The following is a 56,682-nucleotide window of genomic DNA, read 5'->3' on the forward strand; positions in this document are numbered from 1 at the left end:
GGCGCACCGCCAGCGAGGACGAGCTGGTCAAGATGACCATGCTGATGGTCGCGGCCGGGCACCTGACGACCGCCGACGCCTGCGCCACCGCCATCCTGCGACTCCTGGAAGACCCCGTGCTGCGCGAGCGCACGGCAGGTGACGCGGAGCTGCTGGGGCTGTTCGTCGAGGAACTGGTCCGCCACGAGCCGGCCGTCACTGCCACCGGCCGCACGGTCACCGCCGACACCCAGCTCGGCGGGATCCCGCTCTCAGCCGGGGACCGGCTGCTGTTGGCCTGGGGCAGCGCCAACCGCGACGAACGCCACTTCGACGACGGCGAGGTCTTCCGCCTCGACCGCGAACGCAGCCGGACACCGCATCTGGGGTGGGGCACCGGGGAGCACCGTTGCCTCGGCCGGCACCTTGCCCGCGTCGAACTGCGGGTCATGCTGGAGGAGTTGCTGCGCGCGCTCCCCGACTTCCGGCTTCAGCCAGACGCCACCGCGCGGCGCACGTTCGGGGTCACCCGCGGTGTAGCGGCGTTACCGGTGCAGTGGAGCCGTCGCTAGCCGCGCCGTACGCGCGATACCACTCGGCTAGCTCCCTGCGGCCGCGCAAGGTCAGCAGCCGGTAGATCCTCGTCAGGTCGCCCTCAATCGTCCGCGCCGAGTTATGCAACACGGCGCCGATTTCCGGGTTCGACATCCCTTCGCTGACCATTCGCGCGATCTGCCACTGCCGCTCGGTCAACGCCGGCGACGCGGGGTCGGTGTCGCCGAGCGCGAACGCCACGATCCGGTCGTCCCGCCATCGGCCACCGGCCCGGCGGGCCGCCTCGAAAGCCTCCTCGCCGATGCCATCGATGATCGCGGCGATAGCAACGTCCCGGTGACGGCGCCACCCAGGCAGGCCGTTGAACCAGACCCCGTGGCGGGCCTGCAGGCTGTCCGAGCCGCCATACAGGTGCGCCGCGCCGACAAGATCGCCTGCGAGCACGCGCTTGCGTGCTTCCTCTTCGACACCCCAGGCAGGCCCCCACAGGTCGCCGAGTTTCACCTGCGCGCGCAGCGCGTTGCGAGCACTGGCCTGCGGCTGCGACCCCTCGGGCAGGCCGCGGGTCCATTCTGCCCAGGTGATCGCCCATTCCGCGCCGCTGGCGTGGGCCTTGTCGAGGCACCACTGCGACATGCGGTCGGCCTCCTCGACCGGGCCGAGCAGGCCGGCGGTGAACGCGTGAAACAGCCCCGCCATGTACGCCGAGCCGTGGGCGCCAGCCGCACGGAATCCTTCCCGGGCCGCCTCTAGCTTCACGTATCCGCTGCGCAGCCCCAGAGCCAGCGTGTCGTAGGTGCCGTCGATGAACTGCACCGCGGGCGCGTTCTCCATGCCGATCTGCCGGGCGAGGTCCACGCACTCGTCGCGGTGGGCCCTGCCGCGTTCGCGGGTACCGAGTGCAATCCAGATCCAGCCGACCATCGCCAGCGCCGAGACCCGCACCGGCGACGGCGACGGCGCCGCAGGCCCCGCCCGCAGCAGCTTTTCCACCTGGCGGCAAACGGGGATCTCCGTGGCGAAAAAATACGGCGCGCGGGTGCGCAGCAGGTCGACCATGATCGCCAGTCCGCGCTCCGCCTGCCCGTGGTCGGCGCACCAGCTCACCGCCGCCGTGATGTTGCCGGACTCGGCGTTGACTTGCTGCAGCCAGGTCACCTCGTCCGGCCCGAACCAGCGTTCGGCCGCGTCCCGCACCAGCTGCGCGATCCACGCGCAATGGCGTTCCTCGACCGTGTCCTGGCCGCCGAAGTGCCGCAGGCGTCGCCGACCGTACTCGCGTAAGTAATTGTGCTGGCGGTAGCGGCCGTCCGCGGACGCGCCGTCGACGATCGAGTGGGTAACCAGGTAGTCCAGCGTCGAGAGGATTTTCGCACGGTCGACGCACTCGTCAGCGCAGACCTGCTCGGCCGCCTCGAGGGTGAAGCCGCCGGTAAACACCGTCAGCCGGGCCCACACCCGCTGCTGCACCTCGCTGCACAGCTTCCAGGACTCACCGATTGCCACATCCAGGGCCAGGTGATGGGCTTGGACTCCGCGGGTGCCCGGGGCGTATCGCAGCGACAGCCCGCCTTCCAGCCGTTCGAACACCACAGCCGGCGAGCGACCTGTGCTCAGCTGGGCCGCGACCAATTCCAGGATGAGCGGAATGCCGTCGGACCAGCGCACGAGCCGGACGATGGCCGACCAGTCATCGTCGGCGGTCAGCGGCCGCCCGGCCAGGGCTGCGCGGTCCTGCAGCAACCGGACGGCGTCGCACTCCTCGGCCTGGACGCGGTCGGCGCCCTCCTCCGGGACGCGGAGGGGATTGAGGTGCACGATGCGCGCGCCGTGAATCTGCAGCCAAGCTCGGCTGGTCGCGACGATCTGCAGCTGCGGCGCCTGGTTCATCAGCAGGTCCACAAGTTCCTGGACGCAGCCGAGCAGTTGTTCGCAGTTGTCGAGTACGAGCAGGACGCGTTGGTCACGCAGGAACCCGATCAGTACGTCCATTGGTTGGGCGTCAGGCTGGTGATTGGAGACGCGTAGATCTGCGAGTAGCAAGTTGCAGATTCGCTCAAGGGTGGTTTCGTCGTCCGCCTCGTCGCTCATTTCGGCGAGGCGAACGAAGGCCGCCATGTCGTAGGCGTCGCGTCGCTGCCGGAAGACTTCCGCGGCTAGTCGTGTTTTTCCCACTCCGCCGCTGCCAGTCACTGTCACCAGACGGGCACCGTCGTCGAGATACGCCTCGACCTCGGTCACCTTGTGTGTTTGACCGACGAGCGTCGTCGGATAGGCCGCGCCCGGAGGACCGGCACTCGCCGATGTTCTACGCGCCATAGCGCCGGGGGGTCGCACCATTGGTCACCCTGGCGCATGGTGCCGCGGTGCGCGACTCCGACATTGCCCCTCCTTCAGCTGTCCCTGCTCGTCACAGGCGTCGATCTGCGCTGTCCCGCCCACGCCCGGCGAGCGCTGCGTTCATCCCAGGTGTACCGCCCTCCGCGTCATGTTTCGTACCACGGGCAACACAGTGATCCTCAAGCATTAATCAGGGAACACTCAATCGGGTTAATCGTCAACAACCAGATAGCCCGCAGATGACTACTCTAAGTAATATAGTCGCTTTTCGATGGACCGACCAAAAGGTCGCGCGTCAGGGCTCACAAAGAGCGTCCACCGAGACCCTCATGGCGGCGACGGCCGGGAAAGCCAGTCGTCGCACCCACATGCATCCATCGACGCTCGCAACGGTTGTTGACTTTTGCCAAGATCGAGTTATTGTTCGTGTCAGCAAGGCGGATCGCGCTCACGTCGGGGAGGCGTGGTGCAGGTGCGGTCAGCCGACACGTTGGGACGTATCCGTGCTCACACCATTTGCTGTATGCCACGTAACGGCTCGCGGACCGCCGTAGCGATCTCGATCCGGCGACCACCTGACTTAGATTCTCGCCGGTCGCGCAGCGACCGGCGCAAGGACCAGGCCTGCACGGCCGGTCCGCCCGTCCGAAGTCTCCGCTCAGCCCTTTCGCGTATCCCTGGCTGCGGCACGAGGCCCGCCTTTCAGCACGCCCGTCACCCGACAGACGTCGTGCTGGATGGCATTCCCTTTCATTCAAGGAGAAACCTCGATGCACAGCCGTCTTTGGCATGCCCTCGCCGCGACCGCGGCTCTACTAGCCTCCACTGTGGCCACCGCCGTCGCGGCACCCAGTACCCCCAGCGGCGACACCGCTGACCGCACTCCGATCACCGGGAGCACCCCCGCCTGGGCCACCCCGCACACGGAAGTCGCCCACGCCGACGGGAACACCGTCCGGCACATCAAGGTCGCACTCGCGATCCGTGACCAGGCCGGTGCCGAACGCCTCGCCGCACAGCTGGCCACCCCGGGCAGCGCCGAACACGGCGAGTTCCTGTCCTCGAAAGAGTTCCTCGACCGATTCGCCGCCACCCAGGACACCGTCGATCAGGTGTCACAGTGGCTGGCCACGCAGGGCCTGCACGTGACCGGGGTCAGCGCCAACAGGCACTTCGTCAATGCCGAAGCTTCCACCGCAGCGCTGGAGTCCGCGTTCGGGACGAGGATCGCCGCGTTCCGCACCCGCATCGACGGCGCGGTCCGCACTCTGACCGCTCCGGCGTCGCCGGTTACCGTGCCGACATCGCTGCGCGCCTCGATCACTGCCGTGCTCGGCCTGGACGACAGCGCCACCCTGCTCAAACCCCAGCACACCCGCACCAACGCGGCGGCAACCGAACAGCACTGCGCCCGCTGGTGGGGCGAGCAGAACAACACCGACGTCCCGCAGAAATACCCGTCCGGATTCCAATCGAACGCACTCTGCGGCTACACCGGCACCCAGGTACGCGCGATGTACAAGCTGAGCAACGGCAGCACCGGAGCCGGGACGACGATCGGGGTCGTCGGCGCCTACAACTCCGACACCATCGTCGCCGACACCAACCAGGCCGCCGGCCAGCTCGGCGTGCCGCCGCTGGCCGACGGCCAGTACAGCGCTGTCCTGCCCGAGGGCGGGTTCACCGACGCGGCCGAGTGCGGCGCCGAGGGCTGGGCGGCCGAGCAGACCTTGGACGTGCAGGCCTCCCACACCGTCGCTCCGGCAGCGAAGATACGCTACTACGCCGGGAAGACCTGCAAGGGCACCGGGATCTACGAAGCGTTCAACCTGGCCGTCGCCGACAACGCCGTGGACGTGATCAGCAACAGCTACGGCAACGCCGACGGCGAGAACAGCTTGCCGCAGATGGCACGGGATCAGTTCAACGCGATGGCGCTGCAGGCCGCAATCCAGGGCCAGACCGTCACCGTTTCTACCGGCGACGCCGGCAACAACTCCGGCCCCGTCGGCCACCCCGCCGCCAGCTTCCCGTCCTCGAGCCCGTGGGTCGTCGCGGTCGGTGGCACCAGCGTCGGGCTGGACCAGAACAACCAGCCCACGGTGCTGACCGGGTGGGAGAACAGCGGCAACACCCAGTCCGGCAGCAGCTGGGCACCGCAGCAGGATACCGACGGCCCGTTCGCCTCCGGCGCCGGCGGCGGCAGCTCCGCGCTCTACTACATGCCGAACTGGCAGGTGGGCTTCGTCCCTGGCAACGGCGAGAAGCGCGGGGTCCCGGACATCGCGGCGCTGGCCGACTCCTACACCGGGATGCTGGTCGGGCAGACCATCAAGGGCCAGTTCGGTATCGGCTCCTACGGCGGCACCTCTCTGGCTTCGCCGCTGATCGCCGGGCTCGTCGCCGACGCCCAGCAGGCCCGCTCCGGCAACGCACGCGCAGGGATGCTCACCCCGATCCTATACAGCCTGGGCGGATCCAGCGCCATCGCCGACGTCGTCCCGCAGAAGGCCGGGGTATGGACGCCGATGATGCACGCCTTCGGCGGCGTCGCCGTCCCCGGCGGGCAGGGCAGCTACCTGATCGACTTCGACGCCCGCCCACAGAACCTGCAAAGCAGCCCTGGCTGGGACCCCGTCACCGGGCTCGGCACCCCCGCCGACGGCTTCATCACCGCGCTTTCCCAGTAGCCACGACCGCTTTCGTGGTGGGCCCGCTCCACAGCGGGCGGGCCCACCACGGCCTTCAACGACCCTTTGGAAGGACTACTCCATGTCCGAGACGCTACGACCGGCACCAAACCGGTGGCGGGTGCTCGCGCTCTGGCTGGCTGCCATCACGATGGTCGCCACCGCGGGAGTACTCCTCGCACCGTCGCACCCCACGCCCGACGCTTCTCACGGAGCCGAGCCGGTCGAGCTGGGAGTCGAGCTGCACGTCCCGGTCGTGGCGGCCCGCGCGGTCCCGAATCTGGCCGGGCTACCCGAGGCCAGCACCTTCGGCACGGTGCCGACCGCTCCCCTGGATGAGACAGCTGCGGAGGTCCCAGACGGGCAGCTCGTGCACCCCACCAAGCCGGTGCCGGTGTTCGACCAGCCCGGCGGGGCGGCCATCGCCGTCCTGCCGACCACACAGCTCGGGTCCGACACCTGGGTTCCGGTGATCGCCGAGGAACCGGGCTGGGTGCAGGTCTTGCTGCCGTCGCGGCCCAACGGCTCCACCGGCTGGCTGTCCACCCAGGACAACACGCTCACGATCCGATCGACGTCCGACTGGATCGTCATCGACCGGGCCGCGTTCCGGCTCACGCTCTACCGCGGTCACCAGCAGATCGGCACCTGGAGCGTCGGAGTCGGCACCGCGGCGGCGCCGACCCCGACGGGGCGGACCTTCGTGCTGGCCTCGATGACCGATGCGACGCAGAAGTTCAGCCCGGTGATCTTCCCGCTCGGGATCCACTCCACGACCTATTCGACCTACGGCGGCGGGCCCGGCACCACCGGCATCCACGGCTGGCCCACCACCGACGTCTTCGGCCGCCCCTCCAGCGACGGCTGCATCCGCGTCCCCGCCGACGCCCTGGCCACCCTCACCAATCCCGCCGATCCGGTGCCCATCGGCACCCCTGTCCTCATCCGCTAACCCAACCGCGTCAACATATCTGGAGAGCCCGCTATGAACACCACCCGTAGCGCCCTCGCGGCCGCCGGAGCCGGAGCGCTGCTCATCGGCACCCTCACCACGTTCGCTTCCAGCTGCACCCCCGCGACAGCCGCACCGCCGGCCCTCGCGGCCGCCGCGGCGACGTCGACGGCGACTGGGATCTCGGTCTCCGGCGGTGAAACCCTCAAGCCCGCCCGGCCGAGTGTGTCCAGCAGCGGTGCTATCACCTCCGCCGGCGGCTCGGTGTCCAGTCCCAGCGGTGCCGTAGTGGCCAACGGCATCAGCCTGCAGGCCGGCGCCGGATTTGCCGAAGCCCGTGTCGCCTCGGTTCGAGTCGGCGGGACCACGGTCGGGCCGTTCACCGCGACCTGCCGCAACGGCGCCATCACCACCAGCGCACCCAAGAGCGGCAGCGGCAACCTCAAGGTCTCGCCCGGCGGCCACGGCACCGCCGGGGTCATCACCGTGACCACCAGCACCGCCCCCGCCCGCACGAACGAGTCCGGCGCGCCGACGTCGAGCAAGCCGACCGCAGCGACGGCGATCACGGTGACGGTGGCGACGGTCAGCTGCGGCACCGGAACCCCTCCGCCACCGACGGGCAACCCGCCCACTGACACCCACCCGGCCCCGACGCACAAGCCCGGCACCCCCGGGAGCTCCCGGCCGGGTGTGCCGGGCCAGCGGCACCAGCAGGGCGACAACCCGAGCGACCGGACCGCGCCCAAGCCGCAGCCCAAGCCCGGCCACGTCGCCGTCACCGGCTGACAACCAGACCGCGCGGGCCCGCACCCCCAAACCCTCCATTGCGGGCCCGCGCACCCCTCCCGCTCCCCATGTCCCCGCCGGCGGCCCTCCCCACGCCCCGCATAACTCAACCGACTTCGCCCACCAGGGGAGATTCCCATGTCCACGCTCGTGTTCAGCCACCCCAGCAACGACCAGCTCGACAACGCATCCTCCGAGGACGTCCGTGCCGTGCACTTCGTCGGCTCGCTGCCCGCCACCCTGACCGGAGACCACCGAGCCACGATGCAGTGGTTCCTCGACCACACCCCCAACACTGCGTTGACCGGGCTGCCGTGCGACCCGGACCCGCGATGGATCATCGACTGGCTCGACGGCCTCACCGCCGTCGACGCCCTCGAACCCGTCCGCACCGGCCACTCCGCCGACTACGACGACATGCCGACCTACCGCCTCAAGCACGGCCACTGGCTCGAACCCGACGACCTGTCCCTCGGCCGCGCCGCCCACACCGACGCCGTCATGGCCGCCCGCGCCCAGCTGCACGACGACCGCGACTTCCCACCGCATCAGGTGTCGATCCCGAACCCGTACGACCTGTCACTATTCACCTTCGGCAGCCCGGGTGCCGCGATCACGCACCTGCCGGTGTTCCGCCAAGCCGTGCTCGACGACGTCCACACCATCCACCACCAGCACGGCCACCAAGTCGTCTTCCAGCTCGAGACCCCCGCCGTCCTCGCGACGCTGGACCGCACACCACGGCCACTATGGCCCGCCGCCGTACGGGCGCTGGCCAAGCAAGTCGCCCGCGTCTTCGCCGACGGACCGCGCGAGGCGACGTGGCGGATCCATCTCTGCCACGGCGACCTCGGCAACCAGCCGCTGTTCCCGCTCTCCGACCTCGTGCCCGCCGTGCAGTTCCTCAACGCGCTGCACAAACAGCTGCAGCGGCTGCGGATCCCGATGCCTCCTGCGCACATCCCGATGTGCACCGGCACCGACGCACCCCCGACGGATCCGCGGTTCTACCGGGCGCTGCGGCACCTGCGCCGCGACATCGACGTCATCGCCGGCCTCGTCGACGAAACCCATCCCAAGGAGTCCCGCACTGCGCTCGGGCTGGTCGAGACCGAACTGGACCGGCCCGTGCTCGCGGTCGCCGCGGCCTGCGGCCACGGCCGCCGGACCATCCCCGCCTCCACTGCGAATGCCGCGCTCGCCTGCGAACTCGCCCACCACACCACCGACACCCCGGCCCGCTGACCCTCCTAGAAGGACTGACGAGATGGACACCACGACCACGCAGACCCCATCCGTGGCCGGGGATCTGGCTGGCGAAGACGAAACACTCACCCCGCTCCTGCGCACGGGGATCGTGCCCACCCGCGCGCTGTCCGGCGGCCGGATGCACCTGCCCGGCGCCACCACCCTCGCGCCACAACGGCACGACACCACCGAAACCGCGATAGCCATCATCAGCGGCCACGTCGCCGTCCTCTCCGGCAACGCCATGCAACCCTTCCACCCCCGCGCCGGGGACATCATCTACATCCCCGCGACCCTGCCCTACGCGGTAGTCAACCTCAGCAACAACGCCTCCGTCCTCGCGCTGATCTTCCGCACCGACCCCGGCTTCAACACCGACGTCCACCGCATGCCCGAACTCGACCCTGTCGCCCGCGACCAGATCCCCGACCTGCGCCGCGCCCACCACAAAGCCCTGCTCACCCGGCGCAGCGGCCGCGCCCGCCGCACCTGAACACGCTCTCACCTCCGTCCAGCACCACGCCACCGCCGACCAGACCCGTTCGGCGCCCTCCCCGTCACCTGGCGTGCCACACCGACCGGCTCGATCAGGAAGACGTCATGCGCACCTGGATCACCGACACCGCCCGCGACCTACTCGACCACCCACCGCCCGGCGGACCGCTCACGCTCGACGAAATCGCCGCCTGCGTCGGAATCAAGACCCATCATCTCCGGGCCTACTACGGCTCGGTCGACGCCATCATCACCGACCACACCGACACCTCGACACGCCCCAGCCAGACGGGGCGGTGTTAACGATGCGCTGGAAGAACCTCCACCTGCGCGGCGTCGGCGCCGCGCTCGGCGAGATCGTCGCCATCGACGACCTCGAGTCCAGCCGGACACTGCGCGGCGCGACCAGCCAGCGCGCCGTGTCGATCGCCCGCGACAGCACCGGGATGGATCTCGCGGTCCGGGCCGGCCGCAACGCGCTCGCCAGCATGGCCATGACCACCACCGGACCGCTGCCCGTTCCCGACCTGCACTTCCACGCCGCGATCTGGCGCGGCAGCCGCGGCATCGACTTCTGGTCCCGCGCCGCCTACGTCCGCTCCCGGCTCGGCCTGCCAGCCGGCCGCGGCATCGCCACCGAGCTCAACGCCATGAGCAACAGCCTCGCCGGCGGCATCGACATCTCCGCCCGCGTCCTCGCCGGCAGCCCTGACCTCGACACCGTCCTGCTCACCGGCGGCGAAACCTTCGGCCCACCCGCCTTCGACCACCTCACCGCCGACCACGGCATCGCCTACGGCGACGGCGGCTCCGCCCTCATCCTCGGCCGCCACCCCGGCCTCGCCCACATCCTCGCCACCAGCTCCTACACCGACCCCACCCTCGAACAACTCCACCGCGGCAACCACCACTTCGCCCCCGCCGGCACCACCGAGCTCGGCATCGAACGAATCCGCGAGCGCAAACGCCAGTACACCGATGTCGTCGGCTCTGACTCGGTCATCCGCCGCAACCACGATGGCATACGCGCCGTCATCGACGAAGCGCTCCACGACGCCGACCTCGGCCTCGACCAGCTGCGCTGGGTGCTGCTGCCGCACTACGGCCGACACCTGCTCAACACCCAATGTCTGCAACCGCTCGGCATCACCGCCGACCGCACCCTCTGCCACGCCGGCGACCAATGGGGCCACATCGGACCCAACGACCAGATCATCGGCCTCACTCACCTGCTCGCCCGAGGCGCCGTCAGCCCAGGCGACTACGTCGCGCTGCTCGGCATCGGCATCGGGATGACCTGGACCGCCGTCGTCCTGCGCATCGATACCTCGGCGACAGGCCTGGGTGCCCTCGCGCCGCCGCTGCGCTGGCCCTGGCGCGCTCCAGCCGACGTCCCGACCTGACCAACACCTCGCCGCGCCACGCCGAGCCCCCAAGGACTTCCCATGCCCGACGCCTACCTCCCGTCACGCCTCGACCAGGCACTCTTCGGCCCCCCGTTCATCGTCATCGACACCGACAACGCCGCACACACGATCACCCACCACCTCGACGACGCCACCGACATCCTCAACACCGACAGTGCGGCACGCGCGATCGTCGGCACACTCCGGCCACCTCTGCTCGCCATCGACATCGACCCCGAAGACACTGGCGCCGGTGTCGACGCCAGCGACGTGGTCGCCGAACAGCTGCTCCTCTGGGCCGACCGCCACGGGCTGCCCTGGCTGCGCCGCGACTCCGGCCGCCCCGGCCACACCCACCTCATCATCAAGACACCGCCGTCCCTGCGGGACGAGCTCCAGCTCGTCGTCCGCACCGTCGCCAGCCGACAGAACGTCTCCGCTACCGCCCGCTCCACCCTCCGGCTCACCTCCTCTCCGCACCGGCACGGCCTGCCCAGTCCCGTCCTGAGCTGCACGCTCAGGACGGCCGACGCAGACAGGCCCGTCACGTCCACAACAACGCGTACAGCGCGACCCGCGCGCCAGCGACGCGGCTCCGGCCGCAGCAGATCAGAATCCGAATACGGCCACGCCCTCGCCCTTGCCCGCGCCGGCCACAGCACCGCGTACGCCTGGGCCTTCGCCAACCTCAGCGGCACCAAAGCCCGCGAGATCGGCCAGAACGCCTGGCGACGCTGGTTCTGGGCGCCCGCCACCACCATCGCCGCCGCCGAACGTGGCCTCACCGAACAGCAGGCATGGAACCTCTTCCACCAGGCTTCTCCCACCCAGGCTGCCCACCTCGGAAGGAACGCCTGGCGCCGCAGCCGCTGGTTACCCGCCCTCCGCGAAGCGACAGAAACCCGGCCGCGACGGATACGCCTCGGACCTCACCAAGCTACCGGCGGCGTACGTGAACCCTCACCTCGCCGACTCCAGCAGGTCCAAGCGGCACTTCACGCGGCCGTAGACCGCCATGTGGCACAGAGATCCGGTCCCGGAGGGCGCAACGACACGATCGCAGGCGTACGCGTCAGCAGCCTGTACGCCGCCCTCGACGCCTTGGCGCACGCCGTACTCACAACCTACGGCTCGATCTCCGTACGCCAATGGGCCGAGCGGGCAGGTCTCGATCCCAAGACGGTCCGCCGAGCCCGCGACGCCGCACTCGACCTTGGAATCCTCGAACGCGTGCGTCGCTACACCGGAGGCGAGGCGGACTGCGACGCATTCGCCTTGAGCGAAAGCTCAGCAACCGAATACAACACAGAATTAACTTCCCCCACTCTGTACACCCCCAACCGCGGCCAAGCGAACACCCTCAGGCTGCGATCACAACATGAGCGCGATCGGCGCCAATTCGTGCTCGACCACAACCTGTGGACTAAACCCGACTACATCAGCTGGAGGGGACGACTCTCCGTACCCCTGAGGCCCGTGAACTGCGATGACAGACCACGCCTGAGCAAGCCGCCGTGGCGGTCAGCCGCAGCGAGCAGCACCTGGCCCCATCCCCCGTTGCTCATCAGCAGGCGCGCCAGGAATTCGCCGAGACACTTCGTCGCCTCCGCGAGCAAACCGGCCTCTCCATCCGGGCATTGGAGGCACGCAGTGGCGTCCCGAGATCGACAATCGCTGGTTACCTAACAGGACAGCACCTGCCGACTCATCGCGCCCTCGAAGGGCTACTGCCGGCTCTCAATATCACGGACCGTGACGAGATCCAGATGTGGCTGCAACTCCGGGATGCACTGGCCGCACCACTCAAACGGCCGCCCCGCATCCCGCGATCCCGCTAAGCACTCTCTCCCCCTGGGCAGCAATCGCGAGCACGTCCGTCAAGACGCCGGCGAGCCCATGCTCGCACCAGGAGGCCGCCAGTCTGAACATTGAACCCCGCCGGCCGAAATGGTGGTGCACCCCGCCACTGACAGTCCATGAGGGCGGTCTCCGGCGCTGCTAAGCCGGGCGTACCTCTCCAACGCGATCAGGATCGTCAGCGTCGAGGTATGCCAAGCTCAACTGGATCGAATAGTCGTCCGTCGTATACCGCCCACCGAACATCGCCTCGCCGGCGAACCTCGTCTCGCGGAAACGGCGTGGCCGCCGACCAACGCCCCACCGAACCTCGCCTCGTCGGCGAACAACGCCCCACCGAACCTGGCAGCACCGCCGAACACCGCCCCGATGCTTGTCGGATGGCCAACTAGCGTGTCACCCGATGCCGTGGCGATCGACGCCAGCCGTCGGGCCCCGCTGTCGGCGATCGCCACTCCTCACCCGCAGTGATCGGAGCCCGCTTAGCCACCGGCGATCCTATTCAAAGTAGCGACAGACTTTGAGAGGCCGAGTTCTTGAATGAGTGAGTTCATTTTGTTTCTGTGCTCGACTTGCAGTGTACCCGTGTTCAGGCGCGCGAGCCAGGCATGGATCACCGCCTGGGACTGCCGGTCTTCAATGCGCCGGTAGAGCAACAGTGTCCGATCGAACAAATCCCGGGCTCGAACAATATTCTTTTCGCGGAACTCGAGCTCGCCGAGGCCGCGCAAGCAGTTAGCTTCGCCCAGCATCGAATCGACGCGGTTATAGAGCAGCAAGGCCTGCTCGAAATAATCTCGCGCGCAGTCATTTCTTGACTCAAGAAGCTCAAGGCCACCGAGGCGACGTAGGCAACTGGCTTCACCTAACGCGTCTCCGACTCGCCGATAAAGTAGTAGCGCATTCCTGAATAATTCCTGGGCGCGTACATTATTTGCCTCGGAAAACTCCACTGCACCGAGGCGGCGCAAGCAGTTTGCCTCGCCCAGAACCGAGCCAATGCTTCGGTACAGAGTCAGCGCGTCCTCGAACAGCTCTCGCGCGCGAATATTGTTCGACTCGACGAACTCCAGTCCGCCGAGGTCGCGTAGGCAATCAGCTTCGCCCAGAGCATCCCCGACTCTTCGGTATAGCGGCAGAGTCCGCTTGAACAGGTTGCGCGCGCTGATATGATTTGACTCGCGGAAATCCAGGTCGCCGAGGCGGCGCAAGCAGTTGGCTTCACCCAACACATCTCCGACGCGTCCGTAGAGTGGCAGCGACCGCTCGAACAGTTCCCGCGCGCGAGTAGTGTTCGACTCGCGGAACTCCAGATCACCGAGACCGTGTAAGCAGTTCGCTTCCCCCAGCACCGAACCTAGACTCCGGTACAACAGCAGCGTCTGATTGAACAGTTCCCGGGCGCGACTGTTCTTACCTCGCGTGACGTAGAGCGAGCCAGCGTTGAACGCGATATCGGCCCGGACGCGTGGCTCGAGGTCGGAGGCCAGCGCGCTCCGGACGAGCTGGTCGTCACCGAGCCCGGTAAATCGTTGGAACATCAGCAGATCAGGTACTATTGGTGCCAGGTCGGGATCGTGGGGCAGCGCAGCCTGAACGACGTCTGTGATGTTGGTAAATTCAGGCAGTACGGTCTTGAGTGCATGGGCACCGTCTGAGCCGCCGACTCGGCCGGTCAGCTCGATGAGGGCCCACACACGCCCGGTGAGCTGACGAAGCGCCGTGGGCTCTGGTGGGTGGTGAGCGGCTACGTGCCGGCGGATCGGCGCCAGGCAACGTTGACGCAAATGGTCGATGTATAACAGTCCCCGACTGCCCAGTTCGATCACACCTGCGGCGAGTTCGTCGGCCAGGTAAAGGTCCGACCGGTCATTTGGCCAACCGTCGGGCAGGAGCGCCGCCAGTGACAACGCGGTGCGAGCATCCGGGCTCAGCCGGTCCCACGATAGTTCGATCGACACCGGCAAACTGGAGGTTCGGTCCGGACGGGCGGCATGGGCGAGCAGGTCGGTGCACTTCGTTCGCCAAGCCGACACCAGCGTGCCCAAGCCGGTCTCCGCACGCGCCAGGGTGGCCAACAGGGTGATCGCCAGCGGCACCCCGTCCAGGTCGGCTACCAGCTGATCGACCGTGGGATCGCCGCGATGCCGGTCACCGGCAACCTCGATGAAGACCTCAGCGGCAGCGGCAGGAGGAAGCGGTCCCAGCACGGCTTCAGCCATGCCAGCCAGACCGGCCGGTGCGCCGCCGCCGCGGTAACCAATACCCATGGCCGACTGGTTAGCAACACCGGCGCGCAACTGCGCAACCAGTTCGATCGCACCCCCGGGGTCGGAGTCCGCGGGCGTCTCGAAATTGTCCAGAATCAGCACACAGGGCGCTTCCCGCACGAACGCCAGCACCCGATTCCGCAGGTGATCACCCGGAGCCACCCCGAGCACGAGAGCCATCTTGTCCACGACGGCGCTCGCTGATTCAGCGCCGTCACACGACACCACGAACCGGCGCGCCCCGAAGGAAGCGACGATCGCCGGGTCGGTGACTGCGCGGCCCAGCACAGTCGACTTTCCGATCCCCGGCCCACCAGTGAGCACCACCGACTGGCCCGCGTTCCAGCCGGTCACGATTTCCGCCACCTGAGTGTCGCGACCAACACACAGGTCGACGGCTGGTGGTGGTAGAGGCTCAGCCGGAGAATTCAACAGGGAGAGCACTACGTGGGCGCCTGGCCCGGCAACGATCCCGCCGGGTCCGGCCACGAGATTGTGGTCTCCGACGACGTTGCCGTCACCGGCCGTGACCGCGCCGCCGATGGTCCCAGCTTGCAATATCGACTGACTGGTCATCGTATCGGTGATCGAGTTCGTCACCGACACCGCGCCCGCGGCGACCGGAGGAGCTGCGTCTCGGACTCGCAACAGGCCGTAGCCCGATAACCCCAGCCCCAGCACGCCACAGACGGCCCCGATCACACTGCCGAGCTTGTCCGCCACCTCCAGCCCAAACCACACGGTCCCACCACCGGCCACAGCCATCACAGCACCCGTAACAACCCAGGGAACCCAGCGACGGCAAGACACACCCACATCATCGTTCATCACCTCCTGGCCGTAACGCCGTCGCACCGATGCTTCTCACCGGCGAGCAGAACACTGATACCGCGTCTAAGAGCGTGTCTTACGTGGTGATCGGTCGCTGGTGAGCGATGATCTTTGCTGTGGTTGATCGGTTGTCGTTGCGGTTGGTGCCGGATGAGCTGTGGGCGTTGGTGGAGCCGTTGATTCCGGTGTTCGCGCCGCGTCCGCAGGGTGGTGGCACGGCGCCGGTGGATGCTCGTGCGGTGTTCACGGCGATCGTGTACGTGCTGACCAGCGGTTGTGCGTGGCGGGATCTGCCGCCGTCGTTCGGGGTGCCGTTTCAGACCGCGCACCGCCGCTTCAGTCAGTGGACGAAAGCCGGGCTGTGGCGGCGCTTGCATCACGCGCTGCTGGACGAGCTCGGCAGCCAGGGCCTCATCGACTGGAGCCGGGCGATCGTGGACGGTGCCTGCGTGCGGGCCAAAAGGGGGGATCTTTGACCGGTCCGAGCCCGGTGGATCGCGGCAAGCCCGGTTCGAAGATTCACGCCCTGTCCGACCGCGCCGGACTGCCGCTGGCCGTCGCGGTCTCCGCCGCGAACACGCACGACTCGGCCGCGCTCAAACCGCTGGTGATGGCGATCCCGGCGATCAAATCACGCCGTGGCCCGCGCCGGCGCAAGCCGGCCAAGCTCCACGCCGACAAGGCCTACGACCAGCCCGGCCTGCGCCGCTGGGTCCGCGACCGCGGCATCAAGGTCCGCATCGCCCGCAAAGGCATCGAAGCCAAGGACAAACTCGGCCGGCACCGCTGGGTGATCGAACGAACCGTGGCCTGGCTCACCGGATACCGCCGCCTCACGTTGCGCTACGAACGCAAAGCCGAACACTTCCTCGCCTTCCTCCTCCTCGGAGCCAGCCTCATCTGCTACAAGAAACTCCGCAAACTCACCACATGAGACAAGCTCTAAGGTCAACGCACTTTCAGACCGGGACGTGGTCGGGCGGCGCCGACAAGCACCTCGGCCGCGCTGAGAAATAGGTGCGTAAGACAGGAACCAACAGTCAGGTCTCCGGATTCGGTCCTGACAAACGTCGGTGGCAGCCACTGCGGGAAGGGGCCGCGATTGCTCGCCTGCTGTGACCGCAGTGAACGCCTGGACTGATGATCAATTTCGGTGAGACGTGACCGCACATGTGCTCGACCGGTGAGGCCAACCGATAGGCTGATCGTCATGACGTCGCGATCGGTTGAGGTGGGGAAGGTCGGATGGTCGGGCCCCACCCCGACCTGCCCACGATGTCTGGCCGGGACACCCGACCCACGCAGCCCAGACATCGCCGTCTTTCGTCACTACAGCGGCTGACTACCAACTCGCGGATCACTTGGCCGAGAGGAACAGAATCACGTACGAGGGACGCCTGCGCCCACAGCTCGTCTCGACTGTCCAGTACCCGATACAAGGACCCCGTCGGTGTCCGGCTGCCCGGCAGGTTCGGGGGGCCGATGCCCTGCCAGGCACCGGGCGCCGGCGCGCCACCTGACTCATGTGCCCCGCCAGCGCGAGACGTCATCGCCGCCCGGCGTACCGCCTCAGACCGCCGCCTTCTTCCGCGGTGCCCGCTTGCGCGCCGGCTTCTCAGCCGGTTCCGCCTCAACCTCGGCAGGCGTCGTGCGAGCGGTCTCGTAGGCCTCGATCAGCTCGCTCGACAACCGACCACGCTCAGCAACTTCGTACCCGTTCGCCGCGGCCCACTCGCGCACCTGCTGGTTGTACTCGCGAGAGTTGACCTTGCCGGTTCCCGATGACCTGGTGGTGGCCTCGCTGGTGGACTGGCCGAGTGCGACTTTCATCCGCCGGCCGCCGACTCGCCGCGCAGCTTGGACGAAGCGCTCGAACTCACCGCGCAGCGCCTCGGCATTCTCCGCCGACAAGTCGATCTCGTACGACACCCCGTCCAGACCGAACGCGACAGTCTCCGCTGCCTCGCCGCCGTCCAGATCGTCGAGCACCTCGACACGCACCTTCTGCGCCATCATCGAACCCCTTCACCGATTTCCACGATCAACCCGCGCCCCGTTGACCAAGGCCGGGCCTCGGCAGACGTTACGCTCGGACCGACCAGATGGTTTGTCCGGCACGCCCACAACGTCACCGCAAGACGAGCTGCACCCGAAGACCGTCGCGGTGCCTTGATGGCGGATATTCCGCTACACCTCGCTCGCGCCTTCGGTGCGGCCGCGCGGACACACCCGGCTTCCGAACGCTCAAGTCCGCCGACGCGTCTCCACCGATGGCGACACGAACTGCCGGGTGACGCCGGATGCCGGGGAGGTTCCTCGCCAGCACGCCTCCGCGACCCGGACACCAGCGCGTCACCCGTCTCGGTGATCTCCAGCGCCGGACGTCATTGTGGCCGCCGAACGCCCTCTTGTTGGTTGCTGAGGTGATCGGTCCGGCACGCCCCCCGACCGTCCCGATCATCGCCAGTCCTGGCTCGGCGGCACAACGTCCCCCGATGTGCCGCCGAGCCCTAACCCCTCCTCTATGGCAGCTTTACGCGAATCGCGGGGCAATTGAGCGCCGCTGGTGATCGGCCACGGTCGCGACGTCTCACGGCAAGCTCCTGCGCGCCGAGCGGCCGGCCTCTAACGCAAAGCGCTACTCGACGATCGGTTCCCGCTCATTCCTCTTCGCCCTCATCGCCTGAACTCCGCGCTTCCGACGTGGGCGCACGGCGGACCAGCACGGCGCATGGCGATCCGGGCACGGAACGACTGCGCCACCGGGCCGTCCGGCAACGGAGCCGTCCACCGGTACGACGGCGCCCGAGCGACCGCGGCCGCCACCAGCGTGCGACCGAAGCCCAGGCGCCGGTACTCGGCGGCGACGTGGACGTAGTCGAGGGTCGCCGTCCGGCACCCCCGCACGGGCTCGCCGTCACCGCTCCCACCTCAGTGCCGTCCAGGTGGAGTGTGATCCGACCGGCCAGCGTTCCCGCGACCGGCGGATGGGCGACCAGGACGAGCCCGCCGGTCGGCGCTGCGTCGGGCGAGTGCTGAACGGTGACGTCGAGGCGCGCCCACTCGGCGAGGCGCCGAGCACGCTTCAAGACCGCGGCAGACCTCGCCCAGCCAGCCGTGCAGCCGGTAGCGTTGGCTGAACGGCGCGAGCTTGTCGTAGAGGTCCAGGGTCAACCAGTGGCCACGCAAGCACCTCTAGACCTCCTTAACTGCCGGCCGGACTGGGACCAGCGCACCGAACTCACCGCGCGCACCCGAGCGGACGGCCTCGCCAATCACCAGGCACCTCGCGACGATGCCCACCCGCTCGAACGCCGCTGCGATGTGCGGATCATCCGGCGACCTCACGCAGGCCACGGCCAGCAGATTCCTCGCCAGCCGCGACAGCATTGCCGGAGCCCGGCAGCTGCAGCGCGACGGTGCGTGGACGCGCAGCGGCGCCGCGGCCACGGCGGGTCGCGACGACGCCACGGAACTCCAGGGGCCGAAGCCGTCGTCGGTCAGACCGCGCCACCGGCGGTTCGACACCCTCAGTTCGAGATCCGCGCCCGGCCACAGGCCGGCGGCAAGCAGAACCGCGCCCAGGTTGCGGACCCGTCCTCCCAGCCGGCGCGCCAGCGGCGCTTGCATCACTCGGGTGACGGCTGGGCCGAGCACGACCAGGTCGAACCCGTCGATCAACGCCGACAGCACCGCGGCGGCCTCGGTCCCCGGGTCGGAGATGAGGGCGAGCCGCTCCAGCTCGACGCCCAGCTCGACGGCGGCCGCCACTCCCACCTCGGGCATGCCAGCGATCGCTGCCCACGAGCCCTCCCGGGTCGCCTCGGCGAGCAACGCCAGCACCAGCGCGGTCGAGCCCGAGACCGACACCGCCGTGCCGCGCCGCAGACCGTCGGGCACTAGCTTGGCCAACGTCGGCGTCACCGGGAGCGACCCGACGGGCGCCGAAGGCTCCGGGCTCGGCTCGCCGAGCTGCGCGGCCGTGCGAACGCCGGGGATCGCCGCGAGCCCGGCCACCACGTCCGGCACCGCCACTACGCACCTCCAGCACCCCGAACACGCACCGGAGACGCCCACGAGGGGAAGTCGCGAACGAACCCGAAACATCGAACGCTTGTTCGGATACCGCGAGACGGCGCGGCCGCTGTCAAGTCAAGAGCGGGCTGTGACGACAAGCGATAGATGGCGTCTACAGACGACGGTTGCGCGGGCGGACCGAGGTCGTTCCGCCTCAACGCACTCAGGAGCAGCAGCCTTTGGGTCGAGCCGCCGATCCCAACGGCGGTGACCACGGCTGCATGTTGGAGCCCAGCGGCTCGGCCTGCCGCCAGCGCAGTGCGCGATCTTCGAAACATCGCAGTAGGTGCCTGTGCCACCCGGTGTGGCCGAGGTGAGTTTCGTGGTCGGAGCCAGCGGCTGATCCTAAGGCTACGACCAACCCGACGTCACCGTCGCCGATTTGCGCGCCGTGCGCTGGACCGGCTACGGCTTCGAGATCTCCGCGGCTCTCCAGCCAAGCCCAAGCCCCACGAGTCTCGCCGCTCGGTGACGCATCCGCGCTCCTCCACTCGCTCGTCGTGTCGCCTGCACGACGGCACATTCTCCTGGGGCGAGCCTCGTGACGGATTTCCGGCGTCCCTCTTCAGGCTGGACACCGAACCCGGCGACGTCGCTCCCCGAGCCGCCGGTACATCCGTCTGGCCTTCATTCATTTTCTTGCATATTACTGACGTTGTATGTCCGACGGAGGCCGTGATGCTCGCGCACCTTGTGGTGGTTCCTCAAATTTCCTGCTCCCGAGAGAGCAGATCCGTCTGCCCTCTCGGGAGTGTGTCGATTATGGACTGGCGGCGACGGAAATGCCTCAGTTGCACCCGTCGCCGCGGGTGTCGTCATGCACGTCGGCGCCGGACGCTTTCACGGTGAGTGTTGGATCTCGTCCGATTGCAGCGCGGATTACACCGCGACGTCAGGCTTCGACCTGCAAGGCTGTGGTTGCAGCCGCGGAGCGATCGGGCGCACTGGAGTGGTTCGCTGTGCCCTGCCTGACAACGGCGAAGTGGCAAGACTGCCGGCCACGATGCTTTTCACGGGCACGCATCATTGCCCTTTACCCAGTTGCTGTTTGTGTTGTCTTCATAAAATCGGACCAAATAGTAGTAGCCGTCCGTGCCGACAACGACAACTACGTGGGGATCCTCATTGGTCAGCCACAGGCCGAGGTCAGCCGGACCGCGTCCACATTGGGTGTACTCGCGGGCGGCCGCGCCGTTGCCGACCCGATGCCATCCGCTCCCGCCGTCGGCATAGACCGGGCGGGTGTCGCCGACAACTCCGATCACAACATTGATGAGGTTACCGCGGCCGAAATCGACTACCACGTGCCTTGACCCGCACAGTTTTACCCCGGGTTGTTGAAATTGTCGGTAATCCGCTGCGATGGGCCGCTGCATGGGCCGATCTCCTGCACGGACGCGTTCGCCACGCTGCCGGACACAAGGCTCATGCCCAGTGTCAGTAACACGGCCGCGATGGTCGCCATAACCTTGTGTTTCGAAATCATCGGATCGATCCCTTCTCTGGTTCTTGCCTGGGCGACGTCCAGTCGGTCACGCTGGGTGGTATCGCCGGGGTCTTGTCTAGCCCGGTGAGGTTGTTCTGTGTCGGTCTCTGGACTCCGAACGTCATCGCCTGAACAATGGGCTGTGGGTGGGAGGGGGAAGGCGTATGCCGAGGCGGGAGCGTCCGCTGGCTTCGGACGGCGATGCGTTGTCGCAGTTCGCGCGGGGTTTGCGGGGGTTGCGGGAGAAGGTCGGCAGCCCGACGTACCGAGAGCTGGCGCGGCGTGCGCACTACGCCGCGGGCACGTTGTCCGACGCGGCGGGCGGCCGCAAGCTGCCGACACTGGCGGTAACCCTCGCCTACGTCCGGGCCTGCGATGGCGACGCCGCAGAGTGGGAGAGGGCCTGGCACGCCCTGGCCGCAGAACTGGCCGCCGAAAACACCGAACCCGGCGAGCAGGAAACGACCGATGACGTGCCGTATGTCGGGCTGGGGGCTTTTCGGGTCGAGGACGCCGACCGGTTCTTCGGCCGCGAGCGGGTGCTTGACGAGCTGGACGGCAAACTCGCCCACCATCGGTTCCTCACGGTGTTCGGGCCATCGGGGGCAGGTAAGTCGTCGCTGTTGCGGGCCGGCTTCGTGCCCCGCCGCGCGGACTCCGCAGTGGTGTTGTTCAGCCCCGGCCGCCATCCATTCGAAGAATGCGCACTGCAGCTCGCCCCGCTGCTCGGCACCACGGCAGCGCAGGTCCTCGACGAGCTGAGATCTGCACCGGACAACCTCCGGCTGCTGCTGCGCCAGGCCGGGCCCGACGGCGCCACGGTCGTGGTCGACCAATTCGAGGAACTGTTCACCCTCTGCACCGATCCGGTCGAACGCACCGCCTTCCTCGACGCCCTGCTCACCGCCGCGTCGGGCACGACCGAGGTCGTGCTCGGGGTCCGGGCCGACTTCTACCCCCGCTGCGCCGAGCACCGCGGACTGGCCGACGCCGTCGCCGACGCGCAGCTGCTGCTCGGCCCGATGACCGCCGCCGAACTGCGGGATGCGATCGTCAAGCCAGCCACCCGAGCCGGGCTCAGCGTGGAAGGCGCCCTGGTGACCGAGCTGGTCGCTGAGGCCCACGCCCAACCCGGCGTCCTCCCGTTGCTGTCCCACGCGCTGCTGGAAACCTGGCGACGGCGCCGCGGAGCGACACTGGCGTTGTCCGGCTACCACGCCACCGGCGGCATCCGGGGCGCGCTGGCCAACACCGCCGAAACCGAATACTCGTCCCTGGACAAGGCCGAGCAGGCGACTGCGCAGCAGCTCTTCCTGCGGCTGATCGACCCCGGCGAGGACACCTGCGCCACCAAGCGCCGGCTCCGGCGCGACGAACTCGACCAGGACGATCCCCAGGTCGAGGCCGTCCTGAACCGGCTGGCGGCGTCCCGGCTCATCACCCTGGACGCCGATACCGTCGAACTCACCCACGAAGCTGTGATCGACGCCTGGCCCCGGCTGCGCGACTGGCTGGCCGAGAACCGCGACGGCCTCCGCGTCCACCGGCAGCTCACCGACGCCGCCACCACCTGGGAACAGACGAACCGGGAACCGGACGCCCTGGCGCGCGGGACGCGGCTCGCTGTCGCCCGGGACTGGGCCGAAACCGGCCACGCGACCATGACACCGCGGGAACGTGAGTTTCTCCAGGCGAGCCTCGATGCCGAACTTGCGGCGCAGCGCCGAACCCAACGCCGAGCCCGGCAGCTGCGCTGGCTGTCGGCGGCACTCGCCGTTCTGCTGGTCTTTGCGCTCGGCATGACCTGGGACGCCCGCAACAGTCAGCAGACGGCCACCGAACAGCAGCACATTGCCCTGTCGCGGCAGCTCGCGGCCCAGGCCGACGCCATCGCCGACCAGAACACAGGCCAAGCCATCCGACTGAGTCTGGAATCCGCGGGCGCTGTTGAGACCGCTGAGACACGCAGCAGCCTGCTCAGCGCCGCCGGGCACCCGGTGATGCATGGCCTGCTGCCTGCCCGAGTCCCGCTGGCCCTCTCCGACGACGGTGCGAGCCTCGCCTCACAGGAAAGCGACGGCATCGTCATCTGGAACGTCCCCCACCGCAAACGTGACGTCTTGCTGGTGCCGTCGGAGGGGGCCGGCGCCGGTTCCGGCGAGGCGACGGACGCGGCGTTTGACAAGAACCGTGGACGGCTCGTCACGGTTACATCCTCTGGGCGCCTCGACCTGTGGGACCTGCACACCAGCAAGCATCTGGCCGCGGTCGCGACCGGCTCGACCTCGATCTTCGACGTGGCCTTCAGCCCGGACGGCACGCGGATCGGCACCATCGACTCCCACCAAGAGCTGTCCCTGTGGAATGCCGAGACGCTCACACTCGTCTACCGCCTGTCCGGCGACAGCGCCGTCCAAAACGCGGCCGCACTAGCCTTCACCCCGGACGGCCGAGGCCTGCTCACGACGATCGGCTACGACCGCGCGGTTTTGAGGGACGCGGCCACCGGCATGCCGCAGGCTCAGTTCCCCGGTAGTTCGGTCGGCCTTCGCCCGGTCGCGGTCGACCCGGCGGGCGCGCGGTTCGCGATCCCGGACGGGGAAAGCCAGGTCAAGATCTGGGACGCAACAACTCACCAGGTGATCACGCGGCTGCCGAACACCGGTGACGTGGACACGCTGGCGTTCATCGACCGCCGCACCCTGCTGGTCACCAACGCTGGCCGCGGGATCACGATCTGGAACGTGGACCAGCAGCAACCCGTGGTGCTGAGCGACCAACGAGCGAACGCGGTCTTGACGGCCGCGGGCACGGTGGTCGCGGGCGGCCGGGCCGGGACCTGGATCTGGGACCTCACGAAGCTCCCGCTGCGGACCGACGGGGTCCGAGAGGCCCTCGCCTTCACCGATGACGGCCGAAGCCTGCTGGTGGCCGGCCAGACTGCCCCGAACGGCGCACAGTTGCAGAAGTGGCGGCTGACTGACCGCGCGCACGACGACTTGATGACGACCCCGCAACCGGACAACGGTCACTACGCGTTCTCCCGCGACGGAGCCCGACTGGCGGTCCTCGACCCGGACCACGGCCTGACCATCCACGACGTCGTCGGGTTTACCCCGCCGGTCACGCTGTCGACCGCCACGGGCCTAACCAGCAGTTCCATGTCGTTCAGCCCGAATGGCGCCCAACTGGCGGCCGCCATCATGCCGGCCGTCGGATCCCATAACGGCACCGAGCACACGGTGGTCTGGGACATCGCCGACCGGCACCTCGTCGCCGATCTGCCGGTGACGGCTCTTCACCTTGCCTACAGCCCCGACGGACGCCACCTGGCGATTGACGACGGCACTCGGCTCAGGATCTGGGACCTCACGACCAGCTCACCTGTCTCCGCCCTGCCGCGCGGCCCCGAACCACTGAACGCACTCACCTACAGCCCGGACGGCAGCATGCTGGCGATCGCCCGGGGCAACGCGACGGTTACAGTTTGGGACATCGCGCAGGACCAGCACGTCACCGATCTCGCGACGTCCGCCACGTCGGCCGGCCTGCTTACCTTCAGCCCGACTGGCCGCTTCCTCGTCACCGGCAGCGGCGAGAAGCTCGTCGTCTGGCAGGTCGCAGGCTGGGAACGCTGGGCCACACTCACCGGGTCCAGCGCAAACGTCACCGGCAGCGCGTGGAGCCCCGACGAGAAAGTGCTCGCGACCGCAGCACTGGACGGCACGGTCACACTCTGGCCCGTCGACCTCGTTCAAGCCACAACGCAGCTCTGCACGACGCTGGCCCGAGATTTCCCGGCGAACGCCCTTCCTGCTCCCGCCACCTGCGCTCCCGAGGGCAATTCCTGACATTCCAGCTACCGGTCGAGTTCTTCGTACAGCCGGAGCTGGAGCCGGTCTCGATCGAGGCAGTGAGCTTCCCGGCTCCGACCAAGATCGGCATACCGCCTGCCTGCCGCAGCCCACATTTGCCCGCACCGTACCGGCGAACGACCACCAAAGACCATGATCGAGAATGAGGCTTCCTACTGCCAGGAAGGGAAATCATCGAAGACCAAGAGGCCGGAGAGACACCGAGTAAGTGCAAGGGGACCTTCGGTCAACACTCGTCCTTCGGGATGTAGCCCTGTTGGCACCCATACTCGTGTTGTAGATCGCCCGAGGTCTTCTGCCGTCCTGGTCCCCCAGGATCGAGGTACCCCTGGTATTCGTGGCATTTGGGGTTGAACTTGCCCGCGGCAACAGCCCGCTGCCCACAGCCTGGCCCATTGGAAGAACTCGGGCGCTTCGTAGTGGGTCGCGAAGGAGTGCTTATTGCCGATGTCGTCGGCGCGGACGGCGTCGGCGCCACCGAAGAAGAGGTCGACGGCGTTCGTGTCGTTGGCGGACTGGACGACGCCTGAGGTATCACCGAGTAAACGGGCGCCGGCGTTGAGGGCTGGCCACACGCGGCCACGACAACGCCTACGGCAGTCCCCAGCAAAGCCCGCACAGCCCAACTCGTCATACAAGGGATTCGGCCTGGACAAACTCCGCGTTATGTTCTCCGTCGGCGTTCGTCGGATCGTTACGTGCCTGACCAGCCCTGGTACGGCGCCCATCCCCTGCTATACCCTCGCCAATGGTCACGAGACGACCGCAGATGATCACGGGTCCGCCATTGGTACTGCTGCCAGATCAGCTGGTCACGGCACATGCCGATCAGTCGTGGTGATCGATGGAAGACTTGATCCACAAAAGCGGGTGTCGCAGGTTCGAATCCTTCCGAGCCCGTACCTCATTCTGCAACCGCAGCACAGCCCTATCCCCGGTCTGCCGGTCGGCGAGGATCAGCACTTCTCGCGGCAAACGGGGCTCGCCTGCTCATGCAGGCTCGGCTGACCTCAGTCCGCGAGCGCGGCGGCAGCGGCAGCGACCTTGGCTGCAACAACGTCGAGCGACGACTCCGCGGTGCTCAGCCCAGCGTGCGAGGCCAACATCGGGCTGACGTCGTTGAGGTCGTTGAAGCCCACCCCATGTAAGACGGGAATGACGCGCCGGGTGGAGAGCAACACGGCGAGTTCCTTCTCCGCTACGCCCTCGTCGTTGATGCTCTTGAGCAGCGCGGGCGTGACCAGCACGATGCCAACGCGGGAGTTCCGTAGTCCCTTGTCAATCTCGCGGATCATGAGCGAGCCGAGAGGCAGATCCTCCTCGCTAAACCACACCGACGCACCGTTCGACTTCAAGTGGGCGTGCAGCTCCTTCGCGCTACCTTCTCGGTCTGGCCAAGCGTGGCACAAGAAGAGGTCGCGGCGTTCCGGATGTGCTTGAGCCTGCTCGCTGGCCTTCTGGGTGAAAGGCTCGACGGTGCGCCACTCCGTCGGCGTGTACGACACCGACCTGCCGGTCCTGGTCCGACGGGAGCCTCCGCTACCGCCCGACCAGCTGCCGTAGCTCGACCCGCCGCGAGCGCCGTAAGAAGGACGGGGCGACGAGTAGGAGTAGGACGAGCGGTAGGACGACCTTCCACGGCTGCTGCACGCAGGGCAGTTCGCGGCCCCGCTCGCGGTGCGATGGCCTCGGGACGGTGCTGTGCATTGCGCCATACGTCCATAGTAGAGATGCCCTCCGACATACTTACGTCACTGCGCAGCTTTGCTGCCGCCCGATGTTTTCCGTGATGGAATCGACACCGGATGATCGCGAGACGACCGCCGATAACCCGCACCAGCCTTCGCCGCTGGCACTGAATCAGCTGGTCGAGGCGCATGTCGATCAGCCTCGATGATCGACGAGAGACATGATCCACAAAGCAGGAGCCGCAGGTTCGAATTCCACCGGGTGCAGACCCCCTGGTGGGCGGGTCGCGCTGACGCCCACTCACGTCGCTCCGACGCTCAGGTTCACGGATGGGCCAATCACGACTAGACTCGAATTTGGTCAGCTCCGCGCTATTACGCCGTCGGACGCTGCTTCGCCTCGCCCTCCCCGCGCGAGAGTTCTGGGAACAGTTCATGTCACACGATCGGGAACGTCGAGCCGGCCAAGAACCAACGGTTGTCGCCGCCCACGCGGCCAAAGCGGTTCCGTGCTTGACATCGGAGGGAGCAGGCAACAGGATCGTCGCTTCACTGCTCCTACCGGAGCGGAGGCACGCTACCGAACCCGTGATTCCCCTGCAGGTTGCCGATCTCGGCCCCGCAGTGGAGCGTGGGTCGGTCGCGTTCAGCCTGGTCCGGGTCGGCATGAATGGAGTGGTCGCCGCACGGGTCCCGTTGGAGCGGCTGCGCTGGGCCCCGGGCCTGCCGCTGCGGCTCTCGGTGTCCTCGGGTCTGCTCGTCGTAGCGCCGAGCGAGAAGCCGTCGGGTACGTCGGTTCCGCCAAGGATGAGTTTGACCTTGCCGGCTCGGCTGCGGGCGCGGTGCCGCATCCGGGCTGAGGATCAGGTGCTTCTCGCTGCCGTGCTGGAGCACGACCTGCTGGTCGTCTACCCGCAGCACGTGTTGTACACAATGGTCACCGCCTTCCACGACAACCTCGTCGACATCCCCGACAGGACCGCTCACAGCGACTAAGGCGGACGCGGGCTGCACGACCGCGCCCGCCTTCGATCACTCTGTCGTCGTCCGCGGCACGCGGACCGGTGCAAGGGGGTGTGGTTCCCCGGTGAGTGCGGCCAGAGCTTCGGCGACTTCGGTGATGTCGGCCTTGACGTAGGTGGTGGTCGTCAGGTCGCCGCCGGACTCGGCGTGTCCGGCATAGGCGCGGGCGACGCCGATGCCGAAGTTGCGCTCGACCCAGGTCAGTGTGGTGTGGCGCAGCCAGTGGGCACTGACCTGCAGTGACCGTGCCCAATCCAGTGCCTTCTGGACACGGCCGAATATGTAATCGTAGCGGCGCTTGGTGATCGGGTTGCCGTTGGCGTAGCGCAGCAGCTGGCTTTCGGGGTTGCCGTCGCCGCGTTCGTCGAAGTGGGCGACGAGGTGCCGGATCAGGGTCGGCGAGATCGGTTGCCAGCGTTCGGTCTCGCCTTTCTCTCGCAGCAGGATCGTGCATTGCGTCTGGTCCAGGTCGCGGCGGCGCAAGGCGAGTGCGCCGCCACGTCGGCAGGCACTCTCCTCGTGCAGCCGGCAGATCAAAGCGTCCAGCTCCGGGTCGTCGCCGGTGCTGGAAACGATGTCGTTGAGCTCGCCGACCCGGTCCGGCGCGAGGGCTCGGCGTGTGGAGGCGTTGCGCCGTGGTTTGGTGACCCGCATGGCCGGGTTGGCGCGCTCGTCGAGGCGCTGGTCGTTGACCAGGTGCTTGTAGAGGCAGCGCATGGCGGCGATGAAGTTCTCCGCCGCGTTGCGGCCGCCGCGGGAGTTGCGGCGGACGCGAGCGGTGCTGCGGACGTGCTCGGCCATCGCCTTGATCTCGGTGGCCGTGATCGTGTCCATGGGCCGCTCGCCCCACCTGGCTTCGGCTTTCTTCCAGTACGACCCGTAGGAGCTGGCCGTGCTCGGCGATACGAGGCCCGCGACGACGGAAATCCATTCGGCCAGCGTCGGCATCGGCGGGCGCTCGTCGTCGGTGTTGCCGGTGGCTGCGTCACCGATGAGGTCGGCGGGATCCACGCCGAGGCGCGACAACAGCAGCCGCGCCGCTTCGAGATCTTGTGTGGTCGCGGTCATGACGCCTCCTCGGGGGCGGCCAGCGAGGTGTGGAAGGTGCGCAGCATCGCCTGCACGGCGGCTTCCGGGTGAACGATGAGCACGTCGTGGACGGGGTCGGCGACCAGCAGCAGGCGGCTGCCCGCCAGGGCTCCGCAGCCACGGCGCACCGGAGCCGGGAGCGCGACGTAGGGCTTGCGGGGCATGACGAACACCCCGTCCGGACGGCGGCGGATCACCACCGAGCTCCGGACGAGGGTGATCAGCAGGCGGTCGCCTGGCCTCCAGCCGAGGGCCGCGACGGCGCCGCGGTCCTGCAGCCGCCCTCCCCCGTCCATCAGCGCGATCGACAGCCGCGGACCATCCGCAGCATGGAGATCACGCAACGGCGGCAAGCCCATCGGGACAGGCGGGGAGGCCACGCGTTCCGGGTCAGGTGCCGTGATCCGGCCGGGTACGGCCAAGGAGGGGATGCCGGTCATGCGACACCTCCCCGACGTGCTGCGCGAGGGGAGGGCGCGGTCAAGATCAGCGTAGCCGAGATCGACGGGAGCTGAACGCGAGAAAGACCCGCCGTGGCGGGCCAGTTACTCTGTGGTTTGGGAGATCTCCCACGTATTTGTGTCCGAGGGGGGACTTGAACCCCCACGCCCGTTAAGGGCACTAGCACCTCAAGCTAGCGCGTCTGCCATTCCGCCACTCGGACCTGCTGAAGAAAGAGTATACGGCCACCCCCACCCCTCGTTCAGGGGGGTGGGGATCCCACCCTCAAGACCGTCTGGCAAGATCGACCGGTTTCGACCCTCTGCATCGATCCAGGCGGCTCCAGCCAGTACGAAAGCCGGCGAAACTGCGTTGCTCGCATGGTTTACAAGACCGTCCCTGCTTCCTAGGATTCGCCGGGCAAGCCAGCGCGTTCGAGCGCCCTCGCGGAGTGGAGGTTGCGGTATGGCGCGCGCCGGCCGGTCGGATGATGAGCTTTCCGTTGATGAGCTTCTTCGGGAGACCGGGGCCATGCCTCGGTCGCTCGGTACCTACGTTCCCCTCACGCGGCCCCGTGAGGAAGACATCGATGAGGGGTACCGGGAGCGCCTCGAACAGCGGGCGCGGGAGGCCGCCGCCGCTCAGCAGCGGGCCGGGCGGCGGATTCGGTGGGTCTCCGCCCTCTGCGGGGCCCTCGTCGTCGCCGGGAGCCTGGTGATCATTGCCGTCACCTCCGAGAGCTCGCCCGGGCGGCAAGCCGCCGTGGCTCCTGATCCGCTGGCTCCCGCCACCACTCCGCGGACCGTTGTCACCACCGCTCCGAGCCCGACGCCGGTGCCCACCGTGCTGCGGCAGATCTCGACCTCCGCTTCTCCCACGACGACGGCGCCCAAGACCACCGCCACCAGCTCGACGCAGGCCGCTCCCCCGCCGCCGGCTCCGGTGGCCTCGTGCTCCGTCCGCTATGACATCACCGATTCGTGGCCGAACGGGTTCACCGCCAACGTCTACGTCACCAACACCGGCAACCAGACGCTCAACCCGTGGACCGCCACCTGGACCTTCACCGCCGGGCAGCAGGTCACGCACAGCTGGAACGGCGACTTCTCGCAGAGCGGCTCGCGAGTCACCATGAAAGCGGTTTCCTACAACCTGAGCATGGCCCCGGGCACGACGATCGACATCGGCTTCAACGGCTCCTTCAGCCGCAGCAACCCCGCCGCTGTCGGCTTCACGCTCAACGGCGCCCGCTGCCAGACGACCTAGCCCAGCACCTCGCGCATGAAGCCCACCAGCCAGTGCTGGGCCGCGCTGCGGGCGTGCGTGTGCCGCGCGTACACCGACACCTGGGCCGGCTCGACCTCGAGCGGCAGGTCGAACAGCCGGACCCGGTGCTCGGCCGCGAACATCTGCGCCACCAGCCGCGGGACCATCGCCACCAGCTCGCCGTCCTGGACCAGGTACGGCAGCGCCGCGAACCGGGTCACCTCGAGCACCACGCGGTCCAGCAGGCCGCACGCCTCCAGCGCGCGACGCGGGCCGTCGTGGCCCGTCGGGCCGAACACCGTCACATGGCGTTCCGCCGCCAGCCGGCCGAACGAGACCGCCGCCGGAAGCCGCGGGTGGTCCGCAGCCACCATGCCCAGGTAGCCCTCGGAAAACAGCGGGACCCGGGCGACGCGCTGGGAGCTGATCAGCGAGGACGCGATGAACGCGTCGATCTCGCCGCGGCCGAGCTGGTCGGCCGCGCGGTCGACGTCCAGCGGCCGGACGGTCAGCGTCACCCCGGGCGCGTGCGAAGGCAGCGCCGCCATCAGTCGTGGCAGCAGCGAGATCTCGCCCAGGTCCGACAGGGCCAGCGTGAACGCCGTCCGGGCCGTCGACGGCGAGAACGCCTTCGCGCCGCTGACCGCCGTTTCGATCTCCGACAGCGCGCTGTGCAGCGGCTCGTAGAGCGCGCGGGCGGTCGTCGTCGGCACCAGGCCGCCGCCCGTGCGGCGGAACAGCTCGTCGGAGAACCGGCGCCGCAGCTTCTGCAGGCTGTAGCTGATCGTCGGCTGCGTGACGTGCAGGGACTCGGCTGTGGCGGTCACGCTGCGGGTCTCGTACAGCAGCACGAACGTGCGCACGAGATTCAGGTCGAAGTCCGCCATATCGATCCCATCGATGAAGCAACGAGGCAACATTTATTGGAACACAGCCGCGCAGCTCCATAGGGTCGGGCGGACTTCGAGGAGGCCCCACCGATGCCCACCGCCCGCCGGCTCGCCCACGAATTCCTGGACCGCCGTGGCCTGACGACCGTCTTCGGCAACCCCGGTTCCAACGAGCTGCCGTTCCTCGCCGAGCTGCCCGACCACTTCCGCTACGTCCTCGGCCTGCACGAAGGCGCCGTCGTCGGGATGGCCGACGGCTACGCCCAGGCGACCGGCCGCCCGGTGCTGGTCAACCTGCACGCCGCCGCCGGTTCCGGCAACGCGATGGGCGCGCTCACCAACGCCGTCTACTCGCGCTCGCCCCTGGTGCTCACGGCCGGCCAGCAGGTCCGGACGGCGATCGGGCTGGAGGCGATGCTCGCCAACGTCGACGCGACGCAGCTGATGCGCCCGCTGGTCGCCTGGTCCGGCGAGCCGAGCTGCGCCGAAGACGTCCCGCGGTCGCTCGCGCAGGCGGTGTTCGAGGCCGAGCTGCACCGGCGTCCGACCTACCTCTCGGTGCCTTACGACGACTGGGCCGTCGAGTTGACCGAGACGGCGACGCTCGACCGGCACGTCCAGCGAGGTCTGACGCCGAGCGAAGCCCAGCTCGACGACCTCGCGAAGCGCGTCGCCGCGGCGAAGAACCCGGCGCTGGTCCTCGGCGGGGACATCGACGCCACCGGGCTCTTCGACCGGGCCGTCGCCCTGGCCGAACACCTCGGCCTGCCGACCTGGGTGGCACCGTCGCCGCACCGCCTGCCCTTCCCCAACCGGCACCGGCTCTTCCGCGGCGTGCTGCCCGCCGGCATCGCGCCGGTCTCGGCCGCGCTGACCGGGCACGACCTGGTGCTGGTGCTCGGCGCGCCGGTCTTCCGCTACCACCAGCACGTGCCCGGCGCCTACCTGCCCGAGGGCACCCGGCTGATCCAGGTCACCGACGACTTCGGCGCCGCCGCCCGCGCGCCGATGGGCGAGGCGCTGGTCGCCGACCCCGGGCCGGTGATCGAGGCGCTGCTGTCGAAGGTCCCCGCCCGGACCTTCGAGAAGGACCACGTCGAAAACCCCGAGCCCAGGACCGGCGAAAAGGCCCTGCACCCGGAGCAGGTGTTCGCCGCCCTCCGCGGCACCCAGGAGAGCGATACGCGGTACGTCGTCGAGTCGACCTCGACGAACTCGGCCTGGTGGCGGCAGATGGACCTGCGCCGCGAAGGGTCCTACTTCTTCCCGGCCGCCGGCGGGCTCGGCTTCGGCCTGCCCGCCGCGGTCGGCGTCGCGATGGGCAGCCCGGACCGCCCGGTCGTCGGCGTCATCGGCGACGGCTCGGCCAACTACGGCATCACGGCGTTGTGGACCGCCGCGCACTACCGCGTCCCGGTCACCTTCGTGATCCTCCGCAACGGCGTCTACGGCGCCCTGCGGTGGTTCGGCGAGCTGCTCGGGACCCCGGACGTGCCCGGCACGGAGATTCCCGGCCTCGACTTCACGGCCATCGCGGCCGGCTACGGCGTCGAAGCCACCACCGCCCGCGACGAAGAAGACTTGCGCACCCAGCTCAAGGCGACCCCGGACGGCCCCCGGCTGATCCAGGTCGACACCGAACCGACCACACCGGAGTGATCATGACCTTGCTGGAGAACGAATTCCGAGGCGGCACCGGGGGAACCCACGAGGTCGTCGAACCGGCCACCGGGAACGTGCTGGGCAGCGTGGGCGTCGCGACGCCGGACGACGTCGCGGCCGCCGCCGCCACCGCCGCGAAGGCCCAGCGCGACTGGGCCCGCCGCAAGCCCGCCGAACGCGCCGCCGTGCTGCGCCGCGCGGGCGAGCTGTGGGAGGCGCACGCCGCAGAGGTGCAGGACTGGATCGTCCGCGAAGCCGGCTCGACGCGGCCCAAGGCCGGGATCGAGACGGAGATGGCGGCCGGGATCTGCTTCGAGGCCGCGGCCCTGCCGACGCACCCGCTCGGCGAGGTGCTGAGCACCGGCGAACCCCGCTGGTCGCTGGCCCGCCGGGTGCCGGCCGGCGTGGTCTCGGTGATTTCGCCGTTCAACTTCCCGCTCATCCTGGCCATCCGCTCGGTCGCGCCGGCGCTCGCGCTCGGCAACGCCGTGCTGCTCAAGCCGGACCTGCGCACGGCGGTGTGCGGCGGCGTCAGCATCCTGCGCGTCTTCGAGGAGGCCGGGCTGCCGGACGGCCTGCTGCACCTGCTGCCCGGGGACGCGGCCGTCGGCGCCGCGGTGGTCGACGCGCCGGAGGTGTCGGTCGTGTCGTTCACCGGCTCGACCGCGGCCGGGCGCAAGGTCGGCGAAGCCGCCGCGCGCTCGCTCAAGCGCGTCCACCTGGAGCTGGGCGGCAACAACGCGCTCGTCGTGCTGCCGGGTGCCGACGTGGCCAAGGCGGCATCGGCGGGCGCGTTCGGTTCGTTCCTGCACCAGGGCCAGATCTGCATGACCACCGGACGGCACCTGGTCCACGAGTCCCAAGTGGACGAATACGTCGAGGCGCTGGCCGAGAAGGCGCGCCGGCTGCCGGTGGGCAACCCGGCCGAGGGCGATGTCGCGCTCGGCCCGATCATCGACGACCGCCAGCTCGCGCACGTCACCGACGTCGTCGACCGCAGCGTCGCCGCGGGCGCCCGGGTCCTGGCGGGCGGCAAGCCCGACGCGCCCTTCTACCCGCCGACCGTCCTCTTCGGACTCGACGACACCAGCCCGGCCTGGCGCGAGGAGATCTTCGGCCCGGTGGCGCCGGTGCGCGCCTACCGCGACCTCGACGAGGCCGCGCGCCTGGTCAACGACTCCGAATATGGCCTGTCGGTCGGCATCCTCGGTGACGTCGGCACGGCGATGCAGCTGGCCGAGGAGGTCCGCTCGGGCAAGGTGCACATCAACGAGCAGACCGTCGGCGACGAGCCGACCGCGCCCTTCGGCGGCGTCGGCGACTCCGGCAACGGCTCCCGCTTCGGCGGGGCGAAGGCCAACATCGAGGCCTTCACCGAGACGCAGTGGCTGACCATCCGCGCGGACATCGCGCACTACCCGTTCTGAGGAGAAAGACGATGACAACGACGTCTCGTGGCGCGTGGACGGCGGTCCTCTGCTGGCTGACCGTCCTGCTCGAGGGCTACGACCTGGTCGCGCTCGGCGCCACCATCCCGACCCTGCTCAAGAGCGGCTACCTCGGCTTCACCGCGGCCGGCGCGACCGCGGTGGCGACGGTGTCGCTGATCGGCGTGGCCGTCGGCGCCGCCGGCCTCGGCCCGCTCACCGACCGGTTCGGCCGCCGCGTGCTGCTCATCGGCTCGGTCCTGCTGTTCTCGCTGTTCACCCTGCTGACGCCGCTCGCGCCGAACGTCGCGACCTTCGGCGTCTTCCGGTTCCTCGCCGGGCTCGGCCTCGGCGCGTGCATGCCGGTGGCGCTGACCGTGATGTCGGAGAACCTGCCGGCCCGGCGGCGCGCCAGCGCGAGCACGTTCACCATGACCGGCTACCACGTCGGCGCGGTGCTGACCTCGGTCCTCGCGCTGTACGCCAAGGAGGACTGGCACCTGCTGTTCTACGGCGGCGGGATCGTCGGGCTGCTGGCGGTGCCGCTGATGTGGTGGAAGCTGCCGGAGTCCGCGGCCTACCTCGCGGCCAGGGAAGAACAGGAGCGCGTGGGTCTAAAAGACCTGCTCGGCGGCCGGTTCCGGCGGATCAGCATCGCCGTGTGGACCGGCTCGTTCATGGGACTGCTGCTGGTCTACGGGCTCAACACCTGGCTGCCGCAGCTGATGCGCACGGCGGGCTACCCGATTTCGACGTCGATCACCCTGCTGCTGGTGCTCAACATCGGCGCGGTGCTCGGGCTGGTGCTGGCCGGCACGATCGCCGACCGGTTCGGCATCCGCCGGATCGCCCGGATCTGGTTCGGGGCCGGCGCGGTCCTGCTGGCGGCGCTGAGCCTCAAGATCGGGAACGCGGTCGTGCTCAACGCGGTCGTGCTGCTCACTGGCGTCTTCGTGTTCTCCGCGCAGGTGCTGATCTACGGCTATGTCGCGCACGCGTTCCCGGCGCAGGCCCGGGGCACCGCGCTCGGGCTGACGTCGGCGGTCGGGCGGCTGGGCTCGATCCTCGGCCCGTTCGTCACCGGGGCGCTGGTCACCGCCGGAGTCGCCTACCCGTGGGGGTTCTGGTTCTTCGCCGTCGTGGCCGCGCTGGGGCTGGGCGCGGTCCTGCTGCTGCGCCGCGAGACGCCGGCCGAGGAGCGGTTGACACCGGTGTCCGCCGGGTAGCCGCGAAAGATCGGCCACCGGAGGAGTCTCAATGACTGTGTCAAGCGACGGCTGTGGCCGTGGCCGGTGGTGAGGGGTGGAACTCGCGGCGGTCGCGAAGCAGCGCCCAGATGACGTCGACCAAGCGGCGGGCCAAAGCGATCAGAGCCTGGGTGTGCCGTTTTCCTTCGTCTCGTTTGCGCAGGTAGTAAGCCCGGGATGGACTGTCGGTCCGTTTGATCGCCGAGAGCGCGGCCAGGTAGAAAACCCGGCGCAGACCGCGGTGGTAACGCTTCGGGCGGTGCAGGTTGCCGCGCACTCGTCCGGAGTCGCGGGGCACCGGGGCCAGGCCGGCGTAGGCGGCCAGGTGCGCGGAGCTGCGGAACGCCGTTTGCAGGTCGCCGCCGGTATCGGCGAGCAGCTGGGCACCGAGGACGGGCCCGAAGCCGTCGAGGCTGGTGATGGGCCCGGAATCCCGGTGCTCGGCGAACCTGGCAGCGAGTTGCTTATCGAGGTCCTTGATCTCCCGGTCGGAGTCCAGCAATTGCCCGGCGAGCCGGGCGATCAGCGGTGCGGTCACCGATTCCTGAGGCAGGGAAACGGTTTGCTCGGCCGCCGCGGCCAGGGCCTTGTCCACCATGGCCGGAATACCTTTGGCCCAGGCACCCTGCCCGATGAGGAAGGACTGCAGCTCGGCTGCCCCGGCCTCGCGGATGCCGGCCGGGGTCTGGAACCCGGTGAGCAGGACCAGGGCCGAGCGAGTGGAGTAGTCGAACGCCCGCTCCAGCGCGGGAAAGATGCTCGCCAGCAGCTCGCGAAGGCGGTTGACCCCGCGGACCCAGTCGGCCATCAGGTCCTCCCGACGCGCGGTCAATACCTGCAGGTCGGTGACGATCGCATCGGGGCTGGTGATCAGGGTCAGATCGCTGCGCATTCGGGCGGTTTCGGCGATCGTGCGGGCGTCCTTGGCGTCGGTTTTGCCTTCACCGGCGAACGCGCCGGCCATCCGGTTGACCAACCGGCCCGGAACGTAAACCACCGGCTGCCCGGTGGCCAGCAGCAGCGTGATCAGCAGGCTCGCCGCGCCAGAGGTCATGTCCACCGCCCACACCACCCCACCAGTGGCTTTGGCGGTGGTGCGGGTGATCAGCTGCTCGATCGCAGCCTGGCCGTTGGCGACCTTCCGCGAGAACACGACCTTCCCGGCCACGTCGACCGCGCAAGCGTGGTGAAAGCCTTTGCCGACATCAATCCCGACCCACACCTTCCCCACGGCCATGCAGCCGGCCCTTTCGTCTTCGCAGCTCAACCCCGTGGACGACCCGCCGGCATCTCCATAAACAGCGACCAAGCGCAGATCTCAATCAGCGGCCAGGGCGTCCAGAACGACAGGGCGGCCACTCCTTCGGAGCCACCCAACGGCAAGAAACGATCAGCCACACCCCGTCGCCCTGGGCATCCAGAACATCCCGTCCTGAACACCAACAATCTTATGGAGGAACGATGTCACAACCCCACGACGAAGCCGGCGAAGTGGACTCGAGCGGAAACCCGGTCGGTGAGCCACCTCGCCGCGAAGAACCCGACGGGCCGCTGGAAGACGAAGACGCGAAGGCGCGGCCGGGACACCCGGCCACGCAGGAGAACTTCCGCGGCGGCGACTAGACCGTGTCCTCGGGCTTGCGGCGCCCCAGCGTCGCTTCCGGGTGCTCGGTGCGGCGGTCGGAGTCGCGCAGGACCTCGCGGGCCTGGGCCTCGGGGTCCGCGCTCGCCACGGCCTGTTCTTCGGGCAGCAGTTCGGCGCGGGTTTCGGTCCGGTCAGGAGTGTCGTCCATGCGTCGCGAGTACCCGGTCCGGACCGGTCTCAGACACTCAGCCAACCGAAGGCGAGCGAGACCACCAGCCCGGCGACCATCAGCACGAGCACGCCGGTGAGGACCAGCCACAGCACCGGCATCGCCTTGGACGGCATGGGCTGCGGGTGCGACAGCCCCGACGTCTGGCCGGAGTCGGGCGGCGTGCTGCCCGGGGGCACGCCGCCTCCGGGTTCCAGGTCCGGGGTCCGGCGGGGATCCGGATCCGGGGGTTCGGCGGTCATGGCGGCACCGTCCTTCCGTCGCTCGCGCAGCGGGTGCCCGGTGGGCGGCCGGGCAAACCCGCTTCACTCCCGGGAGCGGCGGTTGCCAGCGGCGTCGCGGCGGAGCTGGTCGGTGTGAGCGGAGATCTCGCCGAGCTGCTCGGCGAGACCGGCGTGCGCGCCGGTCAGGTGCGGCCGCGCGGCGGCCAGCGGCGGGAGCAGCGTCGCCGGGTCGTCGTCGCCGAGGGCCGCACCGAGGCGGTCGGCGCTCTCCTGCGCGGCCGGGCCGAGCCCGTCGAGCGCGCTGACCCGGCCGGCGAGCTGGCGCAGGATCGCGGAGTTGCGGCGGGCCCAGTCGGCGACGGCCCGGTCGCCCGCGCGCCGGTCGCGTTCCGCGTCGACCCGCGCTTCGCCGGTCTTCTCCCCGGTGCGCGAGGGCTGCAGCCGCAGGTAACGCCGTTCCGCGGCCTGGCGGCTCGCGACACCCAGCGCGGGGGCGAGCGCCACCCAGCTGGCGCCGGCCGCCCTGGCCGCCGCGATCAGCTCCGGTTCCCAGCTCGCGAGCTCCTCGCGCAGCAGCCGGAGGCCGGACAGCGCGTCCAGCACCTGCCCCTGGTCCCCCGTGCCGCCGCGGGCGGCCGCGACCACCTCCTGGATCCGGCGCAGCGCGCCGGACGGATCGGTTGCGTCCATCACGTCATCCTTTCGACGACCCAGTTCTTGTCATCGTTTTGACGACATGCTAGAACAGACCTGCGTGTTGACACCAGAGTCGACGAGTTCCAGGAGGTGGATCCCGATGTTGATGCGCACCGACCCGTTCCGCGACCTCGACCGGTTCGCCCAGCAGGTCTTCGGCGCCGGCACCTGGTCGAAGCCGGCCGCGATGCCGATGGACGCCTACCGTGCCGGCGACGAGTTCGTGGTGTGCTTCGACCTCCCCGGTGTCGATCCCGACGCCGTCGAGCTGGACGTCGAGCGCAACGTCCTCACGGTCAAGGCCGAACGACGGCCCCTGCCGACCGGTGACGACGTCCGGATGCACGTCTCCGAACGGCGGCTCGGCGTGTTCTCCCGCCAGCTGTTCCTGGGCGACACGCTCGACACCGAGCACATCACCGCGAACTACGACGCCGGGGTGCTGACCGTCCGCATCCCGATCGTCGAGAAGGCGAAGCCGCGCCGCATCGAGATCGACGGCGCCGGCGACCGCCGGGAGATCAAGGCCTGACCCCGAGCGAAGCGGGGCCGGGCCCGGGCCCCGCTCCCACCCCGCCGAGGAGGGGTGTGCGGTGACCGTCCTTCCCGCGACACGCGGCGTGACCCCCTTGCTCGAAGAGCTGCTCGCCCGGATCGCGGCCGACGCGCCGGGCGCCCTCGGCGCGGCGGTGTCCGTGCACCACCGCGGCGGCCCCTGACGCTGAGCGGTCTGCTGGAGCACCACCCCGGCCTCACCGCGGACTGGGGCCGCGGGTGCGCGGGGTCGCGGCATCGTCGTCGCCCTGCGCCGCTGCGGCCTCGACGAAGCGTGGAACACGCTGTGGCGGGCGAGCCAGGAGTTCAACGTCAAGGTGCGCGAACTCGCCGTCGCGCTGGTGGAACTGCTGGCCGGTGCCCCGGCCCCGGCCGCCCGCCGCGCGGCCCGGCAGGTGCTGCGGGCCTTGGAGAAACCGCCGCTGACTCAGGACCGTTCGACGCGGAAGACCGCGATGCGGTCCGCGGCCGCCGCGACGGCGTCCGGCGTCGGCGCGTCCGCCAGTCCGGTCGTCACGAACCGCTTCCCCACGCTCGGCGGGCTCGTCTCGACGAGCCGGCGCAGGACCGGCCGCCGCGCCTCCACCGGCAGCTCGGCCAGCCGTGCGGCCGACGAGCGGCGGCCGCGGGTGAGGGTCACCTCGCCCGCGGCCCGCACGTTCGCCACCCAAGCCGCCTTCGGATAGGCCTGGACGATGTAGCTCGCCCCGTCGATGGGCAGCACCGCGATCGGGAACGTCCGCGGCACCCCGGTGCGCCGTCCCGGGACGGTGAGCAGCTGCATCGGGCCGAAGGCGACGCCGAGCCGCTGCAGCCCCACGACGATCTTGTTGCCGGCGTTGACCATCCGGCGGTAGCTCTGCGCTGTTGTCATACTCCGACGGTACACCAAGTCATACGAAACTCATATGATCTGAGTTTCAGTCTCGCTCGGGCCCCGGCTTCGGTTCCGGCGGTACCGGGTCCGGGACGGGCACCCCAGGGTCCGGAAGCGGCCGGTCCGGCGCGGGGGCCGGGCCGACGGGGGCGGGCTGGACCGGTTCGGGCGGTACCGGGGGTGCGGTCATCGGGGCTTCCCTCCGCCGGGCTGCGCCACCCGCGGTTCGGGCGGCGATCACTTGGAGGGCTACCCGCTGCGGTTGACCCTGACACCGTGTCAGGCCCTATCCCGGACCCATGACGCCTTTCCGAACCGCGACCGAGGTGGCCGACGGCATCCGCCGCGGCGAGCTTTCGGCGCGCGAACTGACCGAACAGCTCTTCGCCCGCATCGACGCCTCGACCGTCAACGCCGTCATCGCGACCTGCCGCGAGTCCGCGCTGGAGGCGGCTTCGGAGGCCGATCGTGCGGTGGCCCGGGGAGACGAGGCCGGGCCGCTGCACGGCGTCCCGATGACGGTCAAGGACGCCTTCGCCGTGCAGGGCCTGCCGACGACATGGGGTGAGCCGGCGTTCGCCGCCTGCGTCGCGGACGAGGACGCGGCGGTCGTGCGGCGGCTGCGGGACGCGGGGGCGATCGTCGTGGGCAAGACGAACGTGCACCACCTGCTCGCGGACTTCGGCCGGACCGAAAACCCGCTCCACGGGCGGACGCTGAACCCGAGGGACCCCGCCCGGACGCCGGGCGGCTCGAGCGGCGGCGCCGCGGCCGCGCTCGCCGACGGCCTGACGTACCTGGAATACGGCTCCGACCTGGCCGGATCGATCCGGATCCCGGCGGCGTACTGCGGTATCTACGGCCTCAAGCCGACGCCGGGCACCGTGCCGCTGCGCGGGTTCCAGCCGCCGGGGCCGCCGGCCTCGCCCGCCCGGGAGTTCCCCTTGGCGGTCGGTCCCCTGGCCCGGTCGGCCGCCGATCTGCGGCTCGCCCTGCGCGTCACCGGCGGGCCGGCGCGGCCGTCGCGGCGGTCCCGGCTGTCGGACTTCCGCGTCGGCGTCGTCCTCGACGATCCGGCCTGCCCGGTGACCGGCGAGGTCGGCGCGGTGCTATCGGACGCCGTCGACGCACTGGCCCGCGCCGGGGTGCGGGTCCGCCAGGGCCGTCCGGCGGACGTCGACCTGGCCGCCCAGGCCGAGGCGTTCGGCTTCCAGGTGGAGCTGTTCTTCGCGAGCCAGGAAGGACGAGATCTCGCCGGTGCCGCCGAGCAGGAGCGGCGGCGGGCCGCCTTCACCGCCGCCTGGGCCCGCTACTTCGCCGACGTCGACGTCTTCCTCTGCCCGACGGTGTTCACCGCGGCGCCGGCCCACGACGACCGGAACCGCTACGACGACCAGGTGTTCTGGATCGCGCAGGCGTCGCTGCCCGGGCTGCCGGCGGTCAGTGTTCCCGTGCGGCAGGCCGGGCTGCAGGTGGTCGGGCCAGCGCACGAGGACGACACGGCGATCACGTTCGCGGAACTCGCCGCGGACGTCGTCGGCGGATTCGTCCCGCCTCGGGAAGGATCGAGCCGTGTTCTCGATCGGTGACTTCGCGCGCCACGGCCGGGTTTCGGTCCGGATGCTGCGCCACTACGACGCGCTCGGCCTGCTGCGCCCGGCGCGCGTCGACCCGGCGACCGGCTACCGCAGCTACACCGCGGGCCAGCTGGCGCGGCTCAACCGGATCGTCGCGCTGAAGGACCTCGGGTTCACCCTCGACCAGGTGGCCACGCTGCTGGCCGACGAGGTCACGGTCGAGCAGGTGCGCGGGATGCTCGCCCTGCGGCGCGCGGAGCTGGAAGCCGCGCTGGCCGAAGGCGCGGCCCGGCTCGCGCAGGTCGAGGCGCGGCTGCGGACGATCGAGGCGGACGGCCGGCCACCCGCCCACGACGTCGTGGTCAAGGAGCTGCCCGGCATGCGGGTGGTGGAGCTGACCGGCGTCGCGGCCGGGTTCGCGCCGGAGGCGATCGGGCCGGTCGTGCACCCGCTGTGCGCGGAGCTCGGCCGCCGCCTCCCGCAGGCGGACGTCACCCCGGCCGGACGGTTGACCTGTTACTACGAGCAGCGCGCGGAGGACGAAGTCGTCGTGCACGCCGCGCTTCCGGCGTCGGTCGGCAGCGGCGACCTCAACGGCCTGACGGTGGCGGACCTCCCGCCCACCCGGGCGGCGACGCTGGTCCACCGCGGCGCGATCGACGGCGTCCTGCCTTCCTGGCAGGCGGTGGTGCGCTGGATCTCCGACCACGGCGGCCGGTCGGCCGGGCCGCAGCGGGAGGTGTACCTGGACTGCCCGGAGGATCCGGCGGGCTGGGTGACGGAGCTGCAGGAGCCGATCGGCTAGGGGCGCGGGTGGTGGGCGTGGTCGCCCGAAGGCAGGTCGCGGTCCACGTGCTCCGCGTGGTGCAGGGCTTGGGCCAGGAGGCCGCGCACGTGGTTGTCCGCCGCGGAGTAGTAGACGAACGTGCCTTCCCGGCGGCCCTTCACCAAGCCCGCCAAGCGCAGCTTCGCCAGGTGCTGGCTGACCGCCGTCGGGGCGGCGCCGGCCAGTTCGGCCAGGCAGGCCACCGAGGATTCGCCCTGCAGCAGCGCCCACAGCACCTTGATGCGGGTCGGGTCGGCCAGCAGCCGGAACGACTCCGCGGCCAGGTGGACCTGCTCTTCGGTCGGCATGTCGAACTCCAGCGACGCGTGCATGACCACAACCCTACTACTTGCGTATCTGCATGCCTGCGCAGATAGACTGGCCGCATGACAGGACACGGCCATGGTCACGGTCACGGTCACGGCCATGCGAAATGGCGGCCCCACAGCCACGACAGCGCCGACCGCGTCGACCACGCCCTCGAAACCAGCCGTCGGGGCGTGCGGGCGCTCGTGTGGTCGTTCGCCGCGCTCTCCCTGACCGCCGTCGCGCAGCTGGTGCTCGTGCTGATCACCGGTTCGGTGGCGTTGCTGGGCGACACCATCCACAACTTCGCCGACGCGCTGACCGCCGTGCCGCTCGGCGTCGCGTTCCTGCTCGGCCGCCGCGCCGCGACCCGCCGCTACACCTACGGTCTCGGCCGCGCCGAGGACCTGGCCGGCGTGGTGGTCGTGCTCGTCGTCGCGGCTTCGGCGGCCTTGGCCGGGTACGAATCAGTGGTGCGGCTGCTCGATCCCCGGCCGGTCGGGCACCCGTGGGTGGTCGCGGCGGCCGGGGTGATCGGCTTCGCCGGCAACGAACTCGTGGCGCGGTACCGGATCAAGATCGGCCGGGAGATCGGCTCGGCCGCCCTGGTCGCCGACGGGCTGCACGCCCGCACGGACGGCTTCACGTCACTGGCCGTCGTCGCCGGCGCGGCGGGTGTCTTCTTCGGCTTCCCCGCGGCCGACCCGATCATCGGGCTCCTGATCACCGTCGCGATCCTGTTCGTCCTGCGCGACGCGGCGAAGGAGGTGTTCCGGCGTCTCCTGGACGCCGTCGACCCGGCATCGGTCGAGCTGGCCGAGCGGACGGCCCGTGCCGTCGACGGCGTGCTGGGCGCGCGCGACCTGCGGATGCGGTGGATCGGGCACCACCTGCGGGCCGAGCTGGCGGTGACGGTGGCGGCGGACCTGACCGTCGAGGCCGCCCACGCGCTGGCCCACGAGGTGGAACACCGGCTGCTGCACACGATCCCGCGCCTGACGGCGGTGGTGATCCACACCGAGCCGGCCACCGGCGCGGAGCGCGCGCACGAAACCGTCGCCCACCACCGCTGACGGAGGTCAGCCGACGGGCTGCTCCGCCGGCTCCGGCTTCGGGTTCAGCACGCCGGCGAACACGGCCGCCACCACGCACAGCACCACCGGGACCGCGAAGGTCACGTTGAGCGGCATCCACCGCGTCAGCCCGCCGATCACGGCCGGGCCGGCCAGCAGGCCGACGTACCCGAGGCCGACCACGCGGGCCATCAGCGCGCCCGACGCCCGGGTGTCCAGGTTGCCCGCCGCGGTGAACAGCTGGGGGACGCCGCCGGACAGGCCCAGGCCGAACAGCGCCCAGCCCACCAAGGACACCGGCACCCAGGGCGCCGCCGCGGCCGTCGTCAGGCCCACTGCCGCCAGGGTCGCGCCGTAGCGGACGATCGCCGTCGGGCCCGCCCAGGCCGCGACGCGGTCGGTCAGGAACCGGCCGGTCGTCATCGCCACCGCGAACGCGCCGTAGGCCAGCGCCGCCGTCGAGGCCGAGGTGCCGAGCACCTTCTCCATGTGCAGCGCCGCCCAGTCGTTCGCGACGCCCTCCGACAGCATCAGCGCCAGCGCCAGCAGGCCCAGCAACCAGACCATGCGGCGCGGGGGCCGGCGCGTGACGACCGGCTCGGCGGCGTCGGAGGCGCCGGCGGCCGGGGCGTCGGACGGCTCCATCAGGAACCGCGCCGACAACACGGAAAGCAGCACGCACAGCAAGCCGGTGCCGGTGAGCGTGACGCCGGTGGCCACGCCCGCGCCGAGCGTCGCCGCGCCGATGACCGCGGCGATCGCACCGCCGATCGACCACATCGCGTGGAAGGCCGCCATGATCGGACGCGGGTAAGCTCGCTCCACGACGACCGCGTGGGAGTTCATCCCGACGTCGATCGCGCCGTTGCCGAAGCCGAAGAAGATCAGCGACAGGCCCAGCGTCCACCACGAGTCCGCGAACCCGGGCCCGCACACGGCCAGGCCGAGCAGGATCCCGGCGGCCGGCACCAGCCGGCGGTGCCCGAGCCGGTCGACGAGCGGGCCGGCCACCTGCATGCCGGTGAACGCGGCGCCGCCGAGCACCAGCAGCAGCGCGCCCAGCGTGCTGTGCGAGATGCCCGTGGCGCGCTCGATGCTCGGGATGTGCACCACCCACATGCCCATCGCGAACCCGTTGAGGCCGAAGAACATGAAGGTCGCGAACCGGGCGGCGCGCGGGTGGGGCGGGGCGGTCATCGGTTCTCCAAGGGGACGGCGACGTGCACGAGCACGCCACGCTCGGTCAGCGCGGCGCGCTGGTCTTCGGGCGCGCCGGGGTCGGTGATCACCACGTCGGCGCGGTCGACGGGACAGATGCAGGCGAGCGCGCAGCGGCCCCACTTGGCGCCGTCGGCGAGCACGATCGTCCGGGCCGCGACGTCGAGCGCGGTCCGCTTGACCTCGGCGTCGCCCAGGTCGAAGGCGGTGAGCCCGGACTCGACGCCGAGCGCGCAGGGGCTCAGCACGGCGACGTCGAACCGCAGGGCCCGCAGCGACGCCAGCGTCAGCGGGCCGACCAGCGCCTGCTCCCCCGGCCGCGCTTCACCGCCGGGCAGCAGCAGCCGGACGCCGGGTTCCTCGGCCAGCTCGCGGGCGGCGTGCAGGGACAGCGGCATCACGGTGATCGGACGCCCGCGCAGCAGCCGCGCGAGTTCGAGGGCCGTCGTGCCGCTGTCGAGGACGACGGTCTCGCCGTCGCGGATCAGCTCGGCCGCCGCGGCGGCGATGGCGCGCTTCGCCGCGATCCCGGTCGTCGCGCGGGCCGCGAACGGCGGTTCCACCCCCGACGGGGACGCCGGGACCGCGCCGCCGTGCACCCGGCGCAGCACGCCCCGGGACGCCAGGTGGTCGAGGTCGCGGCGGACGGTCATCTCCGACGCGCCGGTCGCCTCGGCCAGCTCGGCGACGCCCACCTGGTCGGCGTCGCGCAGCCGCTCCACGATCACCCGTTGCCGTTCCGCGCTCTTCACCCCGCGATGTTCGCAATTCCGGCGCGGTCGCACAACCGATTTGTTCGTTCGCTCACGTCGAATGTGCGAACTACCGCTGAGGCATGATGGTCGCGTGCACGCCGCCGAGACCACCGCGACCCCGTGACCGGGGGCTACCTGAAGGGCCGGATCCGCCGCGAAGACATCATCACGGCGGCGGCCGCGGCGTACGGCGAACTCGGCTACCACGGCTCGTCGCTGCGAGAGATCGCCAAGCGCGTCGGGATCTCCCACGCCGGCCTCCTCTACTACTTCCCCACCAAGGAAGCCCTGCTCGCCGCCGTGCTCGAACGCCGGGACGCCGAGGACTCCGAGCGCGAGCAGCTGACCGTGCCACCCGGGCTCGAGGTCCTCCGCCACTTCGTCGCGCTCGCCGAGCACAACGTCCGCCACCCCGGGATCGTCGACCTCTACTCGCGGCTCGCCGCCGAAGCGGTCGCCCCGGACCACCCCGCGCACGAGTACTTCCTGCGCCACTACCGCGCCGCGCGCGACGGCGTGCACGAGTCGTTCCAAGCCCTCGCGGCCCGCGGCGAACTGCGTGGCGGCGTCGAGCCCGCGATGGCGGCGCTGACGTTCATCGCGCTGATGGACGGCCTGCAGGTGCAGTGGCTGACCGTGCCGGGCGACGTCGACCTGGTCGGCTCGCTGCGTTTCTACCTGCAGAACCTGCTCACCGTCCCGCTCTAGAGGGTCTTCGCGTACGGGTCCCAGCCCGCCGGCAGCAGCGGCGGGACGTCGATGGTGCTCGCCACCTCCACGCTCTGCCCGCGCGTCATGGATTCGTCGATGGCCAGCATCGCGTCGAGCACGTGGTAGGCCAGTTCGCCGGACGCGCGTTCCGGCACCCCGGCCCGGATCGCCCGCGCCAGTTCCAGCGCGCCGGTGCCGCGCGAAGCCGAATGTCCTTGCGGCGCCAGCTCTTCCGGCTCGTCCCGGTCGAGCAGGTGCAGCCGGGTGGGCTCGTCGAACCGGTTGGGGTCCGGCAGCACGGCGGTGCCGAGCGTGCCGGTCAGCTCGGCCAGCGCCGGCCGCCGGAGCGCCGAGTCGAAGCTCAGCACCAGCTGCGCGGAAGCGCTTTCGAACTCGACGAGCGCGGTGACCGTGGTCGCCACCGACACCGGGAACTCCGTGCCCGCCCGCGGCCCGGACCCGACGACCCGGGTGTCGCGGGCTCGCCCGCCGGCCCCGGTGACGCGCCGGACCGGGCCGAGCAGGTGGACCAGCATCGTCAGGTAGTACGGGCCCATGTCGAGCAGCGGGCCGCCGCCGGGCTGGAAGTAGAACTCCGGCGCCGGGTGCCACAGTTCCGGCCCCGGCACCTGGAACAGCGCCAGCGCGGTGAGCGGGCGCCCGATCCGGCCCGCGTCGACGGCCTGGCGCGCGGTCTGCAGCGCGGCGCCGAGCACCGTGTCGGGAGCACTCGCCACGCGCAGGTTCTTCTCCCGTGCGCGATCGAGCAGCTTGCGGCCGGTCTGGCGGTCCAGGGCGAGGGGCTTCTCCGTCCACACGTGCTTGCCCGCTTCGAGCGCGGCGAGCCCGACCTCGACGTGCGCGGCCGGGACGGTCAGGTTGACGACCAGCTCGACGTCCGGGTCGGCCAGCAGGTCCGCCACCGTGCCCGCGCGCGGCACGCCGTGTTCGGCCGCGCGCGCCACCGCGCGCGAGGTGTCGAGGTCGGCCACCCGCACCACGCGGACGTCCGGGAAGGCGGTGAGGTTTTCCAGGTAGGTGCCGCTGATGACGCCGGTGCCGATGACCCCGACGCCGACCGGCCCGCCGGTCACCGGCCCGCGCCGGTCAGGAAGGCGTGGCTGGCGGCGAGGGCCTCGAACAAGTCGCCGTTGAAGGCGTCGAACTCCACCACGCGCAGCGCGTCCGGCGCGGCGGCGAGCACTTCGGCGACCGGCACCCGGCCCTGGCCGGCCGGGACCTGGCCGGTGGCGTCGGTGGCGAGCCCGCCGTCCTTGACGTGGATGGCCCGCACCCGGTCGCCCAGCCGCCGCAGCAGGGCGGGCGCGTCCTCGCCGCCCGCGGTGGCCCAGTACGTGTCGACCTCGAGCGCGACCGCCGGGTCGAGCTGCTCGGCGAACACCTCGAAGGCGCTGCGGCCGTCGATCCGGGATTCCAGTTCCCACCAGTGGTTGTGGTAGCCGACGGCGACACCGTGCTCGGCCGCGGTTTTCGCGGCGGCGTTGAGCCCGTCCGCCGTGGCCGCGATGTCGGCCGGGTCCTGCCACCGTTCGGCCGGGACGAACGGGTCGATCACCAGGCCGATGCCGAGCTCGGCCGCGGCGGCGAAGACGGCGGGCTGGTCGGCGCCGAGCAGCTGCGCGTGCGCGGTCGGGGCGGTCAGGCCGTTGGCGGGCAGCCCGGCACGCAGTGCTTCGGCGTTTTCCAGGACGCCGTACGGCTCGACCTGCGTGAAGCCGATCGCGGCGAGCCGCCGCAGGGTGTCGGCGGGATCGGCCGCGAAGGCGTCGCGGACCGAATACAGCTGCACGGAAGGCACGCTCATCACCGGCTCCTCCAGTTCCCCCTGGCGGCCGTCCGCCACGGCTGCTCAATTTCTACCACCTGGTCAAAATTGTGACCAGGGATTTCCACCGGACGGCCGTGCGACGGCTCACGGGAGCCCGCGTTTTGGCAACCGGCCGATGGGGCAGTAAGGCGAAGAGAGCAAACCCAGGGCCGACGCGGGAGGTGCGGCAAGTGGACAGGGCACGGGACGAAAGGGACACCGCCGCCGTCGGGCGCCCGGCGTCCCGCCGCGACCTGACGGACCTGTCCGAGGCCGCGCGCGACCTCGACCGGCGGATCGACCAGCACCTCGAGCGGCTGCGCCGCGAACGCGCCCAGCGTGCCGCCGACATCCCCGGCCAGCGGCTTCGTCCGAGCGGCTGACCGGCCCACCTCAGGTTCACCGCGGGAACGCGACCTACTACGCTGGGTGGCCCAACGCCGCCCACCGCGCCGCACACCAGCCTGCGAGGTCGCCATGTCCGACACGCCGTCCGCGCTGTCCCCGAGCCAGACGCCGGTGGGGGTCGACCCCGCCCGGCCGAGCATCGCGCGGATCTACGACGGGTTCCTCGGCGGGAACAACTTCTACGAAGTCGACCGGGCGGTGATGGACAAGATCCGCACGGCGGTGCCGGAAGCGGTGGACATCGCCCGCGGCAACCGCGGCTTCCACAACCGGGCGCTGCGGATGCTGGCCAACCAGACGGCCATCCACCAGTACCTCGACTGCGGGTCCGGGCTGCCGACGGCGGAGAACACCCACCAGATCGTGCAGCGCATCGACAAGGACAACACGGTCGTCTACGTCGACAACGACCCGGTGGTCCTCGCCCACGGCCGGGCGCTGCTGGTCGAGAACGACTTCACGCACATGGTCGAGGCGGACATCTTCCAGCCGCAGGAAGTGCTGGTGCACAAGGAAGTGCTCGCGCACATCGACTTCACCGAGCCGGTCGCGCTGCTGCAGGTGGGCACGATGCACCACTGCGAGGGCGATGGCGTCTTCGACGTCATGCGCGCCTACATCGACGCGCTGCCGTCGGGCTCGTACGTGGTGCTGTCGCACTTCTTCGACCCCGAAGTGCCGGAGCTGACCGCGATCGCCAAGCGCATCGAGCAGATCCTGGTCTCCGGCCCGCTCGGCGCCGGGCGCTTCCGTACCCGCGCGGAGATCGAGGCGATGATGGACGGCCTCGAACTCGTCCAGCCGAACGCGACTTCGCAACCGGGCATGGCGGTCTGCGACGAGTGGTGGCCGGACGGCCCCCGGCTCACGCCGCTCAGCGACTCGGCCAAGTGCGTCGCCGGGATCGTCGGCTACAAGCCGTAACGCCTCACCCTTCCGGCTCCTCGGCCGCCTCTTCGGCCGGGGCGGCCCCGTCGCGCAGCCACTTCAGCTTGACCTCGAACTGGCCCTGCAGCCCGGTGCGCGCGATCACCGCCCCCGCCTGGGCGTCGAGCTTGACGCCGAACTTGAGCTCGACCTCGTCCGGGCCGAGGTCGCGGAACTGCGCCAGCGCGGCCGCCGCGGCCGCGCGCACCTCGTGCAGGGCGTGCTCGAAGGTCGTGGTCGCCTTGCGGAGCACCCCCGAAGGCGCCGACGCCTGTTCCAGGCCCGGTTCCCCCTCGACCTCGACGACCACCGAACCGCCGTCGGCCAGCGGGAAACGCACGAACTCCTGCACCGGATCTCCTTCTCTCGCACGGGTTCAGCAGGGCAGCTTGAGCCACTGTTCCGGGCCGATGCCCCGGCGCACCTGCTCCAGCTCCCCGAGCAGGGTGTCGAGCCGGTCGGGGTGGGCCAGGTACTCCAGCACCGCCTGGTAGAACGCGCTGGTCATCGCCGAGGGCATCAGGTCCGAGGCGTCGAAGCAGAGGTCCGTGCCCTTGGCCAGGGTGGTCGCGATCCGCCGGGTCACGTCGTTGCGGTAGACGTCCTGGCCGACCAGGCGCTGGTGCACCGAGAACGTCGTCCCGCCGGACGGCCAGATCCGCTGCCCCTGCTCCCCCGCCAGGTACACCATGAGCCGGCGCGCGTCCGGGGTGTCGTGGAACATCCCGGCGAGGTCGGCCGACACCTCCGACCGCGCGGTCTTCCCGGTGCCCGGGAACGGGAAGAACCGGAAGTCCCGGTCGGGCACGGGCGGCCCGGACGGCCGCGGGACCGCCAGGTAGCCGCCGATCGCGAACGAGCCGAGGTGCTCCAGCAGGCAGCGGGGCGGATCGGCGAACAGGCCCCGGCCGGCGTCGGCGAACGAGGTGAGCAGGGCCGCCGTGCTGCCACCGCGGACCGCGCCCGGCGCCAGGACCAGCGTGCCCCAGCGCTGCCACGCGTCGCGTACGACCTCGTCGGTCCAGGCCAGCTCCCCTGCCGCCCACCTGCCGTACTGGTCCGGAGCCAGGTGCAGCAGGATGTCCTCGAGCCAGTCGGTGCCCGGGAACCCGGAGTTCGGCGGCGCGCCCATGCCGAGGCACCACGGCTGCTGCCCGGCGGCGGAAAGCCGCCCGGTGACCGCCACGAGCGCGTCCAGGGTGGCCGGCGGATCTTCCCGGAACCGGTTCGGGTCGTACCAGACGATGCTCTTCAGATCCGCCTTCACCACGACCGCGTACGTGGTCTTCCCACCGAGCTGCTGCAGTTTCCGCCACTGCGGGCTGTACGCGGCGGTCGCGTCCGCGCCCAGGACGTCGTCGAGGGGTTTCAGCTGCCCGGAACGCGCGTAGCCGGCCAGCTCGGCCGGGTTGGACAGCACCGCCACGTCGGGCGGGGTGCCCTGCTGCAGGTCGCCGCGCAGCACCTGGTTCTGCGCGCGGGTGCCCTGGTAGCGCGTGGGAATCCCGGTCTCCCGGGTGAACCCGTCGAGGACGCGCAGGAACGCCGTCTGCTCGTCGCCGGTCCACGCCCCCAGCACGGTCACCGGCTCCGCGCCGGTCCCGGCGGAACACCCGGAGATCAGGAGCACGAGGACCAGCGCCACCCCGGCGCAGCGCTTCATCACGGCTCTCTCCTCGCGCGGAACCGGTATTCGTCGAGCCGCGGTTGCAGGCCACCCACCGCCAGGACGCCGATCCCGGCGGCCAGCAGCGGGATCCCGTAGCCGAGCACCCCCGTCCAGCCCGGTTCGGTGAGTCCCGGGCCCAGGAGCGCCGATTCGTCGACGGCGCCCGGCGGCGCGTCCGGGAGGTCCGCCGGGACGGGTGTCCCGGCGGCGAACGCGGTCACCGTGTCGCCGCACGCGGCCGCTCCCTCGATCCCGCACTGGGCGGTCAGCACGTGGGCGAGGGTCCACCGGGCCTGGCCGGCGGCGGCCGAAGTGACCGCGGACCGCGCGTCGACGGTGTGCTCCAGCGCGGCGCCGCCGTCCCGGGCGTCGGACCGGATGCCGAGCAGCAGGGCCGTTCCCGCGCCCAGCAGCACGCAGGCCACCGTGGCGGCCAGCAGCGCGGGGTTCACCGTGCGCCGGAACCGCCGGGCGAGGAACCGCTGGGTCCCGACGAGCGTGGCGAGCAGCAGGACCAGCGGCACCGCCCACAGCGCGGTGATCGCGGGCGCCAGCCAGCCGGTCGCGAGCTGCCGGTCGAGGGCGGCGCGCTGAGCGGCTTCGAGCGCGTCGAGCCGGGCCAGGATCCCGTTCTCCGGCGCGGTCAGCAGGTCCGACGCCGACTGCAGGTTGCTCGCGGCGAGCGGGCCGCCCGCGTCCTGCCGGAAGTGGGCGTCGGCCTGCCCGATGAAGCCGTTGTACGACGGCAGCAGCCCTTCGATCAGCAACAGCGTCTGGCTGCCCGCCTCGCCCGCCGCGTTGTGCTCGGCGACCTGGGCGAGCTGCTGGCTGGTCCGGGCGATTTCGTCCTCGTACTGCTCGCTGGGGCCGGTCAGGCGCGCTTGCCGGGCCTCGAACGCGGTCACCGCCGCCCGGTGCGCGGCCACGATCGCCTCCTTGGCCAGTGACACTTCGAGCACCGCGGGCGCGGTTCGCTCCCGGACCTCGGCGATGCCGGCCCGCACGCCGAGGAAGGTCCCCAGCGCCGTCCCCAGCACCAGCACGCTGGCGGCGACGAGCCCGAATCGCAGCCACCACAGGGTCTTGCGGGTGGTGCTGATCGCCGTCACGACGGCGCTCCCGCTTCGAACGGACGGCCGCAGTGCCCGCACCGCTTCGCCGTCGGCCGCGCCTTGTGTCCACAGTGGACGCATTCGCGGGGCGCGCCCGCCGCTTCGGCCGGAGCGGCGGCCGGTTCCGCCGAACCGGTGTAGGCCGAGATCGTCGAACCGAGCACCAGGGAGAAGCCGTCGCGCGGGCGGACGCCGTCCTTGATCGCGACGGTGCCGTCGTCGCGCACGTCGATCAACCGGCCCAGGCGCTTGAGGATCTCCGCGTTGCCCAGCTCGGTCGCCAGCCGGACCGCGGTGCCCCATTCGCGCGCCGCCGCCACCCGGTCGTCGCGCTCGAAGGCGTCCCAGCCCGCCCGGACCGCGCGGCCCAGCTCGGCCTGCCCGGTGACGCGGGCGACGTTGTCGTCCGGCACGCTGGACAGCGCCAGGTCGTCGGTCAGGTACCCGACGACGGCCTGCGGTTCGCCGGCCGCCACGTCCGCGCCGGCGAAGAGCGTGATGGTGCCCAGCAACCGATCCTCGTACCGCGTCAGCTCTTCCGTCTCGACGTCGAGGCAGAGGTGGTACTCGCGCAGTTCGTCGCCCCACGCCCCGGTGGGCAGCTCGATCGCGCTCCCCGCGGCGTGACACTGCGCGGTGAGGTCGACCTCGGTCGGGAAGACCTGCTTGACGAACCTCAGCCGGGTGTAGGGCAGGGTGGTCATCCGCAGCCGCACGTCCGGCACGGTCCGGCCCATCGCCCGCTCGACCAGGCGCCGGAAGTCCCCGGCGAGCTCGGCGTCCTCCAGGACGGCGTCCGCGCTGCCGCGCAGGACGGACGCGATGCGCTGCAGGTCCCGCGGGTCCCAGTCGTCGCCGATGCCCCGCGCGTCACAGGCGAACCGGCCCCGGCAGCGGTCGAGCGCCGCTTCCAGCGCACCGGTGCGGTCGGATTCGTTCTTGCCGTCGGTGAGCAGCACCGCGTGGCGGATGTCGGCCGGGGTGTTCTCGAACAGGTTCCGGGCCAGGTCCAGCCACGTGCTCATCGCCGTGCCGCCCCCGGCGATCAGCTCGGACGCCGCCGCCTTCGCCTCGTGCCGGGTCCGTTCACTCGCCACCGCCAGAGGCGGCTCGGCGGGGTAGACGAGCCGGGCGCGGCCGGTGCACTCGAGCACCCCGAACAGCACGCCGTCGCGCAGCGAGCCGATGGCCGCCCGGCAGGCGTGCCGCGCGGCCTCGATCTTCGTGGGCGGCCAGTCCATCGAGCTGGAGCAGTCCACCAGCAGCAGCTCGGCGGTCGGCGGCGGCCCGGCCGCGGGGACGCCGGCGTCCCCCACCCGCACGGTGAGCACGACGTCCATCCGGTCGTCGCTCGGCGCCAGGTACTTGTTCTGGCTCAGCTGCAGGGCGAACGACGGGTCGGGCATCCGATCACCTTCTCGTCTTCGGCCGGACGGAGTTCGCGAGATCGACCAGCACGCCGTGTTCGTCGCGGTCGCGTGCCCGCTCGGCGAGCCGGCGCAGGGACTGCTCCAGCAGCGACCGCAGGCCGCGTTCGGTGACGCGCTCGCCGAGCAGCTCGCCGCCGTCCCAGCCCTCGTTCCCGCCGAGCCCGGCCAGCGCGGCCGCGCGGACGAGCGCCTCCAGCCGGTCCTGGGCTTCCCGGTCGAGGTAGAGCTCGGGCAGCCGCCGCGCCGCGTCGGCGAAGTCGTCCCGGCCCGGTGACCCGGACGGCAGGCGCCCGGCCCGGATCCGCACGGCGGCGATCCGGGCGGCGTCGTAGTGGCGCGAGATCGGCGGCACGGCGTCGAGCAGCGCGACCGCGGTGTCCCGGCCGTGCGTGCGCAGGGAGCACCGGGCCAGGCCGAACGCGGCGCTGACCTGGCCGTGGTCGCGGTGCCACACCGAGCGGTACCAGCGTTCGGCCACGGCGGTCCGCCCGCGCAGTTCGGCGCAGAACCCGAGCGCGAGCTTCGGCGCGATCTCCCCGGGCCAGCTGCGGTGCACCCGGTCGAACGCGGCCGACGCCTGCTCGGCGTCGTCGCGGGCCAGCGCGAGCAGCCCGTGGTGCCAGGCCGCCCGCCAGTCGCGCGCGGCCTCGGCCCCGAGCTGTTCTTCGGCGTCGGCCAGTGCCGTGGCCGCGGCGGGCGCGTCCCCGAGCGCGACCAGGGCCCGCGTGCGGGCGAACGCGATCTCGACCGAGCGCTCGCCGAACATCGCGAGCTTGTCCAGCCAGCGGTGCGGCCCGGGCGCGCCCGCGGTGGCGATGAACGCGGCCGCGGCGTCTTCCGGGGCGACCCGCGGGATCGGCAGCCGTCCGGCCCCGTCGGCGGCACCCGGCAGGCCGAGGTCCAGCCCGCGGTCCGGAACTCCCCCCTCCAGGGCACTTTCACGTGAAAGTGCCCCTTGGGCGGGGAGGGTGAGCCAGTGGCCGAGTCCGGGCACCGCACCGAGGCCGTCGTCGAGCAGCTCCGCGGTGTCCTCGAACAACGCCGACGGCACCGGCCGCGGCCGTTCGTCGCGCAGCGAAAGGATTTCCCGGCGCACCCCGTCGAGCTGCTCGGCCATTTCCGACGCCGTGGCGAACCGCCGCTCGAACGGCGCGACGGCGCGCTCGAGCACCCGCTTCAGCGCGTCGAGCCCGCCGGCGATGCGGTCCGCGTCGGCGTCTTCGCTCGCGGCTTCGAGCAGCACCTGCAGCGTCCGGCCCACGGTGTGCAGGTCCGAGCGCACGGTCAGCCCGTGCCGGGCGAGTTCGTGGGCGGGCGCCTGGAACCCTTCGGTGCCGACACTCGGCCCGGCCGGGTCCTCGAGCGAGCGGGCGGCACCGAGGTCGATCACCTTGACGCGCTTGTCGCCGTGGATCACGTTCTCCGGCTTCATGTCGCAGTAGAGCAGGCCTTCGCCGTGCAGGTAGTCCAGCGCGCCGAGAATCGCCCGGCCGTAGACGATCACGTGCTCCACCCGCGGCGGCGGCCCCTGCTTCAGCAGGTCCCGCAGCGACCGCCCGCCGACGTACTCCATCACCAGATAGGTGTCCGGTGCGCCGCCCCCCGGCGGCACGTGCTCGACGAAGTCGGTGATCCGCACGATGTTCGGGTGGTCGAGCCGGACCAGCACATCGCGTTCGACCCGGGCCATCGCGCGCAGCACGGCGTTGCCGCTGTTGATCACGCCCTTGAGAGCGACGTGCTGGCCGGCCAGCGCGGTGTCGATGGCCAGGTACACCCAGCCGAGCCCGCCCCGGGCGAAGCAGCCGAGGACCTCGTAGCGGTCGCCGACCCGCTCGCCGCGGTTCAGCTTGGGCAGAAAGGAAAAGCGTTCGCCGCAGTTTTCGCAGAACCCCTCGGCGAACGCGGGTTCGCCGGCGTAGGCGCGGCCGACGGGTTCCCCGCAGTGGCCGCAGAACCGGTGCTGCTCGGGGTAGTCCGGGTCGGTGAGGACGAGCTTCTCCGGGTCCGGCACCTCGATCGCGGGCAGCGACTGGAAATCCGCTTCGCCGCTCCACAGTTCAACACTGCGGCGGGTGCTCTCCGGGGCCGGCGCGGCCGCGGACGGCGGTTCGGCGGGCACCCGGCGGCGGCCGCACACTTCGCAGAACCCGATCGGCCCGACCGGACGGCCGTGGCACCACGCCGTTCCCGTCGTCACGCGCCCTCCAGCCGGCGGCGGACCGCCTGCACGTACCGCTCGACCAGCCCGGCGGCGGCTTCCGGCTCGTCCGGCCGCCGGGTCAGCGCCGCCATGGCCGGGCGGTACAGCTCGGCCAGTTCCTCGTCCTCCATCAGGCCCGCGTCGGTCGCCTTGGCGTTGTAGCCGCGCAGCCGTCCGTGCAGTTCGTCGTGCCGGGCGGCCAGCGCGTCGAGCTCCGCGTACCGCCGGACCAGTGCCCACCGGGCCGCTTCCGCGTCGCGTTCGGTCGCCGCGAGGGCCCGCCGCACGCGGCCCGGTTCGATCCGCTCGCCCGCCGAGCGCAGCGCGGCCAGCCGCAGGCGCAGATCCGCGGAGCTGCCGGGCACCGCCGCGCGCGAACCGAGCCGGGCGGCCCGCTCGCGCGTGCGGTCCTCCTCGTGCTCCACCATGTCGACCAGCAGCGCCAAGCGGTCCAGGCGCCGCGCGTTCCGCTCGTCCTCCCAGCGCCGGGCCAGGCGCACGCCGGGCGAGTCCGGCTTGCTGAACTGGACCAGCACGGTGGCGCCCTTGTCCACCAGCGGCCGCACGACGTCGGTGAGCACTTCCTCCGGCGCCCGCGCGTCCTCGACGCCGGTCACCGCCACCGCGACGTCCGCCGGGTTGGTCTCCAGCACGGTGAGCACCTCGCCGGTGCTGATCCCGGCGCTGACGTGCTCGGCCACCTCGCCGGTGGTCTTGCCGGTCGCGTCCACGATCGCGGCGAGCCGCTCGCCGGGGACCCGCTCGCGCCGCACCTGCGCCAGGAAACCGTCCCGGACGGCGGAATCCCGGTCCCCGATGACGACGATCAGCGGGCCCGCCGACGGCCGCGGCGGCTCGCCCACCCACCGGGCGACGTCCGGCACGTGCCG

General features: G+C 70.5%; 52 protein-coding genes, 1 tRNA gene and 1 pseudogene (2 of these 54 cut by a window edge). 26 read left to right on the plus strand and 28 right to left on the minus strand.

Annotated features, from left to right (window positions below; translation table 11 throughout):
• Positions 1-551: the 3' portion of a cytochrome P450 gene (locus ACFPLC_RS43040; protein WP_378194937.1), read on the plus strand. It extends 685 nt beyond the left edge of the window; the window shows 551 of its 1,236 coding nt (coding positions 686-1,236); its start codon lies off the left edge, out of view; it ends in the stop codon at positions 549-551.
• Here the strand turns inward: ACFPLC_RS43040 and ACFPLC_RS43045 are convergent.
• Positions 505-2,775, minus strand: coding sequence for an ATP-binding protein (locus tag ACFPLC_RS43045; protein WP_378194939.1), 2,271 nt, complete (start codon positions 2,773-2,775; stop codon positions 505-507). The genes ACFPLC_RS43040 and ACFPLC_RS43045 overlap by 47 nt on opposite strands.
• Before the next feature lie 869 nt (positions 2,776-3,644).
• Between ACFPLC_RS43045 and ACFPLC_RS43050 the strand changes: the two genes are divergently transcribed.
• The 9 genes from ACFPLC_RS43050 to ACFPLC_RS43090 all read left to right on the plus strand — a co-directional run bounded on the left by ACFPLC_RS43050 (position 3,645) and on the right by ACFPLC_RS43090 (position 12,292).
• On the plus strand, positions 3,645-5,564 hold the full coding sequence (locus tag ACFPLC_RS43050) for a S53 family peptidase (protein ID WP_378194942.1): 1,920 nt from the start codon (positions 3,645-3,647) through the stop codon (positions 5,562-5,564).
• Between the two features lie 82 nt (positions 5,565-5,646).
• Complete coding sequence (locus tag ACFPLC_RS43055) at positions 5,647-6,516, plus strand: L,D-transpeptidase (protein ID WP_378194945.1); 870 nt, start codon at positions 5,647-5,649, stop codon at positions 6,514-6,516.
• Between the two features lie 33 nt (positions 6,517-6,549).
• A complete protein-coding gene (locus tag ACFPLC_RS43060) occupies positions 6,550-7,305 on the plus strand; it encodes a hypothetical protein (RefSeq protein ID WP_378194948.1) in 756 nt (251 codons plus the stop codon).
• A gap of 138 nt (positions 7,306-7,443) precedes the next feature.
• On the plus strand, positions 7,444-8,550 hold the full coding sequence (locus ACFPLC_RS43065) for a hypothetical protein (RefSeq protein WP_378194951.1): 1,107 nt from the start codon (positions 7,444-7,446) through the stop codon (positions 8,548-8,550).
• Between the two features lie 22 nt (positions 8,551-8,572).
• Complete coding sequence (locus ACFPLC_RS43070) at positions 8,573-9,046, plus strand: hypothetical protein (RefSeq protein WP_378194954.1); 474 nt, start codon at positions 8,573-8,575, stop codon at positions 9,044-9,046.
• A gap of 107 nt (positions 9,047-9,153) precedes the next feature.
• Positions 9,154-9,351: a hypothetical protein gene (locus tag ACFPLC_RS43075; protein WP_378194957.1), complete on the plus strand. Its 198-nt coding sequence runs from the start codon at positions 9,154-9,156 to the stop codon at positions 9,349-9,351.
• A gap of 2 nt (positions 9,352-9,353) precedes the next feature.
• Positions 9,354-10,451: a 3-oxoacyl-[acyl-carrier-protein] synthase III C-terminal domain-containing protein gene (locus ACFPLC_RS43080; RefSeq protein WP_378194960.1), complete on the plus strand. Its 1,098-nt coding sequence runs from the start codon at positions 9,354-9,356 to the stop codon at positions 10,449-10,451.
• Positions 10,452-10,493: 42 nt separating this feature from the next.
• On the plus strand, positions 10,494-12,140 hold the full coding sequence (locus tag ACFPLC_RS43085; protein ID WP_378194962.1) for a hypothetical protein: 1,647 nt from the start codon (positions 10,494-10,496) through the stop codon (positions 12,138-12,140).
• Positions 12,092-12,292, plus strand: coding sequence for a hypothetical protein (locus ACFPLC_RS43090; RefSeq protein ID WP_378194965.1), 201 nt, complete (start codon positions 12,092-12,094; stop codon positions 12,290-12,292). The genes ACFPLC_RS43085 and ACFPLC_RS43090 overlap by 49 nt, the downstream gene beginning before the upstream one ends.
• 501 nt (positions 12,293-12,793) lie before the next feature.
• Here the strand turns inward: ACFPLC_RS43090 and ACFPLC_RS43095 are convergent.
• Entirely contained in the window at positions 12,794-15,346 is a 2,553-nt protein-coding gene (locus ACFPLC_RS43095) for a tetratricopeptide repeat protein (RefSeq protein ID WP_378236182.1), read from the minus strand.
• A gap of 170 nt (positions 15,347-15,516) precedes the next feature.
• Between ACFPLC_RS43095 and ACFPLC_RS43100 the strand changes: the two genes are divergently transcribed.
• Positions 15,517-16,346 (plus strand): IS5 family transposase gene (locus ACFPLC_RS43100; RefSeq protein WP_378235683.1). Its coding sequence is split into 2 segments (ribosomal slippage): positions 15,517-15,871 and positions 15,871-16,346, totalling 831 coding nucleotides; the frame shifts between segments, so codons are not numbered across the junction.
• Positions 16,347-16,981: 635 nt separating this feature from the next.
• Here the strand turns inward: ACFPLC_RS43100 and ACFPLC_RS43105 are convergent.
• The 5 genes and pseudogenes from ACFPLC_RS43105 to ACFPLC_RS43125 form a co-directional block, all read right to left on the minus strand.
• Positions 16,982-17,425, minus strand: a complete 444-nt coding sequence (locus tag ACFPLC_RS43105) for a histone-like nucleoid-structuring protein Lsr2 (protein ID WP_378191960.1) — start codon at positions 17,423-17,425, stop codon at positions 16,982-16,984.
• Positions 17,426-18,088: 663 nt separating this feature from the next.
• Positions 18,089-18,319 (minus strand): GNAT family N-acetyltransferase, encoded by a 231-nt coding sequence (locus ACFPLC_RS43110; protein WP_378191962.1) that lies wholly within the window; start codon positions 18,317-18,319, stop codon positions 18,089-18,091.
• 288 nt (positions 18,320-18,607) lie between these two features.
• Positions 18,608-18,769 (minus strand): hypothetical protein, encoded by a 162-nt coding sequence (locus tag ACFPLC_RS43115; protein ID WP_378236183.1) that lies wholly within the window; start codon positions 18,767-18,769, stop codon positions 18,608-18,610.
• Positions 18,744-19,336: pseudogene (locus ACFPLC_RS43120) on the minus strand (hypothetical protein). The gene ACFPLC_RS43115 and the pseudogene ACFPLC_RS43120 overlap by 26 nt, the downstream one beginning before the upstream one ends.
• A gap of 1,163 nt (positions 19,337-20,499) precedes the next feature.
• Entirely contained in the window at positions 20,500-20,865 is a 366-nt protein-coding gene (locus ACFPLC_RS43125) for a hypothetical protein (RefSeq protein WP_378236184.1), read from the minus strand.
• A 274-nt stretch (positions 20,866-21,139) separates the two neighbouring features.
• Between ACFPLC_RS43125 and ACFPLC_RS43130 the strand changes: the two genes are divergently transcribed.
• Positions 21,140-24,826 (plus strand): nSTAND1 domain-containing NTPase, encoded by a 3,687-nt coding sequence (locus ACFPLC_RS43130; protein ID WP_378236185.1) that lies wholly within the window; start codon positions 21,140-21,142, stop codon positions 24,824-24,826.
• 1,034 nt (positions 24,827-25,860) lie between these two features.
• On the opposite strand, the gene ACFPLC_RS43135 is transcribed toward ACFPLC_RS43130, so the two are convergent.
• The gene (locus tag ACFPLC_RS43135; protein ID WP_417281637.1) at positions 25,861-26,565 is read right to left on the minus strand and encodes a toll/interleukin-1 receptor domain-containing protein; all 705 of its coding nucleotides are present in this window, start codon (positions 26,563-26,565) and stop codon (positions 25,861-25,863) included.
• A 597-nt stretch (positions 26,566-27,162) separates the two neighbouring features.
• Here ACFPLC_RS43135 and ACFPLC_RS43140 point away from each other — a divergent pair.
• The gene (locus tag ACFPLC_RS43140) at positions 27,163-27,534 is read left to right on the plus strand and encodes a hypothetical protein (RefSeq protein WP_378236186.1); all 372 of its coding nucleotides are present in this window, start codon (positions 27,163-27,165) and stop codon (positions 27,532-27,534) included.
• A 36-nt stretch (positions 27,535-27,570) separates the two neighbouring features.
• On the opposite strand, the gene ACFPLC_RS43145 is transcribed toward ACFPLC_RS43140, so the two are convergent.
• From ACFPLC_RS43145 to ACFPLC_RS43155, 3 genes are all read right to left on the minus strand, one after another.
• Positions 27,571-28,629 carry a tyrosine-type recombinase/integrase gene (locus ACFPLC_RS43145; protein ID WP_378191972.1) on the minus strand — a complete coding sequence of 353 codons (1,059 nt, stop codon included), beginning with the start codon at positions 28,627-28,629 and terminating at the stop codon, positions 27,571-27,573.
• On the minus strand, positions 28,626-29,090 hold the full coding sequence (locus ACFPLC_RS43150; RefSeq protein ID WP_378191974.1) for a hypothetical protein: 465 nt from the start codon (positions 29,088-29,090) through the stop codon (positions 28,626-28,628). Before ACFPLC_RS43150 ends, ACFPLC_RS43145 begins: the two co-directional genes overlap by 4 nt.
• Before the next feature lie 140 nt (positions 29,091-29,230).
• Positions 29,231-29,314 (minus strand) — tRNA-Leu (locus ACFPLC_RS43155).
• Between the two features lie 308 nt (positions 29,315-29,622).
• Here ACFPLC_RS43155 and ACFPLC_RS43160 point away from each other — a divergent pair.
• Entirely contained in the window at positions 29,623-30,357 is a 735-nt protein-coding gene (locus ACFPLC_RS43160; RefSeq protein ID WP_378236187.1) for a cellulose-binding domain-containing protein, read from the plus strand.
• Here ACFPLC_RS43160 and ACFPLC_RS43165 read toward each other — a convergent pair.
• Positions 30,354-31,244 carry a LysR family transcriptional regulator gene (locus ACFPLC_RS43165; protein WP_378191978.1) on the minus strand — a complete coding sequence of 297 codons (891 nt, stop codon included), beginning with the start codon at positions 31,242-31,244 and terminating at the stop codon, positions 30,354-30,356. The genes ACFPLC_RS43160 and ACFPLC_RS43165 overlap by 4 nt on opposite strands.
• A 93-nt stretch (positions 31,245-31,337) precedes the next feature.
• Here ACFPLC_RS43165 and mdlC point away from each other — a divergent pair, with 93 nt between their 5' ends.
• From mdlC to ACFPLC_RS43180, 3 genes are read left to right on the plus strand one after another with little or no spacing between them, the layout of a single operon-like run.
• Positions 31,338-32,906, plus strand: coding sequence for a benzoylformate decarboxylase (gene mdlC / locus ACFPLC_RS43170; RefSeq protein WP_378191980.1), 1,569 nt, complete (start codon positions 31,338-31,340; stop codon positions 32,904-32,906).
• Between the two features lie 2 nt (positions 32,907-32,908).
• Positions 32,909-34,336, plus strand: coding sequence for a benzaldehyde dehydrogenase (locus ACFPLC_RS43175; RefSeq protein WP_378191982.1), 1,428 nt, complete (start codon positions 32,909-32,911; stop codon positions 34,334-34,336).
• An 11-nt stretch (positions 34,337-34,347) separates the two neighbouring features.
• Positions 34,348-35,562 carry an MFS transporter gene (locus tag ACFPLC_RS43180; RefSeq protein ID WP_378191984.1) on the plus strand — a complete coding sequence of 405 codons (1,215 nt, stop codon included), beginning with the start codon at positions 34,348-34,350 and terminating at the stop codon, positions 35,560-35,562.
• Positions 35,563-35,602: 40 nt separating this feature from the next.
• Here ACFPLC_RS43180 and ACFPLC_RS43185 read toward each other — a convergent pair whose 3' ends face one another.
• Complete coding sequence (locus tag ACFPLC_RS43185; protein ID WP_378191986.1) at positions 35,603-36,820, minus strand: IS110 family RNA-guided transposase; 1,218 nt, start codon at positions 36,818-36,820, stop codon at positions 35,603-35,605.
• 224 nt (positions 36,821-37,044) lie between these two features.
• On the opposite strand from ACFPLC_RS43185, the gene ACFPLC_RS43190 reads away from it, so the two are divergent.
• Complete coding sequence (locus ACFPLC_RS43190) at positions 37,045-37,206, plus strand: hypothetical protein (RefSeq protein ID WP_191309804.1); 162 nt, start codon at positions 37,045-37,047, stop codon at positions 37,204-37,206.
• Here ACFPLC_RS43190 and ACFPLC_RS43195 read toward each other — a convergent pair.
• From ACFPLC_RS43195 to ACFPLC_RS43205, 3 genes are all read right to left on the minus strand, one after another.
• Entirely contained in the window at positions 37,203-37,376 is a 174-nt protein-coding gene (locus tag ACFPLC_RS43195; RefSeq protein WP_378191988.1) for a hypothetical protein, read from the minus strand. The two genes, ACFPLC_RS43190 and ACFPLC_RS43195, sit on opposite strands and share 4 nt — an antisense overlap.
• Positions 37,377-37,405: 29 nt before the next feature.
• Positions 37,406-37,639 (minus strand): DUF6480 family protein, encoded by a 234-nt coding sequence (locus ACFPLC_RS43200; RefSeq protein WP_191309801.1) that lies wholly within the window; start codon positions 37,637-37,639, stop codon positions 37,406-37,408.
• 63 nt (positions 37,640-37,702) lie between these two features.
• Complete coding sequence (locus ACFPLC_RS43205) at positions 37,703-38,311, minus strand: HSP18 transcriptional regulator (protein WP_378191990.1); 609 nt, start codon at positions 38,309-38,311, stop codon at positions 37,703-37,705.
• Between the two features lie 106 nt (positions 38,312-38,417).
• On the opposite strand from ACFPLC_RS43205, the gene ACFPLC_RS43210 reads away from it, so the two are divergent.
• Both ACFPLC_RS43210 and ACFPLC_RS43215 read left to right on the plus strand, forming a co-directional pair.
• A complete protein-coding gene (locus ACFPLC_RS43210) occupies positions 38,418-38,849 on the plus strand; it encodes an Hsp20/alpha crystallin family protein (RefSeq protein ID WP_378191992.1) in 432 nt (143 codons plus the stop codon).
• Positions 38,850-38,910: 61 nt separating this feature from the next.
• Positions 38,911-39,036 (plus strand): hypothetical protein, encoded by a 126-nt coding sequence (locus tag ACFPLC_RS43215; protein ID WP_378191994.1) that lies wholly within the window; start codon positions 38,911-38,913, stop codon positions 39,034-39,036.
• A gap of 263 nt (positions 39,037-39,299) precedes the next feature.
• Here ACFPLC_RS43215 and ACFPLC_RS43220 read toward each other — a convergent pair whose 3' ends face one another.
• The gene (locus ACFPLC_RS43220) at positions 39,300-39,746 is read right to left on the minus strand and encodes a nitroreductase family deazaflavin-dependent oxidoreductase (protein ID WP_378191996.1); all 447 of its coding nucleotides are present in this window, start codon (positions 39,744-39,746) and stop codon (positions 39,300-39,302) included.
• Between the two features lie 302 nt (positions 39,747-40,048).
• On the opposite strand from ACFPLC_RS43220, the gene ACFPLC_RS43225 reads away from it, so the two are divergent.
• Together ACFPLC_RS43225 and ACFPLC_RS43230 are read left to right on the plus strand one after the other, a co-directional pair.
• The gene (locus ACFPLC_RS43225; RefSeq protein ID WP_378191998.1) at positions 40,049-41,338 is read left to right on the plus strand and encodes an amidase family protein; all 1,290 of its coding nucleotides are present in this window, start codon (positions 40,049-40,051) and stop codon (positions 41,336-41,338) included.
• Positions 41,322-42,131 carry a MerR family transcriptional regulator gene (locus ACFPLC_RS43230; protein ID WP_378192000.1) on the plus strand — a complete coding sequence of 270 codons (810 nt, stop codon included), beginning with the start codon at positions 41,322-41,324 and terminating at the stop codon, positions 42,129-42,131. The genes ACFPLC_RS43225 and ACFPLC_RS43230 overlap by 17 nt, the downstream gene beginning before the upstream one ends.
• Here the strand turns inward: ACFPLC_RS43230 and ACFPLC_RS43235 are convergent.
• On the minus strand, positions 42,128-42,484 hold the full coding sequence (locus tag ACFPLC_RS43235) for an ArsR/SmtB family transcription factor (RefSeq protein ID WP_378192002.1): 357 nt from the start codon (positions 42,482-42,484) through the stop codon (positions 42,128-42,130). The two genes, ACFPLC_RS43230 and ACFPLC_RS43235, sit on opposite strands and share 4 nt — an antisense overlap.
• Positions 42,485-42,538: 54 nt before the next feature.
• On the opposite strand from ACFPLC_RS43235, the gene ACFPLC_RS43240 reads away from it, so the two are divergent.
• Positions 42,539-43,531, plus strand: a complete 993-nt coding sequence (locus ACFPLC_RS43240; RefSeq protein WP_378192004.1) for a cation diffusion facilitator family transporter — start codon at positions 42,539-42,541, stop codon at positions 43,529-43,531.
• A gap of 6 nt (positions 43,532-43,537) precedes the next feature.
• On the opposite strand, the gene ACFPLC_RS43245 is transcribed toward ACFPLC_RS43240, so the two are convergent.
• The gene (locus ACFPLC_RS43245) at positions 43,538-44,728 is read right to left on the minus strand and encodes an MFS transporter (RefSeq protein WP_378192006.1); all 1,191 of its coding nucleotides are present in this window, start codon (positions 44,726-44,728) and stop codon (positions 43,538-43,540) included.
• Positions 44,725-45,501 carry a DeoR/GlpR family DNA-binding transcription regulator gene (locus tag ACFPLC_RS43250; RefSeq protein WP_378192008.1) on the minus strand — a complete coding sequence of 259 codons (777 nt, stop codon included), beginning with the start codon at positions 45,499-45,501 and terminating at the stop codon, positions 44,725-44,727. The genes ACFPLC_RS43245 and ACFPLC_RS43250 overlap by 4 nt, the downstream gene beginning before the upstream one ends.
• Before the next feature lie 123 nt (positions 45,502-45,624).
• Between ACFPLC_RS43250 and ACFPLC_RS43255 the strand changes: the two genes are divergently transcribed.
• Positions 45,625-46,212: a TetR/AcrR family transcriptional regulator gene (locus tag ACFPLC_RS43255; RefSeq protein ID WP_378192009.1), complete on the plus strand. Its 588-nt coding sequence runs from the start codon at positions 45,625-45,627 to the stop codon at positions 46,210-46,212.
• On the opposite strand, the gene ACFPLC_RS43260 is transcribed toward ACFPLC_RS43255, so the two are convergent.
• Both ACFPLC_RS43260 and ACFPLC_RS43265 read right to left on the minus strand, forming a co-directional pair.
• On the minus strand, positions 46,209-47,309 hold the full coding sequence (locus ACFPLC_RS43260; protein ID WP_378192011.1) for a Gfo/Idh/MocA family protein: 1,101 nt from the start codon (positions 47,307-47,309) through the stop codon (positions 46,209-46,211). The genes ACFPLC_RS43255 and ACFPLC_RS43260 overlap by 4 nt on opposite strands.
• Positions 47,306-48,079: a sugar phosphate isomerase/epimerase family protein gene (locus tag ACFPLC_RS43265; RefSeq protein ID WP_378236188.1), complete on the minus strand. Its 774-nt coding sequence runs from the start codon at positions 48,077-48,079 to the stop codon at positions 47,306-47,308. Before ACFPLC_RS43265 ends, ACFPLC_RS43260 begins: the two co-directional genes overlap by 4 nt.
• 155 nt (positions 48,080-48,234) lie before the next feature.
• Here ACFPLC_RS43265 and ACFPLC_RS43270 point away from each other — a divergent pair, with 155 nt between their 5' ends.
• Positions 48,235-48,426, plus strand: coding sequence for a hypothetical protein (locus ACFPLC_RS43270; protein ID WP_191309781.1), 192 nt, complete (start codon positions 48,235-48,237; stop codon positions 48,424-48,426).
• 94 nt (positions 48,427-48,520) lie between these two features.
• Entirely contained in the window at positions 48,521-49,375 is an 855-nt protein-coding gene (locus ACFPLC_RS43275; protein WP_378192015.1) for an SAM-dependent methyltransferase, read from the plus strand.
• A 4-nt stretch (positions 49,376-49,379) separates the two neighbouring features.
• Here ACFPLC_RS43275 and ACFPLC_RS43280 read toward each other — a convergent pair whose 3' ends face one another.
• The 6 genes in view from ACFPLC_RS43280 to ACFPLC_RS43305 are tightly spaced (at most 24 nt apart) and all read right to left on the minus strand, a layout consistent with a single transcriptional unit that may run on beyond the window.
• Positions 49,380-49,730: a CU044_2847 family protein gene (locus ACFPLC_RS43280; RefSeq protein ID WP_378192017.1), complete on the minus strand. Its 351-nt coding sequence runs from the start codon at positions 49,728-49,730 to the stop codon at positions 49,380-49,382.
• Between the two features lie 24 nt (positions 49,731-49,754).
• On the minus strand, positions 49,755-51,041 hold the full coding sequence (locus tag ACFPLC_RS43285) for an ABC transporter substrate-binding protein (RefSeq protein ID WP_378192386.1): 1,287 nt from the start codon (positions 51,039-51,041) through the stop codon (positions 49,755-49,757).
• Complete coding sequence (locus ACFPLC_RS43290; RefSeq protein WP_378192019.1) at positions 51,041-52,156, minus strand: hypothetical protein; 1,116 nt, start codon at positions 52,154-52,156, stop codon at positions 51,041-51,043. The genes ACFPLC_RS43285 and ACFPLC_RS43290 overlap by 1 nt, the downstream gene beginning before the upstream one ends.
• Positions 52,153-53,565 (minus strand): VWA domain-containing protein, encoded by a 1,413-nt coding sequence (locus ACFPLC_RS43295; protein WP_378192021.1) that lies wholly within the window; start codon positions 53,563-53,565, stop codon positions 52,153-52,155. Before ACFPLC_RS43295 ends, ACFPLC_RS43290 begins: the two co-directional genes overlap by 4 nt.
• A gap of 4 nt (positions 53,566-53,569) precedes the next feature.
• Complete coding sequence (locus ACFPLC_RS43300; protein ID WP_378192023.1) at positions 53,570-55,789, minus strand: serine/threonine-protein kinase; 2,220 nt, start codon at positions 55,787-55,789, stop codon at positions 53,570-53,572.
• A protein-coding gene (locus ACFPLC_RS43305; RefSeq protein ID WP_378192025.1) for a trypsin-like peptidase domain-containing protein crosses the window boundary here: on the minus strand, positions 55,786-56,682 show its 3' portion. It continues 618 nt past the right edge of the window; 897 of the gene's 1,515 nt are visible here — the last part of the coding sequence; the start codon falls outside the window, past its right edge — the gene reads right to left on this strand; its stop codon occupies positions 55,786-55,788. Before ACFPLC_RS43305 ends, ACFPLC_RS43300 begins: the two co-directional genes overlap by 4 nt.

The organism is Amycolatopsis plumensis, from assembly GCF_042652605.1.
GTDB lineage: Bacteria > Actinomycetota > Actinomycetes > Mycobacteriales > Pseudonocardiaceae > Amycolatopsis > Amycolatopsis plumensis.

Coding starts and splice junctions, on each gene's coding strand:
- ACFPLC_RS43050 (WP_378194942.1), top strand. CDS start 3,645: ATGCACAGCCGTCTTTGGCATGCCCTCGCCGCGACCGCGGCTCTACTA.
- ACFPLC_RS43055 (WP_378194945.1), top strand. CDS start 5,647: ATGTCCGAGACGCTACGACCGGCACCAAACCGGTGGCGGGTGCTCGCG.
- ACFPLC_RS43060 (WP_378194948.1), top strand. CDS start 6,550: ATGAACACCACCCGTAGCGCCCTCGCGGCCGCCGGAGCCGGAGCGCTG.
- ACFPLC_RS43065 (WP_378194951.1), top strand. CDS start 7,444: ATGTCCACGCTCGTGTTCAGCCACCCCAGCAACGACCAGCTCGACAAC.
- ACFPLC_RS43070 (WP_378194954.1), top strand. CDS start 8,573: ATGGACACCACGACCACGCAGACCCCATCCGTGGCCGGGGATCTGGCT.
- ACFPLC_RS43075 (WP_378194957.1), top strand. CDS start 9,154: ATGCGCACCTGGATCACCGACACCGCCCGCGACCTACTCGACCACCCA.
- ACFPLC_RS43080 (WP_378194960.1), top strand. CDS start 9,354: ATGCGCTGGAAGAACCTCCACCTGCGCGGCGTCGGCGCCGCGCTCGGC.
- ACFPLC_RS43085 (WP_378194962.1), top strand. CDS start 10,494: ATGCCCGACGCCTACCTCCCGTCACGCCTCGACCAGGCACTCTTCGGC.
- ACFPLC_RS43095 (WP_378236182.1), bottom strand. CDS start 15,346: ATGGCTGTGGCCGGTGGTGGGACCGTGTGGTTTGGGCTGGAGGTGGCG.
- ACFPLC_RS43105 (WP_378191960.1), bottom strand. CDS start 17,425: ATGGCGCAGAAGGTGCGTGTCGAGGTGCTCGACGATCTGGACGGCGGC.
- ACFPLC_RS43125 (WP_378236184.1), bottom strand. CDS start 20,865: ATGCAGCGGCCCATCGCAGCGGATTACCGACAATTTCAACAACCCGGG.
- ACFPLC_RS43130 (WP_378236185.1), top strand. CDS start 21,140: ATGCCGAGGCGGGAGCGTCCGCTGGCTTCGGACGGCGATGCGTTGTCG.
- ACFPLC_RS43135 (WP_417281637.1), bottom strand. CDS start 26,565: ATGGCGCAATGCACAGCACCGTCCCGAGGCCATCGCACCGCGAGCGGG.
- ACFPLC_RS43145 (WP_378191972.1), bottom strand. CDS start 28,629: ATGACCGCGACCACACAAGATCTCGAAGCGGCGCGGCTGCTGTTGTCG.
- ACFPLC_RS43150 (WP_378191974.1), bottom strand. CDS start 29,090: ATGACCGGCATCCCCTCCTTGGCCGTACCCGGCCGGATCACGGCACCT.
- ACFPLC_RS43160 (WP_378236187.1), top strand. CDS start 29,623: ATGCCTCGGTCGCTCGGTACCTACGTTCCCCTCACGCGGCCCCGTGAG.
- ACFPLC_RS43165 (WP_378191978.1), bottom strand. CDS start 31,244: ATGGCGGACTTCGACCTGAATCTCGTGCGCACGTTCGTGCTGCTGTAC.
- mdlC (WP_378191980.1), top strand. CDS start 31,338: ATGCCCACCGCCCGCCGGCTCGCCCACGAATTCCTGGACCGCCGTGGC.
- ACFPLC_RS43175 (WP_378191982.1), top strand. CDS start 32,909: ATGACCTTGCTGGAGAACGAATTCCGAGGCGGCACCGGGGGAACCCAC.
- ACFPLC_RS43180 (WP_378191984.1), top strand. CDS start 34,348: ATGACAACGACGTCTCGTGGCGCGTGGACGGCGGTCCTCTGCTGGCTG.
- ACFPLC_RS43185 (WP_378191986.1), bottom strand. CDS start 36,820: ATGGCCGTGGGGAAGGTGTGGGTCGGGATTGATGTCGGCAAAGGCTTT.
- ACFPLC_RS43190 (WP_191309804.1), top strand. CDS start 37,045: ATGTCACAACCCCACGACGAAGCCGGCGAAGTGGACTCGAGCGGAAAC.
- ACFPLC_RS43195 (WP_378191988.1), bottom strand. CDS start 37,376: ATGGACGACACTCCTGACCGGACCGAAACCCGCGCCGAACTGCTGCCC.
- ACFPLC_RS43200 (WP_191309801.1), bottom strand. CDS start 37,639: ATGACCGCCGAACCCCCGGATCCGGATCCCCGCCGGACCCCGGACCTG.
- ACFPLC_RS43205 (WP_378191990.1), bottom strand. CDS start 38,311: ATGGACGCAACCGATCCGTCCGGCGCGCTGCGCCGGATCCAGGAGGTG.
- ACFPLC_RS43210 (WP_378191992.1), top strand. CDS start 38,418: ATGTTGATGCGCACCGACCCGTTCCGCGACCTCGACCGGTTCGCCCAG.
- ACFPLC_RS43220 (WP_378191996.1), bottom strand. CDS start 39,746: ATGACAACAGCGCAGAGCTACCGCCGGATGGTCAACGCCGGCAACAAG.
- ACFPLC_RS43225 (WP_378191998.1), top strand. CDS start 40,049: ATGACGCCTTTCCGAACCGCGACCGAGGTGGCCGACGGCATCCGCCGC.
- ACFPLC_RS43235 (WP_378192002.1), bottom strand. CDS start 42,484: ATGCACGCGTCGCTGGAGTTCGACATGCCGACCGAAGAGCAGGTCCAC.
- ACFPLC_RS43240 (WP_378192004.1), top strand. CDS start 42,539: ATGACAGGACACGGCCATGGTCACGGTCACGGTCACGGCCATGCGAAA.
- ACFPLC_RS43245 (WP_378192006.1), bottom strand. CDS start 44,728: ATGACCGCCCCGCCCCACCCGCGCGCCGCCCGGTTCGCGACCTTCATG.
- ACFPLC_RS43275 (WP_378192015.1), top strand. CDS start 48,521: ATGTCCGACACGCCGTCCGCGCTGTCCCCGAGCCAGACGCCGGTGGGG.
- ACFPLC_RS43285 (WP_378192386.1), bottom strand. CDS start 51,041: ATGAAGCGCTGCGCCGGGGTGGCGCTGGTCCTCGTGCTCCTGATCTCC.
- ACFPLC_RS43295 (WP_378192021.1), bottom strand. CDS start 53,565: ATGCCCGACCCGTCGTTCGCCCTGCAGCTGAGCCAGAACAAGTACCTG.